The sequence below is a fragment of the Cognatishimia sp. WU-CL00825 genome, assembly GCF_040364665.1.
Lineage (GTDB): Bacteria > Pseudomonadota > Alphaproteobacteria > Rhodobacterales > Rhodobacteraceae > Cognatishimia.
This window is the reverse complement of the sequence record NZ_BAABWX010000008.1, coordinates 1-57,671: the sequence shown is the minus strand read 5'-3', so window position 1 is coordinate 57,671 and position 57,671 is coordinate 1. Positions and strand designations below refer to the sequence as shown.

Below are 57,671 nucleotides of genomic sequence, written 5' to 3'. Positions count from 1 at the left end.
AGCAGAAACGGCCCCCAATAACTGAGCATCACATGCATGTAATACAGCATATTGGCGCGCTTTAAGGTGGTCTCTTGGGGGCTGTCCCCAAGCGCCTGCATCAGCTTGCCAATGAGCTCCAGATGGATGGTGAACATCTCGAGCTGGGCCAGATTGAGCGTGCCCATGGTGGAGCCGCTGCGCACCCGGTAGCGCACCACACGGTCCTGTATGATGTTGACGCTTTGCGCCTTGAGCAGGCATTCCAGAAAAAACGGACGGTCTTCGCGCTGGCGCAGACGGTCAGAGAATAAGATGTTTTCGCGCTCTAGAAAGGCCCGGCGATACATCATCTGCCAGCAAGAGGTGTTGTTGATCAGTTGCGGGAAACTTTGGGCGGTGACCCCGGCGCTGGTGAGGCCGGTGAGGCGGTTTTGGGCGGGGGTGGTTTCGCCGGTGCTTTCCAGCATCCGGTTGTATTGAAAATGCACCAGATCCGCAGAGTTGCTTTGGGCGCTGTCTAACACCGCTTTCAAACTGTGGCTGCCTTCCAGGCAATCATCCGCATCCAGGAAGAGAATATATTCTGCGCTGGCTGCCTGCACACCCAAATTGCGCACCCGCGCCTGTCCCAGATTTTCACTCAGATGCTGCACCTGGATGGTTGGATTGTCTTTTGCCAGGGCATCCAATGTCTCTGCGGTGTCATCTGTCGAGGCGTCATTGATCAGGATATGCTGGACCACAACATCCGCTTGCCGGGCCACCGAGGTGATACAGTCTTGCAGGTAGCGCCCACAATTATAGGCTGGCGTGATAACGGTGATCGAAGGTGTCGCGTTGGCCATCAGAAGATTCATTTATTGTGTGACACCAAGCTAAAGCGCTTGGTGTATTTGGTGCAAGTCAGGTTTGACGGCGGGGTTAGTCCGCGTCAAATGCGGCGGCTTTTTCCCGCAGCTCAGGCAGGGCATCAAAGGGGGCCACATCCAGCAACTTCGTGAGGTTGATCTTTTGCTTGGCCAAAAGGAAATCCTCTGCTGGGATCGCGTCGATATCCTCCATCGGGCTGAGATCCACCGGCCGGATTTTCTGTTTGATGCCCACCGACAGGAAGTAATCATCAAATTTGATCCCATCGCCATGCACCTGCAGGGCCGAGTTGCTGGCCGTGGCCAGAACCGCCGGTATGCCGTAGGCCTGGGCGATAATCACACCGTGCAAAGAGGTCGAGATGATGCGCTCACAGCTTGTGACCTCATCCAGGAAGGCTTCGATTTGGTCATAGCCCAGGCGGCGAATGTCAATTCTGCGTACGTCTGAGCCGACATTCAACGGCGCGTCTTCGTGGGTGTAATGCAGGATCAAACCGGTTTTATGGGTCTTTTTCTGGGCCGCAGGGTGCAGGATCGGCAGGAACCAAGCGGCGTCGCCATAGACCTTGGCGCATTTGCCCCCATTCTTCAGCACCAGGTCGCGTGTCAGCGGGCCGCGCACGGCGCGATAATCGGCATCTGCGGCCAGCACACCTTCGGCATGCGGGGAACCGCTGCCCCAGACCGGCACATCGGTCTTTGCAAATTTGATGATCGATCCGATCGCGCACATGCCCTTGCCTCTGGGGCCGTATTTGGGGGGGGTGCCGGTCAGTTTTTCGACGATATAGGGGTTGATGATATCGCCGAGGTTGCCGGGAAACGGTTCTTCCCACCAGAACAGCGACACCCGGTCACTGTCAGGGATATTCAGAGCCTGGGCTCGGCGGTCCAGGGAGAACCGGAACAGTCGCGAATGGCCAAAATTGATCATCTTTTGGTGGCCTGTCTGTTTGATTTCCTCAAACAGCGCATCGGCTTTTTCCCAAGCCCCGTCTTCCAGCGCACGCATCATTTCAAAGCGGATGGCATAGGGGGCCAGCACCTTGGATTTCCGTCCATAGGCCAATTCGGCGGCCAGCTCTTTGGGGCTGTCAAAGCGGCGCAGCATGTCCAGTAATTTGACGTAGGATTCAAAATCGGCCGGGTCGACCTGCAGGATGCGCTTCATCATGACGACAATCGCATTGCGGCGGCCTTGGCGTGCCAGAGCCTGTACCGCTTCCATCAGCACGCGTTTTTGCGTGGCCGGTTCCAGGATGCGGGGGATGTGTTGCTTGACCTTGCCTTTGTATTCATTGACGTTTCCGCTGTTGCCATGGCGGAACAACGCGCCTTCTTTCTCGGGTTCAATGGGGCGTTGCAGATCGTCTGGCGACAGGATCATCAACCGCATTTGTGCGCTGGTTGTGCGCAGGGCTTCCTCGAGGATGTAATCATCGGTGAAAGGCCCCTCATGGGTGCGGTCAATCTCGAGGCAATCGTCGAGAAACTGGATGGTTCTGGGCGTGTAGCGAAACAGCAAATAGCCCGGGTGGAAGGTGCGTGCAAAGCTGCCTGGATTGAACTGGGGCAGATATTTGAAATTGCGCATAAAGGCGGCCATGTCAAAATGGCCCTGATGCAGCGTGCCGATGTCAGCCTGTAATTTGCTGTCGACATCCAGCCACATGATCGCACATTTATGCTTGTGCAGCATTTTATGGTAAAAGCGCACTTTTCGCCGACAGATATCGGCCCAGTTTTCGTTGGGCTTTATGGTGATCTTGGCGATTTCATGTTCAAGACCAAAGCGGTCACATTGCGCCTTTAGCTCTTTTGCTTTTTCTTCATAATAGCCACCCGCTGTGTAAAAACTAACGATTACAAACCGACCAAATGGGTCGTTTGTGACAGGGGAGGCCTGGGGCGCGCCGAGGGCTTTTGAAAGTAATTTGAGCATGATTTGAAATATACTTGTGGCTGGGAACGGGAGGGCGGCAAAGCGGTGCTTGATGGATGGTGTGTGCTCTTCTGTTATACAAGGTAGGGGGTTTCTGCAACATAGCGTGTTGGTTGAAAATACGGTAAAATCCCCTGTTTTTAGCCTATATGTTGTGTATTTGTGTCGAGTTATTTTGAAAATTCTTGGTTTTGCCACGAAGTGGTAACCCTTTGTGGAAGGACCGAGCGCTACCCTGATCCCGGAGTTGAAGACAGTGGGGTATGGGAGGTGTAGGGTGGTACATCTGACACATCGGGCGACGCAATTGGGCGCGCCTTTGGACGCGGTTTTGACGATTGATGATCTGGACATCCTAGAGACGGATGCCGGGCACGTTTTGCTGGCAACCAGCCGGGCAACCGGAGAGGTGACCAGCTATTTGCTGGGGCCAGGCTCTACGGATTTTCTGGGCAGCTCTTTTATCTCAGAGATCCTGAATGGCCTGGGGCCTGTGGGGGTGCATAGCCTCACCGTTGGGACGGATGTTTTGATCTGTTCCACCGTGGCTTCGGGCAATGTGCTGCCCAGCTATCAGCTGGTGGATGGGCGTTTGACCAGCAGCGGAGTGGCGCTGAGCGGGGCGCATTTGGACACAAGCCTGACCGCGATGACAAGCCTTACGCTGGAGGGGCAGACCTATGTGTTTACCGCCAACCTGGGCGGGCCGGGGGTTGGGCGATATCAGCTGGCCTCTTCCGGGGTCATGACAAACACCCGTGCCCCGGACCTGGGCATGGCAGATGGCGGCGATGACATCAGCAGCCTATTGACGGTGACGCTTGGGGCGCAGCCGTTTCTGGTGACGGCCTCGGCCACGGGTCACCACCTGTCTTGCTACCAAGTGGGGGCTGCGGGCGGGCTGCTGTATCGCGGCAGTCTGGGGGCCGAGCAGGGGCTGGGCATTGCCGCGCCTCAGGCGCTGGCAGCGGTGGCGGTTGGCGGTGTGCACTATTTGCTGGTGGCGGCCTCTGGCAGTTCGTCACTGAGCGTTTTGCGTTTGGGCACAGATGGCAGCCTGACGCCCGTGGACCATCTGGTGGATGACCAGTTCAGCCGCTTTCAGGGGGTCAGTGTTTTAGAAACCATCGAGGTCGACGGGCGGGTCTTTGTCATGACCGGGGGCACGGATGGCGGTTTGACCCTGTTTCAGCTTTTGCCACAGGGGCAACTGTTGATGCTGGATGTGCAAGAGGATTTGAGCAATCTGTCTCTGGCGCAGGTCTCGGCGCTGCAATTGCATTATGACGGCACGCAGCTGCAGGTCTTTGCGGGCAGTGCCAACGAGGCGGGGGTGTCGCATTTCACCGTTACCTTGCCAAGCGTTGGCTTGGAACGGACCGCTGGGCTTGATGCGGCCCTGTCAGGCGGGGCGGGCAGCGATATTCTGTATGACGCGGCGGGGGATGAGCAGCTTTATGGCTGGGGCGGAGATGATATTCTGATCGGCGGTATGGGCCGGGACCGGTTTGAAGGCGGGGATGGGCGCGATATCTTTATCCTTTCCGGAGACGGGCAGGACGATCGTATTGTGGATTTTGAAGCCGGGCTGGACCTGATTGATCTGACCGGCTGGTCAGGGCTGTATGGCCGGTCTTTGCTGCAGTTTTTCAGCACGGCCGGCGGCGGGCGCATCGAGTTTGGCGACGAACGATTGATTGTGCGCACCGCGGATGGGGCTTCGTTGAGTGTGGCGCAGTTGAGCGCCGCGGTGATGCAGAATTTCACCCGCACAGATTTGCAGTTTGGCGCGCAGGATTTTCTGATTGAGGGCACGGCGCAAAATGATCTGCTGCAGGGCAGCGCCGCAGATGACATCCTGCGCGGGCTTGCGGGGGCAGATACATTGCGAGGCGGGGCGGGCAGCGACACCGTCAGTTATGAGGACAGCCGCGGCAGTCTGCGCGTAGATTTGTTGTTTGCCCATATCAATACAAATGTTGCCGCGGGCGACACCTATTTTAGCATCGAAAACATTATTGGGTCGCAAGGGTTTGACAATCTGCGCGGCACATTTGGGGACAATTACATCGCAGGGGGGCGAAACGTTGATTATATTTTTGGCCGCCGTGGGGATGATATTCTGGAGGGGGGCATTGGTGATGATGTGCTGTTTGGCGGCGTGGGGCGCGACACGCTGATCGGTGGAAGCCATCGTGATCGGGCGCAATATTCGGAAAGCCTGACCGCGATTGTTGCGGACCTGGCGATGCCGAGGTTTAACACCGGCGAGGCCGCAGGGGACAGCTATAGCAGCATCGAAGATCTGGCGGGCGGGGCCTATGGGGACAGCCTGTTTGGCGATCGTGAGGCCAATCGGCTGTTTGGCCGCGAGGGGGCTGATCGCCTGTTTGGCCGGCAGGGCAATGATTACCTGAACGGGGGGGCGCATCAGGACCGGTTGGATGGCGGCCCGGGCAATGATGTTTTACGGGGCGGCACCCACGCAGATACCTTTGTGTTTAATGCCGGGCATGATCGCATCGAAGATTTTCGCTTTGCCCATGGGGATCGCGTCGCGCTGGATCGGGATATGCTGGGGATTGGTGCCAGGGATGGGCTGGCGGTGATTGACGATTTTGGCCGGGTGGAAAACGGGCGGGTGATTTTGGATTTTGGAAGTGATAGCCTGACATTTGACGGGCTGGCCTCCATGTCCGGCTTGGCAGAGGTCCTGATCTTTTTGTGAACAGGGCGCGTTGGTCTTTTGGGTTGCATTTGATGCGATTATCTGGCGCTTTGACGGCAAAATCTATTCTAACTTAATTTTAAAGGTTGCCCAATGTATGATCTGACCCTGTCCCAGGCATATGGCTTTTACAGGCGTGATTTGATCCCCGCTGCATGGATGAGCAAACTTTCTGCGAATTGCATGATCTTTAACCCAACGCTTGCGCCGGTCGAAAATGGCTATGCAATGTGTTACCGGATAGTGCAGCCCCATCTCAATTTTCGGGGCATGGCGACCTGCCTGCTGGACGAGAATTTCAACATTGTGCCCGAGACGGTGACCCCCCTGAGCGACCTGATTGAGTTTGCCGCCCCAGAGGCGTTGAACGAACGGGCGCTGAACTGGCATGCGGATCCCCGTTATCAGGTTTTGCAGGGCCGGATTTACCTGTCCTGGAATGATGGTGAGAACCGGCCGCAAAACAACCAGTTTCTGCTGGAGATGGACAGCTCGGGCCTGCGCCCTGCAGGGGTGGCCCGCCGGTTGAGGTTGCAGGGGATGGCGCGGCGGACGGTTGAGAAAAACTGGATGTTCTTTACCGCGCAAGAGCAAACCTATTGCGTGTATTCGATTTCGCCGCATGTGGTGCTGGCTGTGGATTTCTCCGGCAGCGAAGATATTGTGTGCCGCCCGGTTGCCAATGTGGCCTGGCAGAATGAATACTCCACGATCTTTGGGGTTTTGCGTGGTGGGGCACAGCCGCTGTTATGGCAGGTTGAGGGCGAGGCGCGGTTCGTCTCGGTGGCCCATTCCAGTTACAAAGTGCCGGGGGGGCGCAAATACGAAGCCTGCCTTTATGAATTTAGCAGCCAGCCCCCCTTTCAGGTGACGCGGTGTTCGGTGCAGCCCATAGAGCTGAACATGAACAGCCATGAGGGGTTTGAGTTTGAGAAGTTAAACAGCGAAGTGATGTCTGTGGTCTACCCCTGCGGGGCGCAGCTGCGGGGCGCCGCGCTGGAAGACCTGGCGGTGTCTTATGGGATCAATGATGAAAACCTTGCCATCACAGAGCTTGATCGCGCTGATTTAGAGCGGGTGTTAAAGCCGGTTGAGGTCTTGGATTGGGGGGTGTCGATCACGGATGTGCCCCCAGGAAGCTCTGCCCCGAAGATCCCGGATTGGCCGCTGCCGGCAAATGCTGAGATCCCGATGTTCTGGTGGGACAGCGCCGGTAAGAAATTTGACGGCGACCTTGGGGAACGTCGGTTCAAGACAGGTAACTTTGGCGATCTGGCGGCCAAGGAAATTGTCGAGGCAATCAGCGGCTATCGGGCTGCGAGGCCGCTTGCGGGCGTGCCAAAGCTGATTTCTGTCGGGTCGGTCTTGCATACGGCCCGTGACCGGGATGTCATTTGGGGGGCGGGCCTGAAGGGCACCGAGCGCAAGCTGCATCCCAGTGTGAAATCGCTGGATGTGCGGGCGGTGCGTGGCCCGCTGACCTTGGATTTTCTGCGCGAAGCGGGCTTTGACGTGGGTCAGGTAACCGAGGTTTTTGATCCGGGCTGCCTGGTGGCATATCTGTATAAAAAGCAGATCAAAGCTTTTGATGTTGCCCAAAACCAGGACCGGGGTCCGTTTCGGATTGTGCCGCATTTTCGCGATGATCTTTTGATGCGCCGCATGCACAAACATGTGCATCATGCGTTTCTGCCCGTGGACAGCACCCCGTTGGACATGGTGCTGGGGATGCTGGGGGCCGAGGCGGTGTATTCCAGCTCGCTGCATGGTGTCATTTTTGCAGAGAGCCTTGGGATTCCCGCCTATTGGCTGAAATCGGTGGGCGGGGAAGACAGCTATAAATTCTTTGACTATTATTACGGCACGGGGCGCTACAATGTGCGTTGTTTTGAGTCTCTGTCAGAGGCCATGTCCGGCACGCCTATGGCCTTGCCAAAATTCCGTCCGACGAAATACCTAGAGACTTTCCCCAAGGACCGCCTGTGCGACTTGGCGCAGGGCATTTCAGGGCTTTTGCCCGGGGACACTCTGGCTTTTACCCACGAGCAAAGCGCCACGCTGAAAGACGCCCTTGTGCATGACAAGGTCGGGCGTATTGGCAGTGAAGGTTTCTGGTTTCACAAAAAGAACGCCAGCTGTGGTCTGCGTCTGGCTTTGGCAAAGGGCGCGCAGTATCAGCTGGAGCTGGTGGTGCGGCCCTTTAATGCGGCAAAGCTGCCGCAGCCCCAGCAAATCAAGCTTATTGTGGGCGAGCGGCATGTGGTGGATCTTCGGTGGCGCAGGGGAGATCAGAGCGACAAAATCATCCAGGTTCCGGTGTCTGCCGAGATGTTGGTGCATGGGCTTTTGCCTCTGCGTGTGCAGGCGACCCATGCGGTCAGCCCGTTGTCGCTGGGCGTTGGGCAGATTGCGGAAAAGCTGACCCTGTGTTTGAAATCAATGGCGCTGCACCGCCAATAGTTCAACCAGACTGCGGGGAGGAGCTAAGCCCTCGCATCTTTTACGGCCCCGGTACGGCCCCGGGTTTGGCGGGAAACCGACAGTTGAGGCGCAGGTGATCATGGTATTTGGCGTAGTCATCTGCGGCCCCCGCCGGCAGTAGAAAATCATCCAGTCCCATGCGGGCACTGAACTCAATCATCTGATCCAGTTTGGTTTTTCCGGCGGCATTGGTGAAATGCACCAGAAAGTGGTCAGCAGCTTGCTCAAAGTGAAAGCTGCGACAGTTGAAACGGTCATAGGGCAAGATCAGGGATTTGGCCCGCCAGGCTGCGGTGGTTTCAATCTGATAGACCAGCGCATCCTGATCACCGCCTGTGTAAAAGCCGTATTTTTCCTTGTCCCACCAGTCGCGCACTTTGCGCAGTTCGGTGGCCAGGCAGGCTTCTAGCAGCGCATGGCTGCTGGCGCTGTTGCGGATCAAAAAATTACCGGATGAAATATGGGTCCAGACCCCGTTATTGACCGGGCTTTTGCAAAAGATCGTGTCTGGGGACTCTGCAGCGCTTGGGTTGGTCATCTCGGGCACAAGGGTTTCCAGTGGGGTGTCGAGCTGCATAAAGGCCGCGTCATCATCCAGCCAGAAAAGCCAGTCACAGCTGTGCAGGGCTTCGCGCAGGGCGTGCAGCTTGTGAAAGAAAAATTTCTTCACATGTTTGCGCGGGCTGCAGTCAAACCGATACTCATATCCATGTCGGTCGCAATAGGCGCGGTGATTGAGCACAGTTGGGTATCGCATCAGCGACGCCCCCGAGAGGACAAGGATGTTTTGCGGCGATGTCATGATAAATGTGACCTTGAAATGCGATGAAGCTTTGAATGGGCGGCGTCATCAGGCGTAAATGCCTGACCCGTATTGGCGAAATTCAGAGCATCGGCAGTGAAAGTCAAGCGCCCTGTGCCAGCCTGTGGTATGGGCAGGCAAAGCTTTTGGGGATTTTTGACGTTTTGGATTTGGGATTAAAAGAGATGTATTTGAGAAAAACCGCCATGCGCCTTGGGGGGCTGGGCTGGATCCGCTCTGCTGCGTTGGGCTTGTTGATTTGCGCCAGCGGGGCCTGTGCACATCATGCCGCCGTGGCACCGGTTGCCGCGCCTGCGACCGGGGCGGCGCAAACCAAGATACCGGCCGGCGCGCAGACAGAAACGTTGACCGGCCGGGTGATTGATACCGGCTTGGTTTGCCCGGTTGTGCAAAGCGAGTCTGGGGCAGAGCTGTCGTTGAAGTTTCCGCCGCATATGTTGCAGGAAGGGGATCGCCTTCAGATTGTCGGGCGGTTTGATCCCGAGGCCTATAGTAATTGTGATCGAGGCCAAGAGTTCATCTGGCAACACATACGGCTTTTGGACGCAGATAATAATGTTGCGAAAACATGGGATTTTCCTTAGGAAAAGAAGAAATTTCAAATGCATGCAGCGCATTTGCCCAGGTTTAAAGTACGAGATTTCATAGGTTCTTAGATGCAAAACAATATCGAACAGCAAGATTTTGAGGCGCAGGATATGCGCGAAAGCGGAGATGACATGCGGGAATTGATCCCCTCGGATCCGCTGTTTTCGCAGCAATGGTACCTGCGCAATACAACCGCGGGTCAATATGACATCAATGTCACCAGCGTCTGGGACGACTATAGCGGTGCGGGGGTTTTGGTGACCGCGATTGATGATGGCTTCCGCTATACCCACCAAGATTTGGCCGCGAATTATGATTCCGCGACGGATTACGATTACCAGGGCTATGATTATGATCCCACGATCACCACGGCGGCCAGTGATTTTCATGGCACGCCGGTCATCGGGATCATCGCCGGGGTGCAGGGCAATGGCGTGGGCGGCGTGGGCGTGGCCCATGGGGTGACCATCCGCGGCTATAAAGGCTTTTTGCGCATTGACGAACAGATCGTGGATGCGGCCGGGCTGGGCAATGGCTTTGGCAATGCCAACGGCAATGCAAACGGCGGTGATATTGTCGCCATGAGCTTTGGGCGTGGTTCCAATGTGTTTGGCTCTGCGTCTTCCACATTGGCCTCGCTTGAAACCGCCTCGGCCTTTGGCCGTGGGGGCCTTGGGCAAATTCATGTGAAATCCAATGGCAACAGCCGGGCTGATGCGGGCAGCAGTTCTCGCGAAGAGGCCACAGCTGAGGCCATGGACAGCTCAAAGCACACCATCAGCGTCGCGGCCTTGCGGGCGGATGGCTGGGTGACAAGTTATTCCTCTCCCGGTGCCAACCTGTTGGTGTCAGCCCTGGCTGATGACACCTCAAACAACACAGCAATTGGCTCGACCTCGGCCGATGGGGACGCGTCTTATACCAGTTCTTTTGGCGGCACCTCTGCGGCCTCGCCGCAGATTTCCGGCGTGGTGGCGCTGATGCTGGAGGCCAATGATCAATTGGGCTGGCGCGACGTGCAGATGATCCTGGCCGCCAGCGCGCGGCATGTGGGTTCTGATGTTGGCTCTGCGGCCAATAGTGGCGCGCCGTCTGGCGGCGGGCACGAACAGGCCACCCAGACCAATGGTGCCAGCTGGTTCTGGAATGGCTCGACCTATTGGAACGGCGGCGGCGCACATTTTTCAAATGACTATGGCTTTGGTCTGGTGGATGCCTTGGCCGCGGTGCGTTTGGCAGAGACCTGGACCCTGCAATCCACCTCGGCCAATGAGACCGTCACCAGCATCGATTTTGATGGCAACACCACCACGGTTGTGCCGGATGGGGATGCGTCGGGTGTCAGCTTTATTCAGGCAGGCCCCAGCGATATGATCATCGGCCATGTGTCGGTGGAATTGCAATTCAGAGCCTATCACCTGGCGGATCTGGAACTGTTTTTGACCTCGGCGCAGGGCACCCGGGTGCAACTGATCGCTGATACCGGTGACAGCGGGTATTACAATGGCACCTGGAGTTTTGGCACCACGGCGTTTCTGGGCGAGATCAGCACCGGCAATTGGACGGTGCAGGTGATCGACGATGCGGCGGGGGATTCTCTGACTGTGTTTGATGTTGCTGTCACCTTCAGCGGGGCCACCGGCCATCAAGGTGACGAAATCTTTGTCGTGACCAATGAATTTTCAGACTACAGCCATCTGGCCGGGCGCACCTCTTTTGCTGGCGGCACCGGGGATGACACGGTCAATGCCGCGGCGGTCAGCGACAGTGCCAGCCAGGTCGACCTGGCCGCTGGCACCGGTGTGCTGGATGGGGTGAATGTGACCTTCAGCAGCATCGAGAATTTCTTTGCCGGGGACGGCAACGACACGCTGAACGGATCAAGCGCGAACAACCACCTGATTGGCGGACGTGGCAATGACACGCTGACAGCCAATGGCGGCGTTGATACGCTGGAAGGCGGCCGGGGGCATGACACCCTGCAGGTGGGCAACCATTTCAGCGGCTTTAGCCATGGCGAAATCTTTGATGGCGGTCAGGGCAACGACACGCTGTATTTTGGCAATCAAAATGCGGATTTCAAAGTGGATCTGGCGGCGGCAACCTTTAAAAGCGGCACCCGCACGGCAGCGGTCACCCGGATTGAGAATGTGCAGGCTGGCAGCGGAGATGACCGGATCATTGGGTCCTCTGGGGCCAATGTTCTGTCTGGCGGCAGCGGGCGTGACACCATTCACGGTGGGCTGGGCAACGATACGCTGAACGGCGGATCCGGAGCAGATCAGGTGCTGTACACCGGCCTGTCGTCGCGGGTTGTGGTGAACCTGAACAGCGGCACCGCCACCGGTGGCGGTGGCACCGACAGCCTGACCAGCTTTGAGCACGCTTATGGCTCGGCGCATAACGATATCATCTATGGCACCAATGCCCATGGCAACCGCCTGGACGGCAGCCTTGGCCATGACCGTCTGTATGGTCTGGCGGGGCGTGATACGCTTTTGGGCGGTGCAGGCAATGACAGCCTGTATGGCGGCACTGCCAATGACCTGTTGCTGGGCAATGCGGGCACCGACCGTTTGGATGGCGGTTCCGGCAACGACTTGCTGAGTGGGGGGGATGGCAATGACACCTTACTGGGAGGCGCGGGCAACGACACGTTGAACGGCGGCTCTGGGGTTGATCAGGCGGTTTATACCGGCACAACAGCGCGGGTGGTGGTGAACCTGAACAGTGGCACAGCCACCGGTGGTGGTGGATCGGACGCTTTGGTTGGGGTTGAAAACATCTATGCCACGCAATTTGCCGATATTGTCTATGGCAGCCATGCCTATGCCAACCGTATCCAAGGCAATGGCGGCAATGACCGTCTCTATGGGTTGAATGGCAATGACACGCTGCTGGGTGGGTCCGGCAATGACAGCCTCTATGGCGGCGGCAACAACGATTTGTTGCATGGTGGCAGCGGCGCGGATCGTTTGGATGGCGGTGCGGGCACAGATACCGCCAGCTATGTTGGCACCCCCGGTGCCGTGACGATCAATTTGCAGGCTGGCACCGCCACGGGCGGCGCGGGCAGCGATACTTTGATCAGCATCGAGAATGCGATCGGCGGCAATGGCAATGATGTCATCTATGGCAGCCATGCCCATGGCAACCGCCTGGAGGGCGGCAATGGCAATGACCGCCTTTATGGGCTGAATGGCGACGACACGCTTTTGGGCGGCGCGGGGACAGATACGCTTTATGGCGGCAGCGGTGATGATCTGATCCTCAGCAACAGCGGCAATGATCAGGTCTATGGTGGCGCGGGTCAGGATACTTTGGTGGCCGGCTCTGGCTCTGATGAGTTTATCTTCACCAAACTGTCTGACAGCGGGCTGGGGGCATCTGCCGATGAAATCCGCGGCTTCAACAGCGCGGGATCTGACACGCTTGTGCTGAGCGGCATTGACGCAGATACCACCTCGGCGGGGGATCAGGCCTTCACTCTGGGAGGGTCCAGCTTCACCAATACCGCAGGGGAATTGATCCAGACGGCCCATAGCGTTGGCGGCCGGTCGGGATATCTGTTGTCGATGGATGTGAATGGCGACGGTGTGGCGGATGCGCAGATCTTTGTGGAGGCCAGCAGCGCGCTGACGGCCTTTGATTTGATCCTGTAATTCCCCCACCAATGGAATGTCTATGACAGGGCCCTGCGGGGCCCTGTTTTGCGTTGCGGCGGGGTCGTGCGGGGGTCTCAGGGCTTGTTAGGGCCTTCTTCATAGGCTGATGCGGACCCTATCGGAGACAGATCATGCCAGAGACTTCGCCCCGTCTTGCCCTGCCGTTCATTCAGCCGGCGCAGGCGCAAAAACATGTGACCCATAATACGGCCCTAGAGGTGCTGGATGCTTTGGTGCAGCCGGTTGTGTTGGACCGTGACCGCACCCAACCCCCCGCTGCGCCCACAGCAGGGGCGGGCCATCTTGTGGCGGTGGGGGCTGTGGGAGCCTGGGCTTCGCAAGACAATAGCATTGCGGTCTGGCAGGGCACAGGGTGGCTGTTTCTGCCCCCCCAAGAAGGCTGGCGGGTCTTTGTGCAAAACGAGGGGCTACAGCTGGTCTTTGCGGCGGGCAGTTGGGCGGCACCCCGTGATCGCTTTGACCAATTGGGGGTGAATGCCACGGCCAGCGCGGCGGACCGTCTGGCGGTGGGGGCCGCGGGCAGCCTGTTTACCCATGCGGGGTCAGATCATCGCATGCGTTTAAATAAAGCCACGGCAACGGATACGGCCAGCTTGGTGTTTCAAAGCAATTGGTCAGGGCGCGCCGAGCTGGGGCTGGCAGGCAATGAAGATCTGGCCATTAAGATCAGCCCCGATGGCAGCGTCTGGACCGAAGCCCTGCGATTTGACGCCACAACGGCGCATGTTTCTGGGGCCGCGGTGCAACAGGATTCCGCTGATTTTTCCGCCGGACGATTGATGCGCGCAGACTGGGGATATGGGCCGGGCAATATTCTGGGGCCTGTGTCAGAGAACGCCGGGGTGCCCACGGGGGCCCTGTTGGAAAGCGGCAGCAATGCCAACGGCAGCTACTTGCGCTTTGCAGATGGCACCCAGATCTGTGCCGGAGAATACACGGCGGCCGCGGTTGATATCACGGTTGGATTTGCCGGTGGCTATCGATCAGACAGCGGCGCGACCCGCTTGTTTGCAACCGGGTTTTCAGCCCCACCGCGGCTGACACTGTCGGGGGGGGATCTGGGCACAGCAGACGCGCTGCCAATCGGGCATGCGGCGCTGACGGCAACCGGGTTTACCCCCCGGTTCTGGCGGGCCGCAAGCGCCACGGTTGATGTGGCGACAGACTATATGGCCATCGGCCGCTGGTTCTGAGGCGGCCATCTGGCGGGATGTCTGGGCGTGGGCGGCGCTAGTTCACCAGATTGCTGGCGGCATTGCTTACCCCGATCGCCGCCCCAATCACGCCCAGCACGGTGCGGGCTGATGTGATCACGGTTTCGGTCGCCAAGAGCGTGTCTTGCGGTTGGATGTGGAACTTGCGGGCGGCAAAGAGCCCGTCTGCCGAGGTGAGATCAAACACAAACACCACCTGCTGCTTTTGCGGGCCGTTGGGCTTGATATCGGCCTTAGAATAGTCTCTCAGCAGCAGAACAGCATTCAGGTTTGCCCGTTGATCTGACAGGCCGCCAATCATCGACATGGCTTCGAGTGCGGTGACGTTAGCCCGCGGGAAATGGACCAGCTCTTCTCGGCCAGTGGCCCCCAGCGCGGTGAAATAGCGGGTGTCTTGCTCGATCAAAACCTTGTCGTTTCCGCGCAAAGTGATGTCAAATTTCGGGTCTGACTTCAGTTGGTCAACCGGAATTTCATAGCGTTTGCCTTGGCGGATCAACCGGACAACCGGATTGCGCAATGTGGATTGAATGCCGCCGCTTTGCGCGATCAGGCTGAGCAGGGCGTAATTGCGATTGGGCAGTGGATAGGTGCCGGGGCGGGCGACACCGCTGATCAGATCAACCGAGTTCTGTTGCCCGGCGACAAGGTTCATTTGCACCTGTGCGGAGGGCACAATGGCCTCTAGGGCAAATTGGATTTTTTGCCGGGCCTGATCTGGTGTCATATTGCGGATTTCGACATCTCCAAGATAGGGGATGAAGATCTTGCCGGTGGGGGAGACTTCCAGATCGGGCAGGGTGGCTTGCTTGGATGAGGGCGCGGTCAACAATGAGTTGCTTTGATTGTCCCAGATAGAGACGGTGATGCGGTCTCCGGTGCGGATCAGCGGGCTGGCAGGCCCATTTCTTTTGTTGATCCACCGAAAGCTGTTGCCGGTTTCTGGCCAGGCCATCAGACGCTGGATATTGTCCTGCGACACCGTGACAACCTGATAGGCCGGGTCGGCGGCATCTTGTTCTTTCAGGATTTCATCTGACAATGCCGCCCCGCGTGGGATGGCACATCCGGTCAATGTTGCAAGGGATATGCAAAGTGCAAAGATTTTGAAAAAGAACGTCACAAGGATCCGCCGAAGAAAGTTATTTGCTTCCTTCTAGCGAGGCGGGCGCGTCATGGACAGGCTAAAAACTCTGTTTCAAAAGATCATCTGCCGGGGTGTGGGTTTCAGGTCCATTGCGCGGCAATGGGGGAAGGCTTGGATTGTTTGTTGTGGTCATTTCTGGTGACTGCTACCACGAGGCAGAACTCTGAGAAGCGATGAAAGAGGTCAGTGATGTCTGTGTTGAGTGAAGCAGGGCCGGGAAATTCGGCACACCTGAATGCGCAAGCGGTGACCCGGGTCGCACAATCTGTGCTGGAAAAAGAAGCCGCCGCGCTGCAGCAGATGGCGCAGAATTTGCCTGGAGATTTTGTCCAAGCGGTGCAGCGGATCCTTGAAATCAAGGGCCGCGTTGTGGTGTCGGGTGTCGGAAAATCCGGTCATATTGGCCGTAAGATTGCCGCCACTTTTGCCAGCACCGGCACGCCCAGCTATTTTGTGCATGGGGCCGAGGCCAGCCATGGGGATCTGGGCATGGTCACGCGCCATGACCTGTGTATTCTGATCTCAAATTCTGGCGAAACCGCCGAGCTGCGCGACATCACGCTTTATACCCGGCGCTTTAACATTCCGCTGATTGCGATTTCATCCAATCCTGACAGCACCTTGATGCAGGCCGCGGATTACCGCCTGGCTCTGCCGAAAATTCCCGAGGTTTGCACGATTGGCAAAGCCCCAACCACCTCGACCACTTTGACATTGGCTTTGGGGGATGCGCTGTCGGTGGCGGTGATGGAACAACGCGGCTTTAGCGCTGATGAATTTCATGTGTTTCATCCGGGCGGTAAGCTGGGCAGCCAGCTGACCCGCGTGCAAGACGTCATGCATGGGGCGGATCGTCTGCCGATTGTCGCCGCAGATGCGCCGATGTCGGATGTGTTGCTGACCATGACCTCCAAAGGCTTTGGCGTGGCGCTGGTGCTGGAAGACGGGCGGCTGAAAGGCGTGATTTCGGATGGGGATTTGCGCCGCAACATGGATGTGTTGATGGGCAAGACCGCCGGTGAAATCGCCAATACAGAGCCTGTAACCGTGCAGCCAGAGCTGTTGGGTGCGCAGGCGTTGGCCATTCTGAATGACCGTAAAATCGGGGCCCTTGCGGTGACCGATGACGCAGGCCGCCCCGTTGGCATTCTGCATATCCATGATCTTTTGCGCGCAGGTATCGCATGAAAACAGTTATTATCATTCCCGCGCGTTATGCCTCGACGCGCTATCCCGGCAAACCTCTGGCAGAACTGACCCTGCCCGATGGCAGCCGCAAAAGCCTGATCCGCATGAGCTGGGAAGCCGCGATGGGCGTCAAAGGTGTCGATGGGGTTTATGTCGCCACCGATGATGCGCGCATCAAAGCGGCGGCCGAGGATTTTGGCGCCGATGTCATCATGACCTCAGAGGCCTGTGAAAACGGCACTGCGCGCTGTGCGGATGCTTTGGCCAGGGCTGACATTCAGGCCGATCTGATTGTGAACCTGCAGGGCGATGCGCCGCTGACACCGGCTTGGTTTGTCGAAGATCTGATCGCCGCCATGAAAGCTGACCCCGAGGCGCAGGTGGCGACGCCTGTGTTGCAATGTGACCCGCTGACCTATGGCCATTTTACCGAAGACCGCAAAGCTGGCCGCGTCGGCGGCACCACAGCGGTGTTTAACGCCAAGGGCCATGCGCTGTATTTTTCCAAAGAGGTTTTGCCCTTTATAGACCCTGATAAAGTGCCCGAAACAGATATTCCGGTCTATCATCACGTCGGTGTCTATGCCTATCGCCCCGAGGCTTTGGCCGCCTATACCAGCTGGCCAGTGAGTGCGCTTGAGACCCTTGAGGGGCTCGAACAGCTGCGGTTTCTGGTCAATGACACCAAGCTGCGCTGCGTGATTGTGCAGGGCAAAGGCCGGGTGTTCTGGGAGCTTAATAACCCCGAGGACGTGCCCCGGATTGAAAGCGTATTGAAGGATCTGTGATGCAAGAGAAAATCGTAACCATCGGTGACATCGCAATTGGCGGCCCCAATCCCTTTGCGCTGATCACCGGACCGTGCCAGCTGGAAAGTCTGGATCATGCGCGCATGATGGCCGAAAAGATCGCCGAGGCCTGCGCGGTCTCTGGCACAGAGTTCATTTTCAAAGCCAGCTACGACAAGGCCAACCGCAGCTCGATCACCACCCAACGGGGTTTGGGCATGGATGAGGGTCTTAAGATCTTGGGCCAGATCAAAGCTGAGTTTGGCTGCCCGATCCTGACCGATGTGCATACGGCCGATCAGTGCGCGCCCGCCGCCGAGGTCTGTGATGTCATCCAGATCCCGGCGTTTTTGTGCCGCCAGACCGATTTACTGCTGGCCGCGGGTCAAACTGGTGCTGCGATCAATGTCAAAAAGGGGCAGTTTCTGGCCCCTTGGGACATGGGCAATGTGGCGGAAAAAATCGCCAGCACCGGCAATGAAAACATCATGCTGTGTGATCGCGGCACATCCTTTGGCTATAACACGTTGGTCAGCGATTTTCGCGGGCTGCCGACCATGGCCGCCACCGGCTATCCGGTGGTGTTTGACGTGACCCATTCGGTGCAACAGCCGGGTGGTCAGGGGACAACCTCGGGCGGGCAACGTGAATTTGCCCCGGTTTTGGCGCGGGCGGCCTGTGCTGTGGGCGTGTCTGCGCTGTTTATTGAAACCCACCAAGACCCGGATCAGGCCCCAAGCGACGGCCCCAATATGATCCCGGTGGATCAAATGGCAGATCTGATCAGCGAGCTGCGCGCCTTTGATGCGCTGCGCAAGGAGCTGTAAGTCAAAAGGAGCCTAACGTGGCTGAAAAACCTTCCGTCTTGGTGACCGGCGCGGCCGGGTTTATTGGTTTTCATATGTGTCAGCGTCTGCTGGCGGATGGCTATTTGGTGGTGGGGGTCGACAGTCTGAATGACTATTATGACCCGGCGCTGAAACAGGCACGTTTGGATCAACTGACCCCACATGCGGATTTCACCGCCATCACCGGCAAGGTGGAAACACCGGGCCTGTTGCTGGATCTGTTTGCGACCCATGGCTTTGAGGCGGTGATCCATCTCGCCGCCCAGGCCGGGGTGCGCTATTCGATCGACAACCCGCGCGCCTATGCCGAGGCCAATCTGATGGGGGTGTTTGAGCTGATCGAGGCCGCCCGCGCCCATCCGCCCAAACATATGCTGATGGCCTCGACCTCGTCAGCCTATGGGGCCAATACCCAGATGCCCTATCGCGAGACCGATAAGACAAGCGCGCAGATGTCGTTTTATGCGGCCACCAAAATGGCCAATGAGGCGATGAGCCATTCCTATGCGCATCTCTATGATCTGCCGATCACCATGCTGCGGTTTTTCACGGTCTATGGCCCATGGGGACGGCCCGATATGGCGCTGTTTAAATTCACCAAGGCGATTTTGAACGGCGAGGCGATTGACGTGTATAATGGCGGCGATATGCAGCGTGATTTCACCTATGTGGATGATATCGTCGAGGGCATGCGTCAGCTGATGGATGTGCCTCCGGGCACTGACAGTGTGGGGGGGTATGACAGCCTGTCGCCTGTGGCTCCGCACCGGGTGGTGAATATCGGCAACTCTAAACCCACGCAGTTGATGGATTTCATCCGTGCCTTGGAAACAGCGCTGGGGCGCAAAGCCCAATGTAATATGATGGCGATGCAGCCCGGCGATGTGCCAGCCACCTGGGCGGATACCTCTTTGTTGAACAGCCTCACAGGCTATGCGCCCAGCACCGAGGTTCCCGAAGGCGTCGCAGCCTTTGTGGGCTGGTATAGAGACTATTTTAAGATCTGAGCACCGGTTTCAGGCTGCAGATAGTGTTGCGCGTAATCTATCTTATGTTACTTATAGCATTCCCCGCAACATATCTGCCATCACAGTCCCATTGGCCTGCATGCCTGTGGCGTTGAAATGCGGATCGCTGGCGTCACCTGGGGTCAGTTGATTGCCATTGGGCGGCCGGACAGATTTGAGCCCGGTGATGGCCTGGGCGGACCCGCTGTCTTGGTCCAAAGTTTCAATCGCAGCAATCATGCGTGCGCCCCGGTCTTCGCCGGAAATCGGCTCATAGTGACTGCCTGGTGTCAGCCAAACGATTGGCAAGTTGGCGTTGTTTAGGCTCGGTTCAGCCCGCAGATCTGCCACAAATTGCGTCGCTTGCGGCACCCAGACCGTGTTATAATCAGCCCCGGTGGTGTCATTGGCCCCAATCGACACAATGGCCCCAACGATCTGATGGGCCGGGCCAAGCGCCTGCAGCGCCGCCACCATGGCCAGCATTTCGCCATACATGCGCCCACCGGTCACCGCCACGCCTGAGGATTTGCGCCAGTCTTCGCTGCCATTTAATCCCGCGCCCGCATCCCCAAGGGACAACAGCAGCACAGGCCGGCCGCGCTCTGTGGCATAGGGGGCAAATTGCGCGCCAAAGGCTTGCAGGGGTGACATGCGTGCGGCCCCGCTGCTGGCCTGCACCGGTTCGATACAGGGCTGGGGCACATGGCGCAGACTATAAGTGTTGTTAAACGCATAGGGTGACATGCGCAGGCTGGGCATATACCAGACACGCGGATCAAAGGCCGTGGTCAGATTGGCGTCAGTCACCAGATCAGACACAGCGTTGCCCATATTGCTGTCGCCCAAACACAGCACCACATCACAAGCCACCGTATTGGGGTCTACCGTGGCCAGATCATAAAGCGCCACATCGGTGATCTGCAGATCCAGAGCATCATGGGTGGGGTTCCAGCCATAGCGGGTGTAATTGCCGGTGATATCGCCTGCTGGGGTCCAGTGAAACTTGGGGCGCAGATCATCGCCCGACAGGGTGACACCAGATAAAGAGCCATCGCCGCCATATTGACTGCGATAGGTGCCAGTGGTGCCCGGCACGGCCTGCCAAAGCGCAATATGGGGATGGCCCGCCACAATGGGCGTATCCAGATCCATGCGCACATCATTCATGCTGCCATTGCCGGTGATCTGTTGCAGATCCCCCTGGGCCACCGTCCAATTGCCGCGCAGATTGATATGGGCGGTTTCAGAAAAATCCGCCTGGGCTGCTGTATAAAGGTTCTGTGGTTTGACCAGGCCCATGTTGGGGGCGGCCCCCGGCCCGGTCAGCGCGGTGCTGCCCAGCCCCAATCCCACGGTGATCTGCATTAAAACAGCCCCACGATGCCAGTGGCATCGGTGCCCGTGGCCAGAACGCGGCGGGCCCGCACCGGAAAGGCAATGCCTGCGGCCACATAAAGCGTGGCGGTGCTGCCGCCAACGGTTTGGATCCGCACCATGCCCGATTGCGCCACATTGATGGCGCGGGTGGCCGTTGTCAGGTCGACCCCGTCGTTTGGCAGAATGGAAAAGATATCAGAGGCCGGGCTTTCAAGACCGGGACTATGGGTGCCAAAGGGGTCAGGCATGCGGATCTCCTTGCGTGTGAAATGGGATGCCGAGGGCATCGGAAACACAGAAAGAGATCCGCGCAGAGCGCTAATATTTTGTGACCGCTGCGCCCGCTCTGCTCTGAGTTTGGCGCAACGCCTGAGATCACGCTTGCGGCCACGCCTGAGGCTAGGGTGCTGCGCGTATGACAAGAGTGGCCTCTGCGGGTGAACCTGGGGTGGCTCCGCGGTTGGGGCATCGAGATTGATTTATTAAAATACTGTCTTTAAACGAAAAATTCATGCATGAGTGTCAATAAAATACTTTCTCACAGCCCCTTCTATCGCTGGCTCTGACGTGGTTTAATATGCCTTATTACCCTTATTAAGGCCTTAGATATTGCCATGCTGATCACCGGAACCGCCGCCCGAGATACCCTGCGTGCCACTCAATCGGATGACACGGTCGAGGCGCAGGGCGGCAATGATTATATTTTCAGCAAGGCCAATGGCGCGACCCTGGTGGGCGGCGATGGCAATGATCAGTATCGGTTGTTCAAACCCGATGCCACCATCATCGAGGAAGAAGACGGCGGCCATGACACCATCTGGGCCTGGCGGTCGGTGGAAATGCCCGACAATGTCGAGGATCTGTTGTTCAAAGGGGTCTCCAACTGGCACACCATCAAGGGCAATGATCTGGACAATAAGATCACTGCGCGCGGTGGCACCCAGGCCATTGATGGCGGCGGGGGCAATGACACGCTGACCGGCGGGGCTGGCAAAGACAGCTTTTATATCGAAGTCGGCGATGGCCATGACATCATCACGGATTTTGTGGCCGGCGAGGATGTGCTGACCATCTGGGGCGCAGGCCTCACCAGCTTTGCTGATATTCTGGCCCTGTCGACGGACACGGGCACAGGGGTTGTGATCACCCTGTCAGACGACCAGTCGATCACGCTTGAGGGCGTGGCGTTGGATGATCTGGATGCTGCAGATTTTCTGCTGAATTTTGCCAGCCCGGATTTTCTGGCTGGGGCCACTCTGACGTTTGAAGATAATTTTGACAGCTATCGTTCATTGACCGATGGCGATTGGAACACTGCGCCCAGCAACGGGCATCCGGTTGCGGCCAGCCTGGCGCGGGGCGGCAGTCGCTTTCATAGCTATATCGATCAAAATGCGACTGCAGCTGATGGCACGCCCTACGGGGTCAATCCGTTCAGCGTCAATAATGGCGTGCTGTCGATCACCGCACAGCGCACCCCAGATCATTTGCAGGATGAAATCCCCGAAGACTGGATCTCGGGCCTGCTGGAAACCCATGGGACCTTTGATCAGACCTATGGCTATTATGAAATTCGCGCCAAAATCCCCGAAGGCCAAGGGCTGTGGCCGGCCTTTTGGTTGGCGCCTGCTGATTTTTCATGGCCGCCCGAGATCGATATTCTCGAGGCCTTGGGCAGCATGAGCGATGTCTATCGCGCGGCGGTACATGCGCCGGTCTGGGGCGATAAGGTGACGGCAGCTCTGTCCTGGCTGGTGCCGGATCTGAGCACAGATTTTCACACCTATGGTATGATGTGGACACCTGAAACCATCAGTTTTACTCTGGATGGCCGGGTGATGTTTGAGGTCGCCACCCCTGACAATATGCATCAGGACATGGCGCTGCGGTTGAACCTGGCGATTGGCGGCTGGGATGGCGGGGCGGATGGCAGCACGCCAAATGGCGCGTCTTTTGATATTGATTATGTGCGGGTTTATGACATCCCGGGGCTGGCCGCCCTGCCCCGAGCCAGCGACATGAGCGCCTATGGTGATTTTGAAAACGGGCTGTTGCACACCAGCCAGTTTGGCCGTTTGCAGCTCTATGGCGATACAATCTGGCGGGTCAGCGACCTGGGCACCGCCGATCTGGTGCTGGGGGCGGAAGACAGCGCCACGCTTGTGGGGGATGGCGCTGCCAACCACCTGACAGGCAACGCGCACTCCACCACGATGAACGGCCAAGGCGGCGATGACACTTTGCTGGGGGGCGCGGGCGATGATTACCTGATTGGCGCGGCGGGCAATGATGTGTTGGATGGCGGCGCGGGCAATGACACGCTGGTGGGCGGTCTGGGGGATGACACCTATGTGTTGCGCCGCGGCGATGGCGCGATCACCGCGTCCCATGATTTGATCATCGAGCGCCCGGATGAGGGCATTGATACCATCCACCTGATTGATGTGAATGCGCATGAAATCCGCAGCTATATCGATTGGGCGCGCTGGCACATTGTGCTGGTGGACGCGAGCGGCACCGAATTCTTCTCAATCAAAGTGGCCCCGGGCATCGGTGGCCAGGACGTGGGCAGCTATATGGAACGCCTGATGTTTGCCGATGGCACGGTCTGGGATTTGACCGGTGGTCTGTACCTGCACGGCGATGATCAGAATAACCTCAGTTCGGGCACCGTCTTTGATGACACCATTCTGGGGGCGGGCGGCTCTGATACTTTGGCGGGCATGGATGGCAATGACAGCCTGGATGGCGGCGCGGGTGTTGACTATGTTTTTGGCTGGAATGGCGATGATTACCTAAGTGACAGCGGCAGCGAAGGCGGTGACTCGCTTTATGGCGAAGCTGGTAACGACACGCTGATGGGCGGTGCGGGCATTGATGCGCTGTTTGGCGGGCTGGGCAATGACAGTCTGCGCGCCAGCAATGATGGCGATATTCTGGATGGCGGCGCGGGCAATGACACGCTGGTGGGCCGCGGCGCTGCGGACACCCTGAAAGGTGGCGCGGGCGATGATCGCATTGTGGCCAGCCATGGCGATGACTTGCTGGCTGGCGGCGCAGGCAAAGACGTGATGATCGGCGGCAATGGCAATGACACGTTGTATGGCGGCGATGGCAACGACAAGCTGATCGGCAATAATGACGACGACTTACTGCTGGGCGAGCTGGGCAATGACCTGCTGGTTGGCGGCGCAGGCGCGGATACGCTGGATGGGGGCGCAGGGCGTGACCGCTATCGCGGCGGCAGTGGCGAAGATGTATTTCAGTTTGTGTTTGAAGAAATCGATCGGGATCTCATTCAGGACTATCAGGCCGGCGAACGCATCGAGGTGGATGTAAGCGGGGATCTGGCTGATTATGCGGTGTCGATTGTGGACAATAAGATCAGCATCGCCTTTTTGCCGACCGGAGAGACCGCCCTGTTTTATGGCACCGGCGTCAGCCTGGATGATATCTTTCTGATCTAAGCCAGATCTCCCCCGATTTCCCCCGGGGCACAGCTGCGCTATATCTTTTGGAAAGCAAAGAATTGGGGCCGGGGCACAGTGGTGTTTTTCAAAAAGTTACAAGGGGCGCTGTCGGGGGCCGCGTCAGAGGCAGAGACTGCGCCTTTGCATCTGGCGCATGATTTTGTGGTGATTGGCGACCTGCACGGGCGGGCGGATTTGCTGGAAGGTCTGTTGCGGCAGCTTGAGACCGAGGCCCCTGGCCTGCCCCTGGTCTTTGTCGGGGATTATATTGATCGCGGCCCTGACAGCGCGGCGGTGCTGCGCCTGTTGCAGGATCTGCCCGGCGCAACCTGTCTGATGGGCAATCACGAACGCATGTGTCTGAGTTTTCTGGACCAGCCCAATCGCAATGGCGCGCGCTGGCTGCGCTATGGCGGGGCTGATACTTTGGCCAGCTATGGGGTGGCGGTGCAGCAGGATGATCGGTTGCGCGCCCGCGACCAGCTGATCGACATCATGGGCGAAGACAGCATCCATTGGATGCGCGCCCTGCCGCTGTTTGCGCGCAACGGCATGCTTTATGTCACCCATGCCGGGGCGGACCCGCGCCAGGACATTGAAACCCAAGATGAATCCAGCTTGATCTGGGAACATCCAGAGTTTGTGCGACAGCCGCGCCGCGATGGGGCCTGGCTGATCCATGGCCACACCATTGTAACCCAGCCTCTGGTGCAACAGCAGCGCATTGCCATCGACACCGGGGCCTATGCCACCGGCCGTTTGACGGCGGCGGTTTTTGCCGGCGATGACCTGCGGTTTGTACAAACCCCATAGGGCGCCGTGCCCGAGGGTGCTGCAGCTGCAAAGAGCAGGTGTGAACGATTCGAATTAAACTGTGCTTGATGAGGGCTGTGCCGTGGCCGTCTAAATATCGGCAACTATATGCCCAATTTCCGCCTTATTGTTTTGTTTCCCAAGCTTGTACAATGTGTTTCCACTCTGTATTCAAAGGGTGTTGGCTGGTTTTCCAGATCGGCCCCAAAAAAGATGTCCGCCGGGTTTTCACCACGCTGAAGGCCCATAAATACCAATAAACAAGGGGTTTTTGTCTCAAATTGAGCCACCATCGTTTGTAACGCACATCTTTTGCATTTGCAGCATTTCTGCTGCAGCTGCACAAAAAACACGCTTTAGGGCTAATCCACCTGAGCCCTTTTCTCTGAAAGACTTGCACTTTAATATGAGTGCCACATTCTTGCCATAGAGCGAGATGGCAACGACATCGAGTTAGTTTGTATGAATTTGGTTTGTGACTGGGTTAAGAGCCCGTGTTTGACTGTCGTGAAGGGATAGAGAATGGACTTTTCAGAAGCACATGTGAAAGCCTATAACGACCGCGCGAAAAAACGTGTGCAGGTAAGAAAAGCCCGCGTGAAACGCGTGATGGATCTTGTGTTGGCTGTTGTGATCCTGCCAGCGATCCTGCCGGTGATTGCGGTCTTATATGTGCTGACGCGCCGCGATGGCGGCCCGGGCTTTTTTGGCCATGTGCGCGTGGGCAAAGACAATAAGGAATTCCGCTGCTGGAAGATCCGCACCATGGTGCATAATGCCGAAGCGGTGCTGGAAGACTATCTGGCGTCCAATCCGGAAGCCGCCGCAGAATGGAACCGGGATTTCAAACTGACCAATGATCCGCGCATCACCCGTCTGGGGCGTATCCTGCGCGAAACCAGCCTGGATGAGCTGCCGCAAATCTGGAACGTTTTGCTGGGCGAAATGAGCTTTGTTGGCCCGCGTCCTGTGACCCGCAAAGAGATGTGCAAATACCAAGGTTATGAATGGTGCTACCTGTCTTCCAAGCCCGGCATCACCGGTCTGTGGCAGGTCTCTGGTCGCAATGATGTCGACTATGACGAGCGTGTGCAGATGGATATGGAATATGTCACCACCCAGTCTGTGGCCGGTGATATGAGCATCATTCTGCGCACCGCAGGGGCCGTGTTGAACCGCACCGGCCGCTAGGGGAAAGCGCGAAAATCCGCGCTGAATTCAACCAGATACCCACTAAATATTTCCTGAAAATCCGCCCCGATCTCGAGGCGGATTTTTTGCTGTTTGCGGTTCTGGCTTTGGTGTCAGGCGCGGCTGTAGCACATGTGGTCAGCACCGATTCGGTCCCGGGGAATCGATATCTGGCAGAGCCGGGCCAGAGCGGTGGAAATCACCGGTAAAACCGCCCTGTCAGACGCGAAACACTCTGTTTTATCTGCGGCAACAATGCGGCGGGATTGTGACGAAACCGCGCGCCCCTTTTCCTTGGTCTTTGTCCTGGCCTTGCAGGAAGGTCGCTGGATGACTCAACCTGTGATTGATATCCCTGACAAGGTCTTATGGCAAGATTGCAGACTGGTTGGTTTTCAATTCCAAAATGCTTGCCCCCCGGATTCTGCCCGGTGATCTGCCCCGGGGGCACAAGATCACCCAGGAATGTGCGCGTAAAATCCGACAGGCCAGAGAATGGATCCGTGCAAAAAGTGTTAACCCCCTAGAAAAACATCAATAAATTGGCAGGTTTATCTCATTTTGAGTGTAGATTTACCTGTCGGGGCCTCTGCGTGGGATCGCATTTGGGTCAAACGCCCCCTGCCAGATCTGTGGAAAGGGCCGGTGGCAATTGGCTATGGGTTTGCATTGCATAGAGAATTTTAGCCGGGGGCAGCGCTCTGCATGAAATGTTTCACGAATATCCCGTTAAAGGCGAGAAGGTTATTTTATGACCCTGCAAATGCAGTCATCAAAACCCCTGCGACTTGAGCCAGAGAGACAGCAGCGGTTTGATTTGATGGAGGTTTCTCAAAAAATTTTGCTCTGAAAATATGGCGAAAATGTGTTAAATATCTGGTTGAGAGAACCGGTCTCATATACTATCAAATTCATAATGTAACGGAGGGTAATTAAATGACTGTAATTAGTAATGGCGCAAACCTAATTCAGGGTGACAACAATGACAGCGATGTCCGTGGCCTTGGTGGCGACGATGTTGTGATCGCAGCTGGCGGCGACGACTATGTTCGTGGCGGCACCGGCAATGACAAAATCAAAGGCGGCACAGGCAATGACAACCTGGCTGGCGGCGACGGCGACGACACACTGTCCGGTGGTGACGGTGAAGATCGTCTGATCGGCGGCGAAGGCAATGACCGTCTTGCAGGTGGTAACGGCAACGACACACTGTCCGGCGGCACAGGCAACGACATGTTGTTTGGCGGCGCAGACGAAGACACATTTGTCTTTGGCGACAACTCCACAGGCAACAGCAAGATCAAAGACTTCGAAGTTGGTATCGACGAGCTGCGTCTCGAAGATGGCATTGGCATGTCTGGTTCTTCCACAACATCCAAAGGTGCTTTGATCCAGCTGGATACCGGTGGGTCCATCTTGTTTGAAGGTCTGACCGAAGCAGAAGCGATCGACCTGTTCGTCTAAGCTAAGACATTTGCCAATTTATTGGCGAGATCACCTCCGGAGTTTTCCGGGGGTGATTTTTTTTGTCTACATTTTAGGAAATTGCCGCCCATTGTGCAGGATATGGGGCCATTCCCGGCCTGTCCCCGCGCATCCGCGATAATCACTTGGTTTTCCAGAGCATTAAAACTAAACACGGGGCCGAAGACTGACGGCTTGTCACAAAGGACCGGCGGTGTCGGGCTGACGCGGCAACCTCAAACCTTTCCCCCTGGGCAATGTAGAAATTTCAATGACGCATTTGAACGGAAAACCCAAGAGCTACCGCCCAGAGATTGATGGCATGCGTGCCGTCGCTGTGATCTCGGTGATGATCTATCATTTGAAACTTCAGCTGGGCGGTGGGGTTCTGCTGGCCGGTGGGTTTTTGGGGGTGGATCTGTTCTTTGTTTTGTCTGGCTTTCTGATCACCCAAATTCTGGTGGATGAATTCAGCAAGACCGGCCAGATCAGCATTCTGCAATTTTACTGGCGACGCGCCAAACGCATCTTGCCCCCCCTGCTGTTGGTGATGGTCTGCAGCCTGCCGGTGGCCTGGTTTATGCTCTTGCCCAGCGAACTTGAGCGCTTTGCCTATTCGATCCTCAGCGCGCTGTTCTTTGTCAGCAACGCATTCTGGTTCTTTGAACTTAGCGAATATGGCGCGCAATCTGGATTGCTGCAGCCGTTTTTGCACACCTGGAGTCTGGCGATCGAAGAACAGTTCTATCTGGTCTTTCCGCCGCTTTTGATTGTGATGTTGCGGTGCTGGAGCCAGCGCATCGCGTTGTTCATTCTGATGGGCTGTCTGGTGCTGAGCCTGTTGGCGGCGCAATGGCTGACCCAGGAACATTCCGCTCTGTCATTCTATGCCCCCACCAGCCGGGCCTGGGAAATGCTGGCCGGCTCTGTGCTGGCGTTTTTGTCCCGGTCTGCGCCCAATGCCCTGCGCGGTGGGCTGCTGGATAAAATCATTCCCAGCCTGTCTTTGGCGGTGCTGTTGGGCTGCATTGTCATGCTGGATCTGGTGTCCATTCAACATCCGGGCTTTGTCACGATCCCGGTTATTTTGGCCACCAGCGGCTTGATCTGGTTCATGGCCCCGGGCGAACCGGTCACGCGGGCCCTGTCGGCCAAGCCGGTGGTCTATGTGGGCAAGCTGTCATATTCGCTGTATCTGTGGCACTTCCCGATCTTTGCCTTTGGCCGCCTGCGCGAGATTGGCACGCCGGGTTTTGTGGATATGGCGAGCTGGGTGGCGCTGACCTTTGCCCTGTCGATCACCGGCTATTATCTGATCGAGAAACCCTTTCGCTTTCGCCTGTCCGTCAAGCCTTTTGCGGGCATTGTCACCATGACGCTGGTGCCGCTGTGCCTGCTGTGTGCCCTGATCATCAGCGGCACAATTGCCCCCACCGGCAAGCTGAAAAACCTTGCGGCGCTTTACGGGGAAAACGAAATCGACAATACGGTTCTGGCCCAGGCCAGCTGGGGCCCGCTTGATGCGCTTTCGCCGGACGAAGACATCGGCTCGTGGAACGCTTTGCGCGCCTCGGAAACCGAAAAAACCGCGCTTTGGTTCACCGGTGAAAACACCCGCAAGGTGCTGATTATTGGCGATTCCCATTCCAAAGATCTGTTTAATGCGCTGAGCCTGAACAGCGATCAGTTCCCCAATACCGAATTTGCCCGCTTTAACCTGCACCGCAAATCTCTGCAGGCAGATCTGGAACTGCTGCGCGCTGCGCCCAATTTTGCCGCCAGCGATACCATCTTGATTGCCCCCAGATATTACCGTGAATATCGCACGGCTTTGGCCACCATGCTGAGCGCCCTCAAAGGGCAGGGAAAGACCCTGATTGTGGCGGGCAGCACCGCCGAATTTGATGTGGGCGGCGCCCAGCCTTTGTTTGATTGGTATCTGCGCCAAAGCGGCGATGCGGCGGCCCTTAGCAAGTTAAACACTTTGGCCCCCAAGTTCGAAGACCCGGTGGCCCGGGCGCGCAATGCGGATATTCAAGAGATTGCCGAAGCCGCAGGGGCAGGCTTTCTGTCACGCCGCAGCCTGATCTGTGATGACAGCCCAAAGGCTTGCACCATTGTGACCCCGGATCGTCTGAAGGCGATGTATGACGACACCCATTGGACGCTTGCGGGTGCCAAACTCTTTGGGCAGCGGGCTGCCAAGGCCGGATGGCTCACATCCGCGCCATGATCTTTTGCGGTTTGCGCCGCAGTGTTGACAACAGGACCAGATAGCGCCCGTGAAACGGGTGAAACAGGAGAGCAGCTATGGCGCGCAAAGCCCCATTCAAAGAACGTCTGACACGGCGTCTTTCCATTGTCGGAGGGCGCGCCCGCCGCAGCCTTCCCGGCGGTGCCCCCAAACATCGCAGCGTCTATTTTCACATGCCCAAATGTGGCGGCACGTCTTTGTCAGAGGCGATGTATGCCACAGTGCCGTTTAATGAACGCATTGGGGTGATTGATGCGGTCTCGACCCGCCGCGCGGCGGCGATGATGGAATTTGACAAGGATGACGCCTTTCTATGCCACGAGGATCTGGACACGGGCCAGCTGACCTTTGATCTGCGCGAAGGGCTGTTTTTGCAGCATATGGCCTGGGACACAGCCTTGATCCACGGCCATGTGTTCTGGTCTGAAAAAGCCCATGCACATTTTGGCGACACCTATAAATATGTCACCCTGATGCGGGATCCGGTGGCGCGTATGGTGTCCAATTACCGCATGACCCAACGCAGCGGCGTGACCCAAGGCGATCTGGATAGCTATCTGGAAAGTGATGTGGCCCGCCGCCACGCGCGGGTCTATCTGCGCTATCTGACCGGACGCAATGACATCCCCGAGGCCGAGCTGCCCGCGGCAATTGAACTGGCCAAAACACGCCTGTCGACCTTTGCTTTGGTGGGATTTCTTGAGCAGATCGAAGATTTCATGCAAAGCTACCGTGATCTGTTTGGCGTGAAGCTGCGCATGGCGCAGCTGAATTCGGCCCCGGATCGCAAACCGGATTACACCGAGGCACAAATGCAGCGTCTGACCGAGCTTTGCGCGCCTGACATCGCGCTTTATGATTTTGCCAAAACCCTTGCCTAAGAAGGGCTAGCGCCACCCCTATGACCTCAACAGCCCTCTTTCCCTCCTCTGCGGCCCCGGCAGATCGCAGCCGCGAAGGGCAGTTTTGGGCTGTGGTTGATGTGGGTTTGCTGTTTCTGGTGGTGATTGCCAGCTCTGACATGCTGGTGCATCTGGGCTTTGGCCAATCGCTGGTCTGGCTGTTGTGTTATGCCACCACCCTGCTGCGGGTGATTATGCTGTGGCCGTATTTCTTTGCCCTGATGCTGGATAACAAAGCGGTGCTGGCCTATCCGGTGGTCTGCCTGGCTTCGGTTGTCTGGTCGCTGTCCCCGGCCAGCAGCATCTCGTCGGGGGTGCAGTTGATGATGACCTTTGTCATCGCCACCTATCTTGGCTGGCGCTATTCGATCAGCGCCATCACCCGCGCCATCTTTCTTGTGCTGACCCTCGCCGTGATCCTGTCGCTGCTGCATTGGGCCACAGGGCTGTTTCCCTGGCGGGTTTACAGTCGGGCGGGCGGTCTGATGGGGGTGTTTTCGCAAAAGAACATGCTGGGGCAACGCGCCTTGTTCTGCGTGGTCGCCGCTTTGGCCATGCTGTTGATGTATAGATCCGAGGCCAGCATCAAGTTAAAACTGGCCGCGCTTGTCAGCCTGGCGCTGACCTTTGCGGCGTTGATTTTATCACAATCCATGACCTCGGTTTTGCTGGTGCCCCCCATGGCCGGGCTTTTGGCGGTGCTTTGCGTGCGGCGCATTCCCTCGAGCGTGTCCACAACCCTGATCTTTTTGACCGTCATGGCCATCGCCCTAGGACCGATATTGCTGACCGTGGCCGGGCTAGATCCGATTCAGATTGTGCTGGATGGGGTGGGCAAAGATGCCACCCTGACCGGGCGCACGGTGCTGTGGGATGTGGCCCAGGATGTGGCCGCTGAACACCCGGTGCTTGGGGTGGGCTATACGGCCTTTTGGTCGGCCCCCGATTTTGCCCACGAACGGCTTTTGACCCAACACGCCGGGGCGGTCACCAGCGTGTCCTTTCATAATTTTGTGCTCGAGATTTTTGTCTCGGCCGGCTGGGCTGGCGTGCTGGCGATGTTTTGGCTGATCTACACCGCGGGCAAACGTCTGCTGCGGCTGTTTATGCACAATGGCTCTGTGCCGGCCGCCTGTGGGCTGGTGTTTCTGTTTGCCAGCATTCTGACCTCGCTGCTGGGGCCATCGCTGTATCGGGGCCATGAGTTCATGATTGTGGTCATGGTGATGTATGCGGTCAGCGCCCAGCAAGATTGGCGCAGCCTGCATCCTCAAGGGGATAAACCGCGCGCCGCAGAGGACTTTCTGGCCCATCCTTTTTCCTCGGTGCGCGCCCGTTCTGCGCCACATATCGCCACAAATTCATCTGAAAACAAACATAAGGCTATGAAAGACAGGGCATGACAGATTTATTATCAGCCAAACGGCTGTGTATTTTACGCCTTTAAATAGCCCCTGGGAGAGCAACACCCTATGCGACTGACATCCACCCTTCTTGGCCTGAGCCTGATCTGCGCCACCCCGCTTGCTGCGGATCCATACCGGTTGGTCGTTGGGGATCAAATCACCCTGAATTACAACTTTTTGCAGACCCCAAAGACCGCGACCATCGATCTGGATGGCAATATTCGCCTGTCAGAAATCGGCAGTATTGTCGCGGATGGCAAGACCTTTGACGAGGTCGAAGCCGATGTCACCGATGCCATGGTCAAAGGTGGCTTTAGCGGCATTCCCTTTGTGTCGGTGGAAATCTCGGAATATGCCCCCATCATCGTTTCGGGCTTTATTGAACGCGGGGGCCGTTTTGACTTTGCCCCGGGCATGACTGTGGGCGTGGCTTTGGCCCTGTCTGGCGGCGCGGCAACATTGGATGCGCCCACCGGCGGCAATTCGGAATTGTCCTCTTTGGCGGCGCGGCGCCGGTCGACCACCCTGGCCACAGATATTGCCGATACCGCTGCGCGGATTTCCCGCCTTGAGGCGGCTTTGGCCGGGCCAGAGGCCCCGGTGGTTCTGCCCGAAGATCTGCAGGCGGCTGTGCCGCGCTCGGAATTGCCAGGTCTGGAAAACCGCCTGATAGCCGAGGCCAAAGTTCTGGACCGAGCCCGGCTGACCGCTGCGATATTGATCAAATCCTGGGATAAGGAAATTGCCGAAGGCCAATTGCAAATTGGCATTCTGGATGAGCGGCTTGGCCTGAAAGAAAGCACCATTGCCCGCATATCCGAAGATCTGGATGCGGCCCGCAGCCTGCAATCTCAGGGTCTGGCCACCAATACCCGCACCTCGGGCCTGGTGCAGCGTCTGGCGGATGAACGCGAAGATCTCTTGGCGATCGAAACCGCCAAGATCAACGTGCGCCGCGCGATTTCCTTGGCGGAACGCAACCGTCAAAGATACGAGTCAGATCAGCATCAAACCCGTCTCGAAGCCCTGCGCGATGCGCGCAATCTGTTAAATACCCTGCAGCAGAACTACCGTATTTCGCTGAGTGAATTGGCGCTGCTTTATGGGGATGTGAATGGTCTGGCGCTGGATGATGGCGGCATTGGCCTGCAATTCTCGATCCTGGGCCCGCGCGCCGCCCGCTTTGCCAATGAAACCGTCACCAGCAACACCGTGTTGTTGCCCGGCGATATTGTGGTGGTGGGAACCGACGTGCAAACCAGCGCGAACTAAAGGCTCTGCCGCCAGGGTTCACACAGACCAGTTTGAAAAAGACCTGCCGGTTATCTCACGAAACCGGGTGGTGTCCTCTGTCAGATCCGCCTGTATCTTGGCCAGCAGATCCGCGGGGAAAACCGGGGGTTTGCGGCTTTTGCCAAAGGCCAGCAGTCCGCGGATTTTATCGCGCATCTCGCGGCTGATCAGCGCGGTGATGCGCCGTCCCAGCGGCGATTGCGCAAAGCGTAAAATAGGCGCTGGCACCCGGGATAATTCCGCACTGTCGTTCTGGGCACCTTTGTCTTGGATCTGGCGGGCAGAGGCCCCGATATGGGTGGTGATCTGATCCATCACCGCTTGGGGGTCTTGCACCATGTCGTCAAAATCCAGCACCAAAAGCGCTTCCTTGGGGAAATGCGCCAAATACGCCTCTAGCTGGCGGGCATAAAGGCTCGCATCCAGAATATGCGCATATTCATGGCTTTCGGTAAAATCCGCCATATCAGGGTCGATATCGCCAATGATAAAGCTGTGTTTGAACTGCGACACCGCCCGTTTGACCGGATCACGCACAATATAGATCAGCCGCACATCCGGGCAGGTCTCAGCAATGCGTGCTGGCACGCCGGCAAAGTCACGCGACTTGGTGTAATTTGGGCTGGCCTCCCCCCGGATCAACGGCCTCGTTCCCCATTGATCTGAATACCACGACAGCCCATTGCCCCAGGTTTTTTCGGCGACAAAGAAATCGGTTTCCTTGTCGCGCGACATATCCACCTCGGGGTGTTCGGCGAGATAGCGATACAGGCTGGTGGTGCCTGACTTCATCGCGCCGATGATGATAAAATGCGGCAGTCTTTGATCTTGGGACATAGGGTGTCTTCTTACAATTGGGTCAGGCGGCAGATTTCTTGGCGGCGCGTTTGGCAAAAAACGCAATCAACGGCTTTTCCAGATAGATATGGGCCAAAGACCCGGCGATGGTTACAATCACAGTTATCAGCGCCAGCATGGCCAGCGGCGGGATCATCGTATGCACCTCTAGTTTGCGCAGGGGCACTGCGGCGATGTTCATCACCGGCAAATGCACGAGATAGATCGCATAAGAGGCATTGCCCAAAAAGGTCAGCCAGTTTGGCGCGGGCAGATTGCCCTGGGCCAATCCGATCACCGCCAGCGCCGCGCCAAGCCCATAGCCAAGCGGGCGAATATTTTCAGACAAGGCCATGCCCCCCATGGTTTCGGTAAGCCCAATCCCCAAAAACAGCAGGGTTCCGGCCCAGAAACTCAGCCGCGCCATGTTTTGGGACAGGTGTTTATAGACCAATGCGGCAAGGATGCCGAACAGGAACAGCAGGTTGTGCGCCTTTAGGACAAATTCAAACGGATAGGCCATCTCTGGCCAGAACGGCAGCGAGATCACACAGGCCAGCATCCAGCCGCCAAAGGCGACCATGCCCCAACGAATATGCACGATCAGCAGGGTAAACACCGCGTAAAACAACATCTCGTGCTGCAGGGTCCAGGCGATCTGCATGATCGGCCCATCGATGGTGGGAAACAGCAGATAGGATGTCAGAATGGCAAAGCCTTCGCGGGCATGTTCGGGGCCCCGGCCGGGCGCGGCAAAGTAAATCGCCAAAAGCGCGGTCAACACAACCCAATAGATGGGGTAAATCCGCAAGATGCGTTTGCGCAAAAACCGCGTGGCTTGCGCCGGTTGACCAAAGTCGCGCCGATGCACCAAGGCCATGATGAAACCAGAGAGGACAAAGAAAAACTCAACCCCGGCATAGCCAAAGTTAAAGCCGACGCCGGCACCTTCGCCATTGTAAAAGTTCTTGGGCAGCAAAAAAACATTGGCATGAAACACCGCCACCATCAGCGCGGCAACGGCACGGCCGCATTGTAATCCGTTTAACATTGCTCTGTCCTTGTCATACCGCTTACCTTACCTACCCGTCGCTTTGGATTAACTGCCATAAAGCGCCCGTTGTCGCACATTCAAACAGCCCGCACAGACGCCGGCGTGCATGGTGCCGCGCATCAGCCAAAAGGCGCGGCGGTCTTGCGCCCCAAAGGCCAGGCCGGCGCGCAGGAAACTATAGGCAGATTTCAGCGATGCCAGAACCAACAGCTTGGCCCGTGCCGGCAGACCATGGGCCGAGGCCGCATAGCTTTGACCAATGCGGAACCGGCGGCGCAGCAGCCAGCCGAGGCTCAGGCGCGCAGGCGGCACATCTTCGCTGACAATAGAGGCATCTGCGATGGCATAGCTGGCGCCCATCTGGCGCAGGCGGAAAAAGAATTCGGTGTCTTCGCCGCCAGATCGACCCCGTTCCAGCGCAAAACGTTCGTCCCGCCAGGGGGCATCCCCCCAGCGCAGCAGCGCATTACAGGTATGGCCGGTTTCCACCACATCGCCGCGCGGCGCGGCAAATTGCGAATGAAAGTCGCCTTTGATCATCCAATCCGGCGCGTCGGGTCCATAGTTAGCCCGGCTATGGCCAAAGACCGCATCGGCATTTGTCTCTTGCTGACGGTCCACCAGCGCCACCAGCCAAGTGGGCTCAACCACCTCATCGTCATCCAGAAAGGCGATCCAATCGCCATCCGCCGCATCCAGCCCCGCATTGCGGGCAATCGAGATATTGGCTCCGGGCGCATGTCTATAGGTCACGGGGCGTGTCATGGTCGCGGCCGTGCTTTCCACGCGCTCTTGGGCGGTGGCTGTATCGTCATTGTCGATCACGATGATACGCAGCTCGGCCCCCTGGGGCACATCCGCCGCCTCGATGGATTTCAGGGTTTCCACCACAAAGGGACGGCGAAAGGTACAGATGCAAATATCAATCTTCATGATGTCGGCCCCTTTGTCAGATAACGCTGGATCAAGAACCCTGCCCCCCAGGCCTGATGCATCGCCAATAGCGCAGGCCCGGCCCAAAGCGCGCATAGGCTGCGATGTTTCAAGAGCAACTGCAGCGACATCGCCGCCAGCAGTCCCAGATAAAGCAGCGGCAAAATCAGCAATTTGGGCCAGAACAGAGCCAAAATCAGCGAGACCATATTCACCAATAAAATCACCGGCGGCACCATCTGGCGCAGCTTTGGCCTCATGCCATGGGTTTGAATGGTCTGGGCGCGGCCCTTGCCATAGCGCCAATATTGCTTGGCCAGCTTGCCCAGGCTGGGGCGCATCACGTAATCCAGCCGGATCGTGGCATCCAGCCAGATCTTGCCGCCGGCCAAGCCAATCCGGTGATCCAGCTCGGCGTCCTCATTGGCGACAAAACCCGTGTTATAGCCGCCGGTCTTGCGCCAGATGTCCAAATCAAAGCCCGCGTGATGGCCATGTTCCACATAACCAGAGACTGTTCCACCGCGATGGCCTGATCCACCAGAGCCAAGTTTTGTCTCCAGCGACCAGGCAGAGCCACGCTGAAAACAACTGTCGCCCACGGAATCCATCACCGTGGCCAGCGCCGCCACATCCTGTTTCAGCAAGCTGTCAGCCACCCGCAGCACATAGCCCGGCTTATAGTGGGAATGCGCATCCACCCGCACCAGAATGCGGTGCTGCGGCTCGGCGCAATCCGTGACCACTTTGTTGACCGCCGCAGCCTGTAATTTATCGGGATTGTCGATCAGGTGAATATTGGGGTGCCGCGCGCCATAGTCGCGCACAATGTCACAGGTGGCATCCGTGCTGCCACCATCCGCCACCACAATTTTCACCTCTGCCATCTGTGGCGCATCGCGCAAAAGCGCCTCTAGCGTGTCGGCAATATGGGTCGCTTCGTTTAATGTGGGGATCGCAACCAAAATGGTTTCAGGGGCCGCATGGGTGCAGTGATAGACCATCTTAAAGCCCCTCTTGTACGGTGGTGATGACATCTTGGATGTCGTCATTTGATTGCACAAAATCCCGATCCGGCCGCGCGAGCAAAGCTTGGCCCTTGGCCGCAATCGTCTCTATGGATAGGCTCTGTAACAGCGCAATCAGCTGATCTGGCTCTGGCGCATCAATGGCCCAGCCCAGATCATCCTCGGCCACGCGACGCCCGGTTTCGGTGCTGGCAACTGCAATGCTGGGGCAACCGGCCCAACTGGCCTCATAGATGCGATTGGGCAAAAGCCAGTCAGAATTATTGCCACTTTGCCAAAGGTCTTGCGCCCAGACCACATCACAGGTGCCATAGATCTGCGCCAGATCCTGCGGATAGTCATAAGCCCCGTGATAGATCATATTGGCGCGTGCATTGATGGTTTCATCAAAGCCCGCCAGCGCATGGTGATGCACAATGCCGTGGATATGGATTTCAACCTGCGCGCCCAAGTGATCCGCCACCGCCGCCAGCAATTTCAAACTGGGGGCGCAGCGAATGGTGCCAACCCAGCCAATTCTGATCGGGTGATCGGCCCTGCGCGGCGCGCGTGCCTTGGGCCGCTCTGGCAAAGCCGCGCCGGCGGCCAGTTTGTTCTCCCACAAGGCCCAGGGGCCGTCATAGCCTTGCAGAGGCTCAAAATACTGTCTGACAAAGCCCGGAGACGAGACCACCAGCATCTGGGTGCGCCGCAGTAAAAACCGTTCAGCCGCGCGCATCAGGCGGCTTTTGCCCCCCTGCCCGCACAGCGATCCGTTGATGTCCAGACATTCATAGACCAGCGGCGTCTGGCTGGCCCCGGCCAAAGCGCGCGCGGCCCAGGCGATGGCCAGCATATCCATATTGCGCGCAAAGATCATATCTGCCGCACGGATGCGGGCGCGATGGCGGGCCATTTTCAGGATGGATTTTGCCACCACCATCACCCGTTTGGGCAGGTTTTCGTTTTCCGTGTCGTAAAGATGGGTGTTGGGCCAATCGGGTTGAAAATCGGCATTCATATTGTCGCGCCGCATGGTGAAACTATGCACATCATGCCCCAAAGCCGCCATCGCCCGGATGCGGCGGATCTGCGAGATCTCGGCCACGTCAAAGCCAAACACTTCGATCTTGGCGGCGGCCAAGGCCGGGCTTTGGGCCGGCTGTTCTGGCATGGATTCTGGCGTGGAAAGGGGCATATCAGCGGTTTGCAAGGCTCTGTTCCTGAGGTTTGGCAACGGGGGGTTTGGGCAAAAAGAGCTTATTCAGAGTCTTTTGCAGCGGGTGTTCGCCATATTTATAAATCGCCAGCCCCATAAAGCAGACCAAGACCAAGGTCAGGACGATAAAGCCAAACGCCGCCGGGGTGGAATGCAGGCCGGGCAGCCGGGTCCAGGCCTCTCCCATCGGCACCAGCAAAAACAGATGGAACAGATAAATCGCATAGCTGGCATCCCCCAGCCGCTCTAGCCACGGCAGATGTGGCACGCGGCGTCCCAGCCCCACAGCCCCCAGGGTGATCAGCACCGCCGGCCCGCCAAAGACCAGCGCGCGATGGGCCAGATCAGCATCATCCACATGGGTGCCAAAGGTTATCAGCAGGCCAAAACCCGCCAAGAGCAACAGCAGATTACGCGCCACAGATCCGGGGCGGCGCTTCCACAGCTCGGCAATCAGACAGCCGCCCAGAAATTCCAACAACAAGGGGCTGGTATAGGTCACGGCCCAGGCCTGGTTTGGGTCCAGCCAGAACCCAGCCCCAACCAGCCCTAAAAACAACGCCACCAGCAGCCCAAGCCGCTGTTTTGTGGCCACCAGCAAAGCCGCGGCAAAGACCAGATAAAAGAACATCTCATAGGTCAGGGTCCAACCGGGCACCAACACTGGCCAGATCCGGGTCTCAAAGGTTGGGCTGTAATGCGGGAAAAACGCCAACGACCCCAGCACATGGGGTGTGGTGACGGTGATCCAATTGTAATTTAACACCGAGACCACCGCGACCCAGACCAGAATGGCCACCCAATAGGGCGGCGCAATGCGAATGAGGCGGCGCAGCAGAAAGCCGATGGGATCAGAGGGTTTGTTGTGGCTGATGCTCCACATGATGAAGCCGCTGATCACAAAAAACAGATCCACACCCGCATGGCCTAGGGACAATCCGGTTGTCACCATGTCAGGCAACGCCTCTTGCACGCGTTTGCCCGCATGCAGCGCCACAACCGCCAGAGCCGCCAAGGCCCGCAAATACTGAATTGTATAAACTCGGTTCATCGTCCTGACCATGCTCCTGGTCGCTGTGCCAAACGATCTGCTGCCCCATTGCGCGGTGCAATGGGGCAGAGTGCCATTAGGCGTAATAGTAATCCGCGATCTCGTGGCGGTTGTAAGATCGGTATTTCTTTAGATTGGCGCGGGTAAAGAGCACCCCAAAGAAATCATCCCGGTGTAACCCGCTTTTCTTCAGCGATGACATCACTTGATCCTGCGGGGTGGTGCCCCATTTGATCGCATAGATCACCCGGTCACAAAGACGGGCCAGCAATTGCGTGTCCGCAGCCCCCTGCACCGGCGGCAGATCAACAATCACATAGTCAAAATGCTGGCGCAGATACCGCAACAAGGCCGCCAGCCCTTCGGCGTCCCGTGGTGTGGGAGGGGGAATGCTGCCCGCTCCCAGATTGCCAATCAGGTGCAGACCAGGGAATTCCGGGATGGCGCTGAGATTGCTCAGGGCGCCCTCTGGATCCTGCAGGAAAGACGCCAGACGGTTGTTGCTGGGCAAAACCGTGTTCACCAGCCGCGACATCTCATGCGAGATCAAATCCATATCCACCAGCACGACTTTTTCATTCTGCCGCGCCAGGAAGGTGGCAAAGTTAAAGGCGGTTGTGGTTTTACCCTCGTCGCGCACCGAAGAGGTAAAGCCCAGAATAATACCCTCTCCCTTGGTGGAGAATTGCTCTTTTTGCAACGCCAGCTTTACGTGAATGCTGCGCATGCTTTCGGCGCTCACCGAGGTGGGCCAGACCGCTGCAAAATCAAGTTTCCGGGCGGCTTTTGAGAGTTTCTTCCAGCGTTTGCCGCGTTGGACCCGCTGGCGTTGAGTGGGGGGCGTGGCGCGTTGATCTGATTCAAACGCCGGGATCACCCCAAGGAAAGGCAGGCCCAGTTTGCGGGTCACATCCGTATGGGTGCGAAAGCTTTGATCCAGCGCTTCCAGCACAAAGATCGCCCCGATCGCAATCACCAAGCCCGCAAAAACCGCCAAGATCACCACCCGACGGGATTTTGGCGAAGACTTTGCTCCGGGCACCACCGCCCAGCCAATGACCCGCGCCGAGCTGGCATCAAAGGTCAAAAGCTGCGAGGTGCTGTTGAATTCTTCCAGCAGCCGCTCATAAAGTTCGCGCTTGGCATTGGCTTCGCGTTCCAGATTGCGCAGTTCCAGGGTCTTTTCGGTGTCATCACCATAGGCGTCGCGCAGATCGGCAATCACTTTTTCCGTGGCCAGAACCTGACGGTTCATCGCCTCGCCCTGGGCGCGCAGACGCGATTGAATTTGGCTGTATTCGCCAATGATCAGCGCCTGGGTCTGGTCTTTTTGCTGGCGCACCCCGCGCACGGCGGGCGCGGCCTCGTCCCAGATCAACAGCAGCTCTTGTTCCTGTTGCTGCAACTCGGCAAAGCGCGCCTCAAAATCTGCCAGCGCCTTGGTGCGCTCTTCAAGCGGCACCTGGACGGCTTCGATTTCATTGGCGGCAATCTGTTCTGACAGCTGCTGGGCCTGCACTTCGATGGTCAAGGCCTGGCCCCGCAGCTTCACAAGCTCGCCAATGGCAGCATTCAAAGCAATCTCTGTGGGCAACAACGCCCCTTCTGGGGTCAGCAAATCATTGGCACGGCGATAGCTGGCCACCGCGGATTCCGCCGCGCGCACCCCATCTCTCAGCTCGTCAATACGGTCAGACAACCACACTTGATTGCGCTCGATCATCTCGACATTCTGCTTGCCGGATTGGTGCAGGTATTCCTTGATCAGCGTATTGACCGCACGCGGGGCAAATTCCAGATTGGAGGAAGAATAAGAAATATCGACAACAAAGCTGTCCCCGGCGCGTTGCACTTTCAGATTGCGCACAAATTTGCGACGCTGCGCTTCGATGCGGCGCTCTTCGCGGGCCGCATCGGTCAAGGCCGCCCCGGTGTCATCGCTTTGGCCGCCAATGCCCAATTTGGCCAGCAACTTTTGTTTCAAAGAGGGCACCAGAACGGTTTCCCCATCCAGCCCCAGGGCGCGCATGGTGTTGGTGGTGACCTCGCGAGAGGACAGCACCCGCAGCTCGCTGTCGACTGTCAGCGCATCTGACATCAACAGGCCGGGCATCATCTGGCCGCCGCTTTCGGGGTTCTGCCCCACACGGGGGTCAATCAGGATCGCGCCATTTGCCGTATAGGTCGGCGTGGCATTCGCCACATAGAAAATCGCCAGCAAGACCGAGATCACCAGGGTGGAAAATACAATCAGCCAGCGGCGACGTAATTTTGCCAGCATTTCCCGGAGCACCTCACCCAGATCAATGGAGGGCAGGAAATTATCGCGGTTTGACGGGTCTTGATGCACGGGCGGAACTCGATCCAAATTCATGTGTTACTCAAAATAACCCGCCCGGACCGCAGACCCAACACAGAAGAGTCCGCCGCCTGACAGGCAACGACATAACATGCTTTGCATGTCACGCTTATTGGCATCCCTCTAGACGATTTCCAAAGTTAAACCAAACCACATTTCAGCCAAGGCAAGTCATTGTCCCCGTTTCATGCACAAAGCGGGCAAATTGACGGTATGATTGCGGTTTTTTAGCTATTTTCTGGGCGTTTTGTTGCCCACAAGCTGGCCATAGAGGTGTCCACATGGGCATTTTTCAGACTGACTCGCCACAGCAAAGCCTGTTGCAAGAGATAGCTCATCCCGGCCCCGGCTGCGGCGCCGTTCACCGCCCCAATCCAGCCACCAAGGACCGTGGCCCCCACCAGAACCGCAGCGCTGATGCCCGCCACCCAAAACACCGCCGCCTGCCGGCCAGTGACATTCAAAACGATCTGGGCCGGGCCAAATAGCGCCTCGGCCGCCGGCACCAGCATCAGGATGAACAGCGGCACAAACACCACCTGATAGGCCGGCCCAAACACCGCCAAAATCGGCTCGCCAAACAGCGCCAACAGGCCACAGCCCAGCACCAGCGCCACCAGCTTTAGCTTGGCGGCGGTCTTCACCAGATGCGCCACACGGGTCAGATTTTTGTTTTGCAAGGCTTTGGACAGCTGCGGGCTGAGGGCAATATCCACCGCCTTCATGCTAAAATAGGCCAGGCTCATCAACGACAGCGCCAGGGCCAGATACCCCACCTCGGCCGCGCCCAGTACCAGGCCAGCGCTGGCCACAATGACATGTTTCAGATTGTCCCGCAGCACCAGAAGCGGGGCCATCATCGCCCCGGTGCCCAGCCAGCTGCGCCGCGCGCTGAAATCGGGGGTGGCCTCGGTGGCATCCGCAAAGGTCTTGCGCAGCAAAAACGCCTGCAACAGGGCGGTCAGCACAAAGGCCAGCAGCAATAAAACCATCAACAGGCTGGGGCCCACCTGCACGCCGCTCAGCCAGACCAGGCCCAGCAACAGACAAATGACGCCGGGGCGCGCCAACATGATTGGCAGGCCGCCGCGCAGCACCTGACCCAGGGCGGTGGCATGGCGCGCATAAACCCGGGTCAGCGCCACAATCGGGGCCGCCAGCAGGGCCAAAATCAACACCTGCGCGGTTTGCCCGGCAAGATCCAACAGCCCCAAGGCCCAAAGCCCCAGACAGCTCAGCGCCGCCAGCACCGACATGGCCAGAATAATGCTGCGGTTAAAGCGGATGAACCCCGCCATCAGCCCAAGCTTATCGGCCTCGCGATAGTGCACCAGATATTTGATCGAGCCGGATTCCACATTCAGCGCCAGACCAATCGACAACAGCATGGTCCAGGCAAAACCCGTCATCACCAGACCAAACTCTGCCGGGGTCGCAAGCCGCGCCAACAGCAAAGTATAGCCCAGGGTCAGCAGGTTCCCGCCCACGCGCCCCCCCACCAGCGACAGCGCCTTTTTCAGGATGCCTTTGAGCGAAGAAGACCCATAAGAGTCAGCCGATTTTTCTGATTGCGACGTCATGCGAAACCCAATTTTACCTTTCAAAGCCGTCTGATTTTTGCCTCACATACAAAACCTTTTGGCAAAAAATGTGACATGCTTGGAGACGGTGCCGCCTTTACATATACTAAGTCAGAATGAATGACAGCGGTAAGACCAGCCTTTGAAATGTCACCGACCTTTGGGGAAAACCTTTATGCGTATGCAAGTGATGGCAGTGCTTTTGGCACTGGTGGCAAAAACCGCGATGGCAGGCCCTGACCTGAGCGGCACGCTGCCCATTCTGGACGAAAGCTTTCAACAGGGGCTCAACCGGTATGACGGGCGCTCTGGCCTGTGGTCCACCCTGCCCCGGCGCGGTCAGTTGATGACCAATGCTGATGAAACCGTCTTTTTGGATTACGGCGTGCTGGGGGCGGCCGAAGATGCGGTGCTGGCACCGCTGCATGCGGTGACCGACGAGGGGCTGGCCCTGCGCACCGTGGCCTTGCCTGACAGCGTGAAACCCGCCCTGCGCCATTATATGACGGCCACAGGTCAGGGCAAACGCGCCGATAAGATCCGGTTTGCCAGCGGTGAAATCACCACCGCCCATACCTGGGCCCAGACCTATGGTTATTTTGAGGTTCAGGCCCGTATTCCCCGGGGCAAAGGCCGCTGGCCTGCCTTTTGGATGACCTTTGCCGGCATTGGCTGGCCCCCCGAGATCGATATCTTTGAGGCCTATGGGGCCGGGATCGGCACGCGCACCAAAAAGGACAATACCTTTAACACCGCGGTGTTTTTTGACACCTTTGATGCGGATCAGAATCCCACCCATAGCGTGGGGATCAAAAACCCCTTTGCCGCCACCGCCGAAGGCCGCACTCCCAAGGTGCGCAAACGCGGCAATCGCAACATCTATAACTTCCATCAAATCCAAAAACCGCGGGCGGATTTTGGGGCCAATATCTATGATGATTTTCACACCTATGCGGCGCTGTGGACCGCCGAACATGTGATTTTCTATTTTGGCAAAACCCGCGATGACCTGCAGGAAATCTATCGCACCCCCACCCCCGAAGATGTGCACGAGCCGATGTTTCTGATCGCCAATGATCAGTTCACCGCCCGGGGCGGCTGGTGGGGGGCGGATGAAAAGACCCTGAAAGAGACCCTGGACCCGGAGAATGCCTTTATGCTGCGCAATATCACCGTGCGCGCCTTGCAGCCTGCGGTGACCCTGCGCATGCAGGACGGCGATTTGGTCAAAGACCCACGCGGCACAACCATTCTGGACACCAAGGGAGACGACGTGATTGTGCCCGGCGGCGGGTTTGACGTGCTGTCGCTGTCTGGCGGTCAGGATCTGCTGCGGCTGCGGCGCGACCGGCACAATAAGATCATTCTGGGCTTTGGCCCTGATGACCGGTTGCTGCTGGAAGGCTATCCCTTTGAGGATGCCGCTGATGCGCTGTCGCGCCTGACCCAAGTAGGAGAGGATGTCTGGCTGCCCAGCGGTGCTGACCCGGCCTGGCCGCATACGTTGATCTTCCGCGACACCCAGGTGGATCGGTTTGATGCGGCGCAATTTGAGGTGGTCTGGCCGATTGGCCGCGACATCTGGGTGGCCGAAGCCGCCCGCGCGACCCGCCCGGAATTTGACCAGGACAATGATGGCAAGCTGGCGGCCAAAGGCCCCGGGGCCTGGCTGAATGACCGCAGCGCCCCGGTGCAGATCACCGGCAGCCTGGGCACCGACCGCTTCATTGTCTCGCATCGAGAAACCCGCATCACCGAGCCCGAAAAAGGCGGCATTGATACGTTGATCACCTGGGTGGATTACACCGTGCCCCAACATATCGAACGCGCCATCGCCCGGGGCGACAACACCCGTCTGCGCGGCGGTGGCCCCTTTGGGCAACGTCTGGAGGCCGAAGCCACCCGAGTGTTTCTGGTGGGCGGCACCGGCAACGATCTTTATGTGATTGCGCCTGCGGCGAAATTTGTCACCGTCAACATCAGTGCCAACGGCGGCCATGACCGTCTGCGCGGCTTTGGCGCGGGGCACCGGCTGGCGATTGCCTCACAATTGCGGGCCCGGTCTGACCAATGGCAGTTGTTTACAGATCCCGAGGGCATGCGGGTGGATTTTGGTGACAATCAATCCCTGCTGGTCGAAGATATTGACCACGCCACCCTCAAACGGCTGCTGGGCCTGTCGTGATGCTTTATTTTCTGCGCCGCAGCGGATACAGAGCAGAGATAGGATTTGGGTAACGAGCGGAATTCGGCATGAGACAGTTTCAAGCAAGTTTTATCGGTATTGGGGCGCAAAAATGCGCCTCCACATGGCTGTATGGCGTCCTGCAACAATGCCCCGAGGTGTTTGTCAGCGACGAAAAAGAAGTTGATTTCTTCAGCTATTATTTTGACCGCGGCTATGAGTGGTATGAACGCAATTTTGCCTCTGAGACCGCGCATCAGCACCGCGGTGAAATCTCGCCATCCTATTTTATCCACGCGGATGCCCCCGCACGGGCGGCGGCTTATAATCCGAATTTGCATGTGTTTGTCACCCTGCGCGACCCGATCAAACGCGCCTTTTCAAACCATCTGCACGAGGCGCGCAAAGGCCATATCAGCGGCGTAAACCTGACCTTTGAAACCGCGCTGGACAACAATCCGCTGTACCGCGACCAGGGCCGCTATGCCACGCATCTCAGCCGCTGGATGGATCACTTTCCGCGGGAACAGATCCATGTGATGTTCCAAGAGGAAATCCTGGCGGATCGCGCCACAATGGCGCGTCAGGCCACCGATATTCTGGGACTGAAACCGCTGGATGATTTTCTGGACCTGAAAGCCAATGAAAGCGTGCGCTATCGCAACGCCGCCGTTGGCGAGACCCTGTGGAAGGTCGGCAGCTATGCCCGCCGTCACGGCATGGGACGTTTGGTGGAAACCGTCAAATCCGCCCCCGGCATCAAACAAATGCGCAACGCCAACCGGGAATCCATGCGCGATGCGGTGGTCCCGATGGCAGCGGATACCGAGGCGGCGCTGACAGACTATTATGCCAAAGAGGTCACCCAGCTTGAGGCATTGATCAAGCGCCCGGTGCCCTGGGAGCGCTTTCGCGCCACAGAAACCGCTTAAATCACCCCGCCCAAAACGCCAAAGGCCCGGTCAGATCGCTGACCGGGCCTTTGGTATTTTATCATCTGCCTTTAAAGCGTTTCGCCTCTTAATGGGTGGGCGTTTTGAAATCAACTTGCTGCCTCAAGTTAATCTCCAAACGCTTTAGGCAAAGATCAGGATGTCATCAGACTGTTGGTTGATGGCCAGACTGTCGATGCCATCGCCCAGCACCTTGGCCAGACGCAGGGTTTCGCCATCCACATCGATCTGCAGGAAGGTGGCCCCACCTTTCACAACCAGCTCCGCCTCGGTGGCCCCAGAGGCGCTTAGGCCGGTCACAAGAATGCGGTCCCCTTCGGCGGCATTAAAGTCTTGGATCACATCCATGTCGCCAGCGTCACTGATATCAAAGATAAAGGTATCCGCACCGGCCCCGCCGCGCAGCACATTGCGCCCTTCGCCACCGTTCAGAAAGTCATCTCCGTCACCGCCAACCAACTTGTCACGGCCATCGCCGCCCTCAAGGCTGTCATGGCCCGCGCCGCCGATCAACACGTCATTATCCGCGCCACCGATCAGGGTGTCATGGCCTGCGCCGCCAGCCAGCTTGTCATCGCCAGAGCCGCCCAGAACACGGTCATCCCCGCCGCCGCTCAGAAGCGTGTCGTTACCGGCCCCACCATTCAGGCGATCATCGCCGTTCAGACCATAAAGCGTGTCATTGCCAGCAGCCCCACTCATATCATCATCACCCCGGCTGCCGCGCAAACGGTCATTGCCAGATGTGCCCACAAAGGTCTCGTCAAACACCGGCTCTGTCGCAGGCGGTTCCGTGGCAGGGGGTTCCGTTGCCGGAGGCTCTGTGGCCGGTGGTTCCGTGGCTGGGGGTTCCGTTGCAGGCGGTTCCGTGGCCGGAGGCTCTGTCGCAGGCGGTTCCGTGGCCGGAGGTTCGGTCGCTGGAGGTTCTGTTGCAGCGGGGGCGGTTGCCGGTTCGTCATTTGCGCCAAACAGATTTTTCAGCTCGGCAAAAGAATAGCTCACATTGCTAAAGGTAAAGCGCTCGATGCCAATCACCGCACTTAAGCCACTGTCCACCAGACCCAGCATAAAGGTGCCCGCCTGGGTGAAGTAACCCGAGACCAGATTGAAGCTTACAGAAAAGCTCAGCGTGTCTGTGCCAGAGCCGCCATTTAACGTGTCATTGCCCGCGCTATAATGCAGCGTGTCATTGCCACGGCCGGCTTCAATCAGGTTGTCCCCGGCATTGCCGGTCAGCACGTCCCGGCCATCCCCAGAGAAAATATTCTCGATCCGCCCTGGGTTTTTCACGGTCAGGGTCACACCGGCGATCTTGGTGGGGCCATTGCCGCTCAGATCGATGATGCTGTTTGAGGTGACCGCCGCGGCGTTGATCGCATCGGTGCCGCCATCTGTGTCGTTCAGAATGCTGCGCTCTGCCAGATCCGAGCCGTTATAAAGACTGCCGAACTCATCGGTATACACATAGGTGTCATCTGCGTGATCATCGGCATCGCCATTCAGGGTCAGGGTCACGTTGCCCAGCACACCTGTCATCGGCCTGCCGCTGCCATCTGTGGCATCCGGGTTGCGGTTATAGACATCCACGGTCCAGTCCCCCGCCCCCATCTCGCCCATCGAGGCCACAGAGGTGAAGGTGAAATTGCGCACGCCGCCAATGTAATGGGTGTCATCTTGTGCATAAACCAAACGCACCGTGGTGCCATCCGGGCTGGTCAGGTAAATGTCCAGATCGCCGGTATTGGCCCATTTCAGATCCATCGACAGCTGCACATGTTCAACCTGAATGGCATCGGTGACATTCAGCTCAAACGAAATATGATCATTGCTGCCCGCGGTCATGGTGGCACCGCTGGTTTCTTGGATCACCACCGTGTCACGATTGGCTGCGGTCTGCTGTGCTGTCCAGGTTTCTGCCAGGCGCACCGCCGCATGGGCATTCACAAAACCATAGCCAAAGCTGTCGCTGAAATGCATGCCGCCGCCGTTGAAATTGCCCGCGCCATTGGTCAGCCAGCCATCGCCATGCAATGGGTCATCAGACAGGCCTTCGCGTTTGGCCGAAAGCGCCAGAATTTGTTGGATATCGCGGTAGCCCAACTCTGGGTTGGCCTCCAGCATCAGGCCAATGACGGCAGAAACCGCAGGGGCGGCAAAAGACGTGCCCGTGGCATCGGTAAAGCGGTTGTTGGGTGTGGTGGTATAAACGTCATCCCCCGCCGCAGAGACCAGAACATTGGCCCCAATGCTTGAGCCTGCCCAGATGGAACCGTCTTTTTCAACCGCGCCAACAGAGATGCTATAGGGGGAGTTTTGGAAATTGTGATAATTTGAAGAGCCATCAGCCCCGGCGTTGCCCGCGGAAAAAACAATCGAGGTCCCCAAACCATCGCGTCCTGTTTCGGCGACAAATTCCAGCGCCTCTGCCATGGCGGCATTTTCAGCCCGGCCAAAGTTGTCGCCAAAATTCCGCGAAAAGCTCCAGCTGTTGTTCACCACATCGACCTCGGCCCCGGCCCGCAAAGCGGCCACAACCTGATCGATGACATTACTGCTGCTGTAATCAATGCCCAGACCCACCAAAGTGGCGTCTGCGGCAATGCCCACGCTGCCGGTGCCATTGCCCCCCTCGGCGGCAATCACCCCAGCCACCATGGTGCCATGGCTGTTGCCAAAACTCTTGGAGTTGATGGAAATGTCACCTGTTTCCAGGGCAAAGTTGTAATCAAGCGTGCTGTCGTAGGCGGCAGAGAGTTCCTTGTGATTGAAGTCAATCTGCGAGTCGACGACGCCAATCTTGACGCCTTCGCCGGTGTAATCCGCCCAGACCGCTTCCAAGCCCATGCTGAGATGTGACTGGCTCGAGCTTGCAAAATACCAGCTCCGATCCGTGTTTGTATCAGACAGCAGCCTGTCGACTGTTTCTGAAGATCCCATCGGCGATACAATTGCCATCCGTCTTTACTCCTAATCAGCCGCGCTAAGGTGGCAGGCGCGGCGCCCTACTCTGCGAAACCTCCCATCGCGAGCAGCGGATGGGCGTGGTGGTTTCGCGTCAGAGAAAAAATTGGCAGCCAATCTCGGCGAGATCGTGTCGGGCAAAAGGCTTTTTACGGCGCAACAGCCCCAAAGCGGCCTGTCTGGGATCACAGCTTTCAGGAAAGGCCTGTTTTTGTTGGCGCGGGCCGCGTTAAGGATTTTGTCAATTCTGTGACCAAGCCCCTAGGCGGGGCGGCAAGTCCGGCTCATCTCCGCAGGGCGGGGGCAAACATTGTTGCCAAAATCGAATGAATAGCGAAAAAACCCTATAAAATGTGACATATGGACTACAATCGCGTGGAATCAGCCGACTCGACAGCGCCATGACTCTGTTGCATTTAGGAATGAGACTATCGTTACAAAAAACAAACCGGTGCGCACCGAGCGGAAATGATACTGACATGAAATCTCTTTTGACCCTCGCCTCGATGGTATTCGTGGCCTCCTGCGCCATCGTAGGACCCAATTATGAGCCACCTCAGATCGAGTTGGCCAAACATTATGCCTTTGCCAATTCCCCAGAGCTGGAGAACGCCGCATTTGATCGCTGGTGGAGCACCTTCCACGATCCGGTTCTGGACAGCTATATGGAGCAGGGCCTGACCAATGGGCTGAACATCAAGCTGGCCCAGGAACGTATCATCGAAGCGCAATCGCTGTTCCGGGCCGCCGGCGGCAAAAGCCGCCTGCCCGCGCAATTGTCCGGCAATGGCACCGCCGCAGTTGGCATCAGCGAAACCGGCGGCGTGCGCACCGAGAGCGAAACCGCCAGCCTGGGTGCCACCTTTGTCTTTGATCTGTTTGGCGGCGTGGCCCGTGGTATCGAACAGGCCGGAGCAGAATTGGACGCGGCCTTTTACAATGCGCAAACCGTGCGCCTGGCCTATCAGTCCGAACTGGTCGCCGCCTATATCGAGACCCGCTATTATCAGACCGCCATCAACCTGGCCCGCCGCAGCATTGCCAACCGCCAGCGCACATTGGGCCTGGTGCAGGAACGGGTGGACGCCAATGTGGCCACCGTATTGGAAAGCTCGCGCGCCGAGGCCGAGCTGTCTTTGGTGCGCGCTGATCTGCCAAGCCTGCAAATTGGCTTTGAAAGCAATGCGGTGCGTCTGGCAACCCTGCTGACCGAACCAACCCAATCGGTGATCAAACATCTGCAAGCCACCCATAAGGGCATTCCAAACCCAACCCATAAATTCGCCCCCGGCGTGCCGGCCAACCTGCTGCGCAACCGCCCGGACATCATGTCCGCCGAACGCACTTTGGCCGCCCGCATGGCCGCCGTTGGCGTCAGCGAAGCCGCGCTTTATCCCTCGCTCAGCCTGGGCGGGTCGATCCGCGCCTCTTCCACCGCAGATAACACCCTGCAGATCGGGCCCAGTCTGACCATTCCGCTGCTCAGCCGCCCTCGGTTGCTGATCAATCGGGATGCCGCCATTTCGCGCGCCAAACAGGCTGAGATCTCTTGGCATGTCACCGCCCGGGCCGCGGTCTCTGAGGTCGAACAGACCCTGTCGCGGGCCCGCAACCGACGCACCGAGATCAATGCTTTGACCCAGGCGTCGCGCAATTACACCCGCCTGACCCGCCTGTCTGGGGAATCCTTTGAGCTGGGGGCCAGCACATTGCTGGAACTGCTGGATGCACAGGAAAATGTCTCCAGTGCCGCCAACGCCCTGGCCCGCGCCCGCCGCGCCTATGCTTTGGCCATTGCAGAGCTCTCGGTCTCGACCGGCCACGGTGCCCGGGTGGGCGAAACGCCCGCCGCTGCCAGCACAGATGCGGTGGCGCAATTGGACAGCACAAAGCCCTAAGCGCTTTATAGGCTTATTTCAGACCTATTGGGCCGGGATTTCCCGGCCCTTTTCTATGGTGTCAGATCGGTGCTCTGCCTCTGATTTTACTGTGCTTTTCCGTCACACCCGGCCGCACACCGGACCCAAAGCCCATAGGGCTTTGTTTTTATGGGCTAAAATTTCCTTAGGGAAATAGCTTAGGCGCGCTACACTTCTGACAAGAATAAAAATTCAAGCACAGCCATAGGTTGTGTAATTGGAAACATCGAGGAGGAGTAGGCGCATGATAGGATATCTTGCTATTGCTTTCATTGCGGGCAGCAGCACCGCCATAACCATGTTGATGACCGGCTGGGGCATTTTGCCCGCGCTGATCGGCTATAGTCTGGGGGGGGCCATGAGCATCGCGCTTTTTGCGCTTTTGATGCTGGGGCAACACAGAAAAGACTAAGGCCAAAACCTGGCCAACAGACCCTATGGGTCAGAGGGGCCAAATCTCAGATCTGTTTGTGCGTCCGCCCTTTGGGTCGAGGCCCCTTAAAGCTGCCCCCAGACCGCCCCCACATCCGCGTGCCCCGATTTTACCCAATAACGTCCTTCAAAAACACATATGTTCTGTGCAATGCCTTGGGCAACACAACGGATAGGAACCCGATATGATCACCCCTGTTCTGCTTTGCGGTGGGTCTGGCACACGTCTATGGCCCCTATCGCGCAAAAGCTATCCAAAGCAATTTGCCCCCCTGCTGGGTGACCAAAGCCTGTTTCAAAGCGCCGCCAGACGGTTCTGTGCCAAGGGGTTTGCCAATCCGTTGATTGTCACCGGCGACAGTTTTCGCTTTATTGTCACCGAACAGCTGGCCGCCTGTGAAATCGACCCCAATGGTATTTTGATCGAACCGGATGGGCGCAACACCGCCCCGGCCGCGATTGCCGCCGCCCTGCATCTGCACGCCCAGGACCCCGAGGCCTTGATGCTGCTCTTGCCCAGCGATCACGCGATCCCAGACGCCGCCCTCTTTCGCGATGTGGTCAATCAGGGGGCCGTGGCCGCCCAAGAGGGGCAGATTGTCACCTTTGGCATTGCCCCCACCCGGCCCGAAACCGGCTTTGGCTGGCTGGAAAGCGGTGCCGCCACCCATCCCGGCGTGACCAGGCTGACGCGCTTTATTGAAAAGCCAAATGCCGCCACCGCCCAAAAACTGCTGAAAGACCCTAACAACCTGTGGAATGCCGGGGTTTTCCTCGCCAAGGCCAGCACCCTCATCGCGGCTTTCACCCGGCATGCCCCCGATATCCTGAAAACCGTGCAACCCGCCATGACCGCTGCGAAACGCGATCTGGGGTTTTGCCGCATTGATCCTGATCTCTGGGCCAAGGTGCCCGAAGAATCCATTGATTACGCCATCATGGAAAAAGCCGATAACGTCAGCATCGCCCGCTTTGACGGGGCCTGGTCTGATCTGGGCAGCTGGGAGGCGGTTTGGCAGGAGACGCCCCAAGATGAGGCAGGCAATGCCACAGCCGGCAATGCCACGGCCATCAACTGTGAAAATGCCCTGCTGCGCTCGGAAAATGAGGCCATCGAACTGGTGGGCATCGGTCTGAAAAACATCGTGGCCATTGCCATGCCCGACGCGGTTCTGGTCGCGGATCTGACCGAATCCCAAAACGTGAAAAAAGCCGTGCAGCTTTTGAAAGACAAAGGGGCCAAACAGGCGGTGCAATTGCCCGTGGACCACCGCCCCTGGGGTTGGTTTGAAAGCCTGGTGATCGGCGGACGGTTCCAAGTGAAACGCATCCATGTGCATCCGGGCGGATCCCTCTCCTTGCAAAGCCACCAACATCGGTCTGAACATTGGATTGTGGTCGAAGGCACCGCCAAGGTCACCGTGGATGACACGGTCAAACTCGTGACTGAAAACCAATCGGTCTATATTCCATTGGGCGCCACGCATCGCATGGAAAACACCGGCAAAGTGCCCATGGTCTTGATCGAAGTACAAACCGGCTCTTATCTGGGCGAAGACGATATTATACGCTATGACGATGTCTACGCCAGAGCGTGATAGATCAGAGACCAAACAGAGACTATTTCGGCCTAAAACCTGCAAAGAGACAGCATAGTATGCCCCCCAAATTTGGCACCAGCGGCCTGCGTGGCTTGGTCACCGAGCTCACCTCTGAGCTGGTCAGCTCCTATACGACCTCTTTTATGCGCAGCTGCGCCACAAAGGGCGTGGTGCATGTGGGCTGGGATCTGCGCCCCTCTTCACCGCAGATCGCCCAGGCGGTGATCACAGCGGTTCAGGCGCAGGGGGCAAAGGTGAAAGTCGCCGGTGCCGTGCCTACCCCGGCGCTCGCCTTGGCCGCCAGCCAAGCCCAGCAAGGCGCCATTATGATCACCGGCAGCCATATTCCAGCCGATCGCAACGGGCTGAAATTCTACACCACCCAGGGCGAGATCAGCAAAACCGACGAGGCGGCCATTCTGGCCGGTTTGGTCCCGGCCACTTCAGCCCCGACTCTCCCGGACATCCCCATCAATGCAGATCCTGCCGCCATACAGGCCTATAGTGACCGCTATGTCACAGGCTTTGGCCCCCAAGCCCTGACCGGGCTGACCATAGGTCTCTATCAGCACAGCTCGGTGGCGCGCGACGTGATGGTGGATATCATCACCGCCCTAGGCGGCACAGCAATTGCCCTGGGGCGCACCGATACTTTCACCCCGGTTGATACCGAAGCCGTAGACCCAGAGGCCCGCGCGCAATTTCAGAGCTGGTGCCAAGACCATGCGCTGGATGCGTTGATTTCCACCGATGGCGACGCAGATCGCCCGATGGTCACCGACCACAGCGGCCAGATTGTTGTCGGCGATGTTCTGGGCGCGCTGACCGCCAAAGCCTTGGGGGCAGAGGTGCTTTGCACGCCAATTTCCTCTAATACGATGATCACCCGGATGCCCGAGTTCCGCGATATTCACCTGACCCGCATCGGATCGCCTTATGTGATCGCCGCAATGCAAGCGGCGCAGACCAAAGACCCCGCCGCCAAGGTGGTGGGTTATGAGGCCAATGGCGGCTTTCTGCTGGGGTTTTCAGCCCAAGGCCCCGCGGGCCCGCTGGCCCCGCTGATGACCCGCGATTGCCTGCTGCCGATCCTGTGCAGCCTGCATCTGGTCCAAAGCACAGGCCGGGCTTTGGCCGAGAGTGTCGCGGCCCTGCCCCAACGCTTTACCGCCGCCAACCGCCTGACCGAGATCCCCACCGCAGCCTCCGCCAAATTCCTGCATAATCTCACCACCGACAGCGCCGCCCGCGCCGCGTTTTTTGACACGCAAAGTGCCGAAACAGAGACTGATTTGACCGATGGGCTGCGGGTGACGTTTGAAAACGGCGACGTGGTGCACCTGCGCCCCTCTGGCAATGCCCCAGAATTACGTTGTTACGCCGAAGCGGACAACCGCGATCGGGCTGAGGCATTGGTCACAAACCACTTGCAGCGGCTTAGGGGCAAAATAAGGCTCTAACTCGCCTTAATCAGGTGTATCTTCAAACCCACTCCGACCGATGCTTTCATAGGCAACAAAGCCCGCACGGCGGGCGTCTTTGACCGAATAGATATTGCGCATATCCGCCAGCTTGGGCGTGGCCATGCGTTTGGCAAGGCGTTTCAGATCCAGCGCGCGGTACTCATTCCATTCGGTTAAGATCACAATCAGATCGGCATTTTGGGCCGCCTTATAAGCCCCCTCAACCCAATTCACACCCGGCAAAAGCGCCTCGCCTTCGTGCTGGCCTTGCGGATCGGTGACGCGCACCTTGGCCCCGCCGCCCACAAGGGCCGGGATGATGGTCAGGGCAGGGGCATCCCGCATGTCATCGGTGCCGGGTTTAAACGTCACCCCCAGAATGGCGATGGTTTTGCCATTAAAGGACCCATCACACATATCCAGCAAACGGTCGATCAGCCGACGTTTCATTTCCTCATTCACCTTGATCACGGTTTCGGTGATCTGCATCGGCATCGCGTGTTCTTGGCCGATCCGCGCCAGTGCCTTGGTGTCTTTGGGAAAGCAGGATCCGCCATAACCGGGGCCCGCGTGCAGGAATTTATTGCCGATACGCCCATCCAGCCCCATGCCGTGGCTGACCTGTTTGATATCGGCCCCCACCCGTTCACACAGCGCGGCCATTTCATTGATAAAGGTGATCTTTGTGGCCAGAAACGCATTGGCGGCATATTTGATCATCTCAGCGCTTTCCAGATCGGTGATCACCACCGGAAATTCGCGCAAATACAGCGGGCGGTAAATGTCGCGCATGACGTCTGCGGCGCGGTCGTTCTGCACACCAACGACAACCCGGTCGGGTTTCATGAAATCATCAATCGCAGCCCCCTCGCGCAGGAATTCCGGGTTTGAGGCCACGTCGAAATCCAGATCGGGGTTGGCCTTTTTCACGGTCTGTTTCACCTGCCGATTGGTGCCCACAGGCACGGTGGATTTGGTCACGATCACCACGTAATCGCGCGCCAGTTCCGCCACCTCGGCCGCCGCGGCCATCACATAGGTCAGATCCGCATGGCCATCGCCGCGCCGCGTCGGTGTGCCCACAGCGATAAACACCGCCTCGGCCCCGCCTATGGCCAAAGCCAAATCCTGGGTAAAGGTCAGCCGGCCCGCCGCCACGTTTTTGGCCATTAGGGCTTGCAGTCCCGGTTCATAGATCGGCACCTCGCCTTGGGTCAGGCGCGATATTTTATCGGGGTCTTTGTCGACACAGACCACATCATGGCCAAAGTCTGAAAAACAGACGCCAGACACCAGGCCAACATAGCCCGTACCGATCATTGCAATTTTCATAGCTGCGCTGCCCTTTTTGTCCCCGTTTGTGCGGGGCAAAAGGGGCGGCTGTCAAGGCAAGCGGTCAGTCTTTCAGCAGACCCAGCAGATAGGCCCCATAAGGGTTTTTAGAAAATGTCTTGGCGCGGTCACGCAAGGCATCGTCACTAATCCAGCCCATTTCATAAGCAATTTCTTCGGGGCTGCCGACCTGAAGCCCCTGACGTTCTGACAAGGTGCGCACGAAATTGCCCGCATCCAACAGGCTGGCGTGGGTGCCGGTATCGAGCCAAGCAAAGCCACGGCCCATTTGCTGCACATTCAACTGGCCATCTGCCAGATAGCTTTCCAGCAGGCTGGTGATTTCCAATTCACCCCGTTCTGACGGCTGCACCTTTTTGGCGCGTTCAGGCGCGGTGCCATCCAGAAAATACAGGCCGGTGACCGCAAAGGGCGAGGGGGGCACGGCGGGCTTTTCAATGATCGCCTTTACGGTGCCATCGGAGGCAAAATCCACCACACCATAACGTTCAGGGTCTGCCACACGATAGCCAAAGACCGTGCCGCCTGCGGTTTGCGCATCCGCCGCTGCCAGATGATCAGGCAAGCCATGGCCGAAAAAGATATTATCCCCCAGCACCATGGCCGACGGTGCGCCATCCAGGAAGTCCTCGGCCAAAATATAGGCCTGTGCCAACCCATCGGGGCTGGGCTGCTGGATATAGGTCAGGCTCAGGCCCCATTGACTGCCATCACCCAGGGTGCGCTGGAATTGCTCTTGATCTTGCGGCGTTGTGATCACAGCGATCTCGCGGATGCCAGACAGCATCAGAACCGACAACGGATAATAGATCATCGGCTTGTCATAGATCGGCAGCAACTGTTTTGAAACGCCGATGGTGATTGGATACAGCCGCGTGCCAGAGCCGCCAGCCAGAATAATACCTTTGCGTTGTGTCATGGGTTTAAGTCCTTAATCACATCGGCCAAAGCGGCCTGCCAATCGGGTTGTGAAATCTTAAAGTCCGCCTCTAATCTGCGGCAATCCAGCCGCGAATTCAAAGGGCGCGGGGCGGGCGTTGGATAGTCGCTGCTGGGAATGCCTGTGACTTTGATGTCTTTGCCTGCCCGTGCAAATGTTTCGCGCGCGAAACATTTCCAACTTGTGGCTGGGGCACCTGCATAGTGATAAATCCCCCCACCCAGCCCTAATTCAGGATCAGCCCGCATGGCTGTCGCCATGGTGATCAAGGTCGCTGCGATGTCCTTGGCTGCCGTTGGTCCACCAATTTGATCGTCAACCACATTTAACGCATCGCGCGTTTCCGCCAAGCGCAGC

Annotated in this window: 41 protein-coding genes (1 of these 41 running past the window's edge); 23 read left to right on the top strand and 18 right to left on the bottom strand. The window is 57.7% G+C overall.

Annotated elements, in window-relative coordinates:
• Positions 1-827, bottom strand: partial view of a glycosyltransferase family 2 protein gene (locus ABXG94_RS16780; protein ID WP_353536141.1) — the start only. It extends 1,756 nt beyond the left edge of the window; only the first 827 of its 2,583 coding nucleotides appear in the window; its start codon is at positions 825-827; its stop codon lies off the left edge, out of view.
• 76 nt (positions 828-903) lie between these two features.
• A complete protein-coding gene (locus ABXG94_RS16775; protein WP_353536140.1) occupies positions 904-2,796 on the bottom strand; it encodes a polysaccharide pyruvyl transferase family protein in 1,893 nt (630 codons plus the stop codon).
• Positions 2,797-3,073: 277 nt separating this feature from the next.
• On the opposite strand from ABXG94_RS16775, the gene ABXG94_RS16770 reads away from it, so the two are divergent.
• Together ABXG94_RS16770 and ABXG94_RS16765 are read left to right on the top strand one after the other, a co-directional pair.
• Positions 3,074-5,524 (top strand): calcium-binding protein, encoded by a 2,451-nt coding sequence (locus ABXG94_RS16770; protein ID WP_353536139.1) that lies wholly within the window; start codon positions 3,074-3,076, stop codon positions 5,522-5,524.
• Positions 5,525-5,617: 93 nt separating this feature from the next.
• A complete protein-coding gene (locus tag ABXG94_RS16765; protein ID WP_353536138.1) occupies positions 5,618-7,984 on the top strand; it encodes a polysaccharide pyruvyl transferase family protein in 2,367 nt (788 codons plus the stop codon).
• Between the two features lie 40 nt (positions 7,985-8,024).
• On the opposite strand, the gene ABXG94_RS16760 is transcribed toward ABXG94_RS16765, so the two are convergent.
• Positions 8,025-8,807, bottom strand: a complete 783-nt coding sequence (locus tag ABXG94_RS16760) for a glycosyltransferase family protein (RefSeq protein ID WP_353536137.1) — start codon at positions 8,805-8,807, stop codon at positions 8,025-8,027.
• A gap of 35 nt (positions 8,808-8,842) precedes the next feature.
• On the opposite strand from ABXG94_RS16760, the gene ABXG94_RS16755 reads away from it, so the two are divergent.
• From ABXG94_RS16755 to ABXG94_RS16745, 3 genes are all read left to right on the top strand, one after another.
• On the top strand, positions 8,843-9,412 hold the full coding sequence (locus ABXG94_RS16755; protein ID WP_353536136.1) for a hypothetical protein: 570 nt from the start codon (positions 8,843-8,845) through the stop codon (positions 9,410-9,412).
• Positions 9,413-9,484: 72 nt separating this feature from the next.
• Positions 9,485-13,078, top strand: a complete 3,594-nt coding sequence (locus ABXG94_RS16750) for a S8 family serine peptidase (RefSeq protein ID WP_353536135.1) — start codon at positions 9,485-9,487, stop codon at positions 13,076-13,078.
• A 134-nt stretch (positions 13,079-13,212) separates the two neighbouring features.
• Entirely contained in the window at positions 13,213-14,295 is a 1,083-nt protein-coding gene (locus tag ABXG94_RS16745; protein WP_353536134.1) for a DUF2793 domain-containing protein, read from the top strand.
• Positions 14,296-14,332: 37 nt separating this feature from the next.
• On the opposite strand, the gene ABXG94_RS16740 is transcribed toward ABXG94_RS16745, so the two are convergent.
• Positions 14,333-15,439, bottom strand: a complete 1,107-nt coding sequence (locus ABXG94_RS16740) for a polysaccharide biosynthesis/export family protein (protein ID WP_353536133.1) — start codon at positions 15,437-15,439, stop codon at positions 14,333-14,335.
• 213 nt (positions 15,440-15,652) lie between these two features.
• Here ABXG94_RS16740 and ABXG94_RS16735 point away from each other — a divergent pair, with 213 nt between their 5' ends.
• Genes ABXG94_RS16735 through ABXG94_RS16720 form a run of 4 tightly spaced genes read left to right on the top strand, consistent with a single transcriptional unit; the run spans position 15,653 to position 19,294 of the window.
• The gene (locus tag ABXG94_RS16735) at positions 15,653-16,651 is read left to right on the top strand and encodes a KpsF/GutQ family sugar-phosphate isomerase (protein ID WP_353536132.1); all 999 of its coding nucleotides are present in this window, start codon (positions 15,653-15,655) and stop codon (positions 16,649-16,651) included.
• The gene (locus ABXG94_RS16730) at positions 16,648-17,439 is read left to right on the top strand and encodes a 3-deoxy-manno-octulosonate cytidylyltransferase (protein WP_353536131.1); all 792 of its coding nucleotides are present in this window, start codon (positions 16,648-16,650) and stop codon (positions 17,437-17,439) included. The genes ABXG94_RS16735 and ABXG94_RS16730 overlap by 4 nt, the downstream gene beginning before the upstream one ends.
• Positions 17,439-18,266, top strand: coding sequence for a 3-deoxy-8-phosphooctulonate synthase (kdsA, locus tag ABXG94_RS16725; protein WP_353536130.1), 828 nt, complete (start codon positions 17,439-17,441; stop codon positions 18,264-18,266). The genes ABXG94_RS16730 and kdsA overlap by 1 nt, the downstream gene beginning before the upstream one ends.
• A 17-nt stretch (positions 18,267-18,283) precedes the next feature.
• The gene (locus tag ABXG94_RS16720; RefSeq protein ID WP_353536129.1) at positions 18,284-19,294 is read left to right on the top strand and encodes an SDR family NAD(P)-dependent oxidoreductase; all 1,011 of its coding nucleotides are present in this window, start codon (positions 18,284-18,286) and stop codon (positions 19,292-19,294) included.
• Positions 19,295-19,345: 51 nt separating this feature from the next.
• Here the strand turns inward: ABXG94_RS16720 and ABXG94_RS16715 are convergent, their stop codons facing one another.
• Together ABXG94_RS16715 and ABXG94_RS16710 are read right to left on the bottom strand one after the other, a co-directional pair.
• On the bottom strand, positions 19,346-20,662 hold the full coding sequence (locus tag ABXG94_RS16715) for an SGNH/GDSL hydrolase family protein (RefSeq protein ID WP_353536128.1): 1,317 nt from the start codon (positions 20,660-20,662) through the stop codon (positions 19,346-19,348).
• Positions 20,662-20,922 (bottom strand): spike base protein, RCAP_Rcc01079 family, encoded by a 261-nt coding sequence (locus tag ABXG94_RS16710; protein ID WP_353536127.1) that lies wholly within the window; start codon positions 20,920-20,922, stop codon positions 20,662-20,664. The genes ABXG94_RS16715 and ABXG94_RS16710 overlap by 1 nt, the downstream gene beginning before the upstream one ends.
• 366 nt (positions 20,923-21,288) lie before the next feature.
• On the opposite strand from ABXG94_RS16710, the gene ABXG94_RS16705 reads away from it, so the two are divergent.
• The 8 genes from ABXG94_RS16705 to ABXG94_RS16670 all read left to right on the top strand — a co-directional run bounded on the left by ABXG94_RS16705 (position 21,289) and on the right by ABXG94_RS16670 (position 33,446).
• On the top strand, positions 21,289-24,141 hold the full coding sequence (locus ABXG94_RS16705; protein WP_353536126.1) for a family 16 glycosylhydrolase: 2,853 nt from the start codon (positions 21,289-21,291) through the stop codon (positions 24,139-24,141).
• 81 nt (positions 24,142-24,222) lie between these two features.
• Positions 24,223-24,957 carry a metallophosphoesterase family protein gene (locus ABXG94_RS16700; RefSeq protein WP_353536125.1) on the top strand — a complete coding sequence of 245 codons (735 nt, stop codon included), beginning with the start codon at positions 24,223-24,225 and terminating at the stop codon, positions 24,955-24,957.
• A 522-nt stretch (positions 24,958-25,479) separates the two neighbouring features.
• Positions 25,480-26,148: a sugar transferase gene (locus ABXG94_RS16695; RefSeq protein WP_353536124.1), complete on the top strand. Its 669-nt coding sequence runs from the start codon at positions 25,480-25,482 to the stop codon at positions 26,146-26,148.
• A 936-nt stretch (positions 26,149-27,084) separates the two neighbouring features.
• Positions 27,085-27,612 carry a calcium-binding protein gene (locus tag ABXG94_RS16690; RefSeq protein WP_353536123.1) on the top strand — a complete coding sequence of 176 codons (528 nt, stop codon included), beginning with the start codon at positions 27,085-27,087 and terminating at the stop codon, positions 27,610-27,612.
• A gap of 271 nt (positions 27,613-27,883) precedes the next feature.
• A complete protein-coding gene (locus tag ABXG94_RS16685) occupies positions 27,884-29,845 on the top strand; it encodes an acyltransferase family protein (protein WP_353536122.1) in 1,962 nt (653 codons plus the stop codon).
• A 77-nt stretch (positions 29,846-29,922) separates the two neighbouring features.
• Positions 29,923-30,747 (top strand): sulfotransferase family 2 domain-containing protein, encoded by an 825-nt coding sequence (locus ABXG94_RS16680; protein WP_353536121.1) that lies wholly within the window; start codon positions 29,923-29,925, stop codon positions 30,745-30,747.
• A 20-nt stretch (positions 30,748-30,767) separates the two neighbouring features.
• The gene (locus tag ABXG94_RS16675; RefSeq protein ID WP_353536120.1) at positions 30,768-32,171 is read left to right on the top strand and encodes an O-antigen ligase family protein; all 1,404 of its coding nucleotides are present in this window, start codon (positions 30,768-30,770) and stop codon (positions 32,169-32,171) included.
• 69 nt (positions 32,172-32,240) lie between these two features.
• A complete protein-coding gene (locus ABXG94_RS16670) occupies positions 32,241-33,446 on the top strand; it encodes a polysaccharide biosynthesis/export family protein (protein ID WP_353536119.1) in 1,206 nt (401 codons plus the stop codon).
• Between the two features lie 18 nt (positions 33,447-33,464).
• Here the strand turns inward: ABXG94_RS16670 and ABXG94_RS16665 are convergent, their stop codons facing one another.
• The 8 genes from ABXG94_RS16665 to ABXG94_RS16630 all read right to left on the bottom strand — a co-directional run bounded on the left by ABXG94_RS16665 (position 33,465) and on the right by ABXG94_RS16630 (position 43,507).
• Positions 33,465-34,304 carry a sulfotransferase family protein gene (locus ABXG94_RS16665; protein ID WP_353536118.1) on the bottom strand — a complete coding sequence of 280 codons (840 nt, stop codon included), beginning with the start codon at positions 34,302-34,304 and terminating at the stop codon, positions 33,465-33,467.
• A gap of 22 nt (positions 34,305-34,326) precedes the next feature.
• Positions 34,327-35,355, bottom strand: a complete 1,029-nt coding sequence (locus tag ABXG94_RS16660) for an acyltransferase family protein (protein WP_353536117.1) — start codon at positions 35,353-35,355, stop codon at positions 34,327-34,329.
• 48 nt (positions 35,356-35,403) lie between these two features.
• Positions 35,404-36,291 (bottom strand): glycosyltransferase family 2 protein, encoded by an 888-nt coding sequence (locus tag ABXG94_RS16655; RefSeq protein ID WP_353536116.1) that lies wholly within the window; start codon positions 36,289-36,291, stop codon positions 35,404-35,406.
• On the bottom strand, positions 36,288-37,295 hold the full coding sequence (locus ABXG94_RS16650; RefSeq protein WP_353536115.1) for a glycosyltransferase family 2 protein: 1,008 nt from the start codon (positions 37,293-37,295) through the stop codon (positions 36,288-36,290). The genes ABXG94_RS16655 and ABXG94_RS16650 overlap by 4 nt, the downstream gene beginning before the upstream one ends.
• A gap of 1 nt (position 37,296) precedes the next feature.
• On the bottom strand, positions 37,297-38,511 hold the full coding sequence (locus ABXG94_RS16645) for a glycosyltransferase (RefSeq protein WP_353536114.1): 1,215 nt from the start codon (positions 38,509-38,511) through the stop codon (positions 37,297-37,299).
• Positions 38,498-39,568, bottom strand: coding sequence for an acyltransferase family protein (locus ABXG94_RS16640; protein ID WP_353536113.1), 1,071 nt, complete (start codon positions 39,566-39,568; stop codon positions 38,498-38,500). The genes ABXG94_RS16645 and ABXG94_RS16640 overlap by 14 nt, the downstream gene beginning before the upstream one ends.
• Before the next feature lie 76 nt (positions 39,569-39,644).
• Complete coding sequence (locus tag ABXG94_RS16635) at positions 39,645-41,942, bottom strand: GumC family protein (protein WP_353536112.1); 2,298 nt, start codon at positions 41,940-41,942, stop codon at positions 39,645-39,647.
• 212 nt (positions 41,943-42,154) lie between these two features.
• On the bottom strand, positions 42,155-43,507 hold the full coding sequence (locus ABXG94_RS16630) for a lipopolysaccharide biosynthesis protein (RefSeq protein ID WP_353536111.1): 1,353 nt from the start codon (positions 43,505-43,507) through the stop codon (positions 42,155-42,157).
• Positions 43,508-43,682: 175 nt separating this feature from the next.
• Here ABXG94_RS16630 and ABXG94_RS16625 point away from each other — a divergent pair, with 175 nt between their 5' ends.
• Both ABXG94_RS16625 and ABXG94_RS16620 read left to right on the top strand, forming a co-directional pair.
• Positions 43,683-45,692, top strand: a complete 2,010-nt coding sequence (locus tag ABXG94_RS16625; protein ID WP_353536110.1) for a glycoside hydrolase family 16 protein — start codon at positions 43,683-43,685, stop codon at positions 45,690-45,692.
• Between the two features lie 68 nt (positions 45,693-45,760).
• Positions 45,761-46,624 carry a sulfotransferase domain-containing protein gene (locus ABXG94_RS16620; RefSeq protein ID WP_353536109.1) on the top strand — a complete coding sequence of 288 codons (864 nt, stop codon included), beginning with the start codon at positions 45,761-45,763 and terminating at the stop codon, positions 46,622-46,624.
• A 144-nt stretch (positions 46,625-46,768) separates the two neighbouring features.
• Here the strand turns inward: ABXG94_RS16620 and ABXG94_RS16615 are convergent, their stop codons facing one another.
• On the bottom strand, positions 46,769-49,600 hold the full coding sequence (locus ABXG94_RS16615; protein ID WP_353536107.1) for a S8 family serine peptidase: 2,832 nt from the start codon (positions 49,598-49,600) through the stop codon (positions 46,769-46,771).
• A gap of 485 nt (positions 49,601-50,085) precedes the next feature.
• Here ABXG94_RS16615 and ABXG94_RS16610 point away from each other — a divergent pair, with 485 nt between their 5' ends.
• From ABXG94_RS16610 to ABXG94_RS16595, 4 genes are all read left to right on the top strand, one after another.
• Positions 50,086-51,504 carry an efflux transporter outer membrane subunit gene (locus ABXG94_RS16610; protein WP_353536105.1) on the top strand — a complete coding sequence of 473 codons (1,419 nt, stop codon included), beginning with the start codon at positions 50,086-50,088 and terminating at the stop codon, positions 51,502-51,504.
• A 265-nt stretch (positions 51,505-51,769) separates the two neighbouring features.
• Positions 51,770-51,937: a hypothetical protein gene (locus tag ABXG94_RS16605; protein ID WP_353536103.1), complete on the top strand. Its 168-nt coding sequence runs from the start codon at positions 51,770-51,772 to the stop codon at positions 51,935-51,937.
• Positions 51,938-52,142: 205 nt separating this feature from the next.
• Positions 52,143-53,555, top strand: a complete 1,413-nt coding sequence (locus tag ABXG94_RS16600; protein WP_353536102.1) for a mannose-1-phosphate guanylyltransferase/mannose-6-phosphate isomerase — start codon at positions 52,143-52,145, stop codon at positions 53,553-53,555.
• Between the two features lie 59 nt (positions 53,556-53,614).
• Complete coding sequence (locus ABXG94_RS16595; protein WP_353536100.1) at positions 53,615-55,018, top strand: phosphomannomutase; 1,404 nt, start codon at positions 53,615-53,617, stop codon at positions 55,016-55,018.
• Positions 55,019-55,024: 6 nt separating this feature from the next.
• Here ABXG94_RS16595 and ABXG94_RS16590 read toward each other — a convergent pair whose 3' ends face one another.
• The 3 genes from ABXG94_RS16590 to ABXG94_RS16580 all read right to left on the bottom strand — a co-directional run.
• The gene (locus tag ABXG94_RS16590) at positions 55,025-56,353 is read right to left on the bottom strand and encodes a UDP-glucose dehydrogenase family protein (protein ID WP_353536099.1); all 1,329 of its coding nucleotides are present in this window, start codon (positions 56,351-56,353) and stop codon (positions 55,025-55,027) included.
• A gap of 64 nt (positions 56,354-56,417) precedes the next feature.
• Positions 56,418-57,293: a glucose-1-phosphate thymidylyltransferase RfbA gene (gene rfbA, locus ABXG94_RS16585; protein WP_353536097.1), complete on the bottom strand. Its 876-nt coding sequence runs from the start codon at positions 57,291-57,293 to the stop codon at positions 56,418-56,420.
• Positions 57,290-57,671: SDR family oxidoreductase (locus tag ABXG94_RS16580; RefSeq protein WP_353536095.1), on the bottom strand; the 382-nt coding region annotated here is incomplete at its 5' end. The genes rfbA and ABXG94_RS16580, both read right to left, overlap by 4 nt.

What these genes read in the sequence shown, in the direction of transcription:
- ABXG94_RS16775 (WP_353536140.1), bottom strand. Translation starts at nt 2,796, where the DNA reads ATGCTCAAATTACTTTCAAAAGCCCTCGGCGCGCCCCAGGCCTCCCCT.
- ABXG94_RS16765 (WP_353536138.1), top strand. Translation starts at nt 5,618, where the DNA reads ATGTATGATCTGACCCTGTCCCAGGCATATGGCTTTTACAGGCGTGAT.
- ABXG94_RS16760 (WP_353536137.1), bottom strand. Translation starts at nt 8,807, where the DNA reads ATGACATCGCCGCAAAACATCCTTGTCCTCTCGGGGGCGTCGCTGATG.
- ABXG94_RS16755 (WP_353536136.1), top strand. Translation starts at nt 8,843, where the DNA reads ATGGGCGGCGTCATCAGGCGTAAATGCCTGACCCGTATTGGCGAAATT.
- ABXG94_RS16750 (WP_353536135.1), top strand. Translation starts at nt 9,485, where the DNA reads ATGCAAAACAATATCGAACAGCAAGATTTTGAGGCGCAGGATATGCGC.
- ABXG94_RS16745 (WP_353536134.1), top strand. Translation starts at nt 13,213, where the DNA reads ATGCCAGAGACTTCGCCCCGTCTTGCCCTGCCGTTCATTCAGCCGGCG.
- ABXG94_RS16735 (WP_353536132.1), top strand. Translation starts at nt 15,653, where the DNA reads ATGTCTGTGTTGAGTGAAGCAGGGCCGGGAAATTCGGCACACCTGAAT.
- ABXG94_RS16730 (WP_353536131.1), top strand. Translation starts at nt 16,648, where the DNA reads ATGAAAACAGTTATTATCATTCCCGCGCGTTATGCCTCGACGCGCTAT.
- kdsA (WP_353536130.1), top strand. Translation starts at nt 17,439, where the DNA reads ATGCAAGAGAAAATCGTAACCATCGGTGACATCGCAATTGGCGGCCCC.
- ABXG94_RS16715 (WP_353536128.1), bottom strand. Translation starts at nt 20,662, where the DNA reads ATGCAGATCACCGTGGGATTGGGGCTGGGCAGCACCGCGCTGACCGGG.
- ABXG94_RS16710 (WP_353536127.1), bottom strand. Translation starts at nt 20,922, where the DNA reads ATGCCTGACCCCTTTGGCACCCATAGTCCCGGTCTTGAAAGCCCGGCC.
- ABXG94_RS16705 (WP_353536126.1), top strand. Translation starts at nt 21,289, where the DNA reads ATGCTGATCACCGGAACCGCCGCCCGAGATACCCTGCGTGCCACTCAA.
- ABXG94_RS16695 (WP_353536124.1), top strand. Translation starts at nt 25,480, where the DNA reads ATGGACTTTTCAGAAGCACATGTGAAAGCCTATAACGACCGCGCGAAA.
- ABXG94_RS16690 (WP_353536123.1), top strand. Translation starts at nt 27,085, where the DNA reads ATGACTGTAATTAGTAATGGCGCAAACCTAATTCAGGGTGACAACAAT.
- ABXG94_RS16685 (WP_353536122.1), top strand. Translation starts at nt 27,884, where the DNA reads ATGACGCATTTGAACGGAAAACCCAAGAGCTACCGCCCAGAGATTGAT.
- ABXG94_RS16680 (WP_353536121.1), top strand. Translation starts at nt 29,923, where the DNA reads ATGGCGCGCAAAGCCCCATTCAAAGAACGTCTGACACGGCGTCTTTCC.
- ABXG94_RS16675 (WP_353536120.1), top strand. Translation starts at nt 30,768, where the DNA reads ATGACCTCAACAGCCCTCTTTCCCTCCTCTGCGGCCCCGGCAGATCGC.
- ABXG94_RS16670 (WP_353536119.1), top strand. Translation starts at nt 32,241, where the DNA reads ATGCGACTGACATCCACCCTTCTTGGCCTGAGCCTGATCTGCGCCACC.
- ABXG94_RS16665 (WP_353536118.1), bottom strand. Translation starts at nt 34,304, where the DNA reads ATGTCCCAAGATCAAAGACTGCCGCATTTTATCATCATCGGCGCGATG.
- ABXG94_RS16660 (WP_353536117.1), bottom strand. Translation starts at nt 35,355, where the DNA reads ATGTTAAACGGATTACAATGCGGCCGTGCCGTTGCCGCGCTGATGGTG.
- ABXG94_RS16655 (WP_353536116.1), bottom strand. Translation starts at nt 36,291, where the DNA reads ATGAAGATTGATATTTGCATCTGTACCTTTCGCCGTCCCTTTGTGGTG.
- ABXG94_RS16650 (WP_353536115.1), bottom strand. Translation starts at nt 37,295, where the DNA reads ATGGTCTATCACTGCACCCATGCGGCCCCTGAAACCATTTTGGTTGCG.
- ABXG94_RS16640 (WP_353536113.1), bottom strand. Translation starts at nt 39,568, where the DNA reads ATGAACCGAGTTTATACAATTCAGTATTTGCGGGCCTTGGCGGCTCTG.
- ABXG94_RS16635 (WP_353536112.1), bottom strand. Translation starts at nt 41,942, where the DNA reads ATGAATTTGGATCGAGTTCCGCCCGTGCATCAAGACCCGTCAAACCGC.
- ABXG94_RS16630 (WP_353536111.1), bottom strand. Translation starts at nt 43,507, where the DNA reads ATGACGTCGCAATCAGAAAAATCGGCTGACTCTTATGGGTCTTCTTCG.
- ABXG94_RS16625 (WP_353536110.1), top strand. Translation starts at nt 43,683, where the DNA reads ATGCGTATGCAAGTGATGGCAGTGCTTTTGGCACTGGTGGCAAAAACC.
- ABXG94_RS16620 (WP_353536109.1), top strand. Translation starts at nt 45,761, where the DNA reads ATGAGACAGTTTCAAGCAAGTTTTATCGGTATTGGGGCGCAAAAATGC.
- ABXG94_RS16615 (WP_353536107.1), bottom strand. Translation starts at nt 49,600, where the DNA reads ATGGCAATTGTATCGCCGATGGGATCTTCAGAAACAGTCGACAGGCTG.
- ABXG94_RS16610 (WP_353536105.1), top strand. Translation starts at nt 50,086, where the DNA reads ATGAAATCTCTTTTGACCCTCGCCTCGATGGTATTCGTGGCCTCCTGC.
- ABXG94_RS16605 (WP_353536103.1), top strand. Translation starts at nt 51,770, where the DNA reads ATGATAGGATATCTTGCTATTGCTTTCATTGCGGGCAGCAGCACCGCC.
- ABXG94_RS16600 (WP_353536102.1), top strand. Translation starts at nt 52,143, where the DNA reads ATGATCACCCCTGTTCTGCTTTGCGGTGGGTCTGGCACACGTCTATGG.
- ABXG94_RS16595 (WP_353536100.1), top strand. Translation starts at nt 53,615, where the DNA reads ATGCCCCCCAAATTTGGCACCAGCGGCCTGCGTGGCTTGGTCACCGAG.
- ABXG94_RS16590 (WP_353536099.1), bottom strand. Translation starts at nt 56,353, where the DNA reads ATGAAAATTGCAATGATCGGTACGGGCTATGTTGGCCTGGTGTCTGGC.
- rfbA (WP_353536097.1), bottom strand. Translation starts at nt 57,293, where the DNA reads ATGACACAACGCAAAGGTATTATTCTGGCTGGCGGCTCTGGCACGCGG.